The sequence below is a fragment of the Mesorhizobium sp. WSM4845 genome, from assembly GCF_055811455.1.
In genome coordinates, this window is sequence record NZ_JBVVQA010000007.1 from 167872 (window position 1) to 223879 (window position 56008).

Below are 56008 nucleotides of genomic sequence, written 5' to 3' on the forward strand. Positions count from 1 at the left end.
CTCCAAGGCGCAGCATGAAAAGGTCATCGGCTATATCGAGGCCGGCAAGCAGGATGGCGCTGTGCTCGCCTGCGGCGGCAATGTACCTTCGCTGCAAGGTTTCCAAGGCGGCTTCTTCGTCGAGCCGACGGTCTTCACCGGCGTCACCGACACGATGCGCATCGCGCGCGAGGAGATTTTCGGGCCTGTCATGAGCGTGCTGAAATTCGACGGTGAGGACGAGGTGATCGAGCGCGCCAACGATACCGAATTTGGCCTTGCCGCCGGCGTGTTCACGCGCGACCTGCCGCGCGCCCACCGCGTCATCGCCGAGTTGCAGGCCGGCACCTGCTGGATCAACGCCTACAACCTGACGCCCGTCGAAATTCCCTTCGGCGGCTTCAAGCAGTCGGGAATCGGGCGAGAAAACTCGCTTGCGGCGTTGGCACTCTATTCGCAGTTGAAGTCGGTCTATGTCGAGACCGGGGATGTGGCGAGCCCCTATTGAGGCTCACCGGCGCCGCCGACCAGAGACCTTAGCCAGAGAACTTAGAACGTCTGGTTGTAGGCGCCGACCTCAGGGCTGCGGCGCAGCACCGCATCGACGGCTTCGAACATCTGCCGGCGCCGTTCGGACGACACCGGGCTCTCCACCACGACGACAAGCTCCGGCTTGTTCGACGACGCCCGCACCAGGCCCCAGGTGCCGTCCTCGGCAACGACGCGAACGCCATTGACGGTGATCAGCTCGGCGATCTTCTGGCCGGCGAAGATGGCGCCGTCATGCTTCATGGCTTGAAAGTCGGAAACGACCCGCTCGACCACGCCATATTTCAGCTCGTCGGCGCAGTGCGGCGACATGGTCGGCGTGCCGAAAGTCAGCGGCAGGTCGCGATAGAGATCGGCCATGCTGCTTGTCGGGCTGCGATCCAGCATCTCGCAGATGGCGATGGCTGTGATCAGACCATCATCATAGCCGCGCCCGATCGGCGGGTTGAAGAAGAAATGACCGGATTTCTCGAAACCGGCGATGGCGCCAAGCTCGGCCACGCGCCGCTTTATATAGGAGTGGCCGGTCTTCCAATAATCGGTGACGGCGCCATCGGCGCGCAGCGCGGCGTCGGTATTGAACAATCCGGTCGACTTGACGTCGACGACGAAGGTCGAGCCTGGATGCAGGCGCGCAATGTCGCGCGCGAGCATGACGCCGACCTTGTCGGCGAAGATCTCGTTGCCTTCATTGTCGACCACGCCGCAGCGGTCGCCATCGCCGTCGAAGCCAAGCCCGACATCTGCTCCTGTCTCCAGCACCTTGTCGCGGATCGCGTGCAGCATCTTCATGTCTTCGGGATTGGGGTTGTAATTCGGAAACTTATGATCGAGCTCGACATCGAGCGGGATCACCTCGCAGCCGATCCGTTCCAGCGCTTCAGGTGCAAAAGCGCCGGCAGTGCCGTTGCCGCAGGCGGCGACCACCTTGAGCTTTCTCGCTATGCGCTTGTCGCGGGTCAGGTCGTCGAGATAGATCTTGCGGAAATCCGCAACGAAGTCATAGGAGCCGCCGCCGACCAGGTCGAAGTCGCCGGCAAGCACGATCGCCTTCAATGCGCTCATTTCCTCCGGACCGAAAGTCAGCGGACGCGCCGCCCCCATCTTGACGCCGCTCCAGCCGTTCTCGTTGTGCGAGGCGGTGACCATGGCGACAGACGGCGTGTCGAGCGCGAACTGGGCGAAATAAGCCATCGGCGATAGCGCCAACCCGATATCCCTAACCCGCGCGCCGGCGGCCATCAGCCCGGAAACCAGCGCCAGCTTGATCGCCAGCGAATAGGAGCGGAAATCATGCCCGGTCACGATGTCCGGCCCGGCGCCCAAACGCCGGATCAGCGTGCCGAGCCCCATGCCGAGCGCCTGGACACCGATCAGGTTGAGCTCAGGTGGCTTTGCAGAGCCCGGATGGCCGAACCACCAGCGCGCATCATACTCACGAAAGCCGGACGCCTTGATCAGCGCCGAGGTTTCAAACTCGAAAGTGTTGGGAAGGGCTTCGCTAACAATCTTCAGGGACAAGACAGCAACTCCAAGCGGCTGGATTCAGAGTGGTTTCAACGCAGGTGGCCATGCCTATAACACGAGCCGTTAAGCGGTGTTTATCCCGCAGGGAACTGAAACCTGTATGACGTTAGAGCGAAACGGCAAGAAATGCGACAGAAGCGCTGCCATTGGCGCTTGCAGGAACGAAGTACGGCGGCTATAAGCCCGCGGTCTGGTCACGGAGTGTAGCGCAGCCTGGTAGCGCACATCGTTCGGGACGATGGGGTCGCAGGTTCAAATCCTGCCACTCCGACCAGAAAAAACAATGGGTTAGGCATCCCGAATACTGCCTGCCCCACAGATATCCCCACTGAAAAGATGGAAAAGTATCTAGGCTGCTCGATGGAGCTGGCAGACGCATAACTATTTAACTGCGACACGCTATTGCTGCCATTTCACCCGCCAACCCCAGGTCGGCTGTTCCGGCACATACCCACTCGCGATTTTGCAGAACCTGAGGCCGCGCCATCTAAACTATGTCTGCTTCGCGCACCATTGGCGCTGTGCCCGGGACTTAGGCGGATCGGACACCGCCGGCACCGGCGAATCGTCCAACGATCTTGCCCAGCGTTCGCAGCGTCCAGGCCAGCGGCGCCAGAACCATCCTCAGCAGAGAAGCCAGGACAAGACAGAGTATAAGGTAGGCCGCAAAGGCGCCGAGCCAGGCCGGGAGACCTGCTTGTTCGGCTATCCAACCGGCCGCGTTTGTCAGAAGGTGAGGTCGCGTGATCGCCACATAGGGAAGTGCGACGACGGCGGCGACACCGGCTGCGGTACCGACGGCGGAAAGCGATTGGAACGCACCTTTGCCTGCAGCCCTCAGATGTGCGATCCGCACAGTTCCGCGACCAGCTGCGGCCACCGGTGCCCTCGCAACCCGCAATGCCTTGGCTGCGGCGCCCATGCCCCCGACGACGATTGCCGCATCGAAGGCCGCCCAACCCATCTCGTCCCAGGTCGGAAGCCGCTCGCCGCGGGTGATCACCCCTTCCAGGTCGGAAACGCCGCCCAGGACTATGTTCTTCGCACCAAGCAGCGTGCGGGTGAACTGTCTGCGGACTGCTGTTCCGTCAACGATCTCGAACTCCGACAGCATCTCATGCCCGCGATCCTTGAGCTCGCGAATGGCAACAAGCCCATATTGCTCCGGCGAAATCTCGGCGAGGCCGAATCCCACCTGCCGGTCGTCCCACAGGCTCGAGAGGCCCTGACCGATGGTTTCCTGCAACAAGTACTGCGACGATCCATTCTTCACGAAGTAAGCAATCACCGGCACGACCGGATGGCCGAGACGGTCGAAAACCTCCACGAAATCCGCATCCTCGCCATAGACGAGGAACACTCTGGCTGCATCGTCGCCATATTTCGCCGCTGCCTCATGCCAGCCGAGCCCGCCTGCCGCGCAGGCTGCAAGAACCCATGGCCGAGCCTGCTCCACAGCTTTGCTGCTGAGCTGGCAACGGGTGTCGTCCCGGCGAACTTCCTCCGCCAGCGCGGCTCGCATGACGTCATCCTCGAAGTGATGGGGCTCCAGCCATTCCCATCTGAGCGTCAGGACGATCGCCACAACGAGTGAGGCTGCTAGCAGATATCTCATTCTCAAGGGGGCATCCTCCCGCAGTCATGTCATGCCAAGACGTGCCGAAGCTATCAGCCAATCCCGATGAAGCGACCGTTAGTTCTGGGATGTGGTGGAAATTTGCTGGAGGGTGCGCCGACAGCGGACGTTCCGTTTTCCACCAAACCTCGGCCGTTCATGGTCATTTTGGGGCCGCAAGCGGACTGGCAGCTTTGGCCCTCGGATCTTCAATAGCTGACCTTCACGTCGGTGCGAGTAACGCCGTGACGTGCCCCCCTGCGGACGTTCGTGGCATCGCAGCGAACGTCCGGAATGTATGACAGCTGACGTTTGTTGTCAGATAGACAAATCTGAGCGAGCGGTAAGGAAGCTTGAAAAGGCAACCTACGTGCTGCTATTGGCCGGAGCACATGAGGCGACATGATCAGCTCAGTCCGTCGCCGCTCGTGGCTGCAAAGCCGATTGCCTGCACAGACGTACCGGCTCCCGCTTGTATTAGTCACGCATCTGGTGCCCTTGCCCGGACCCCGGCGCGCGGGGCTCAATCCTCCGGCAGGGTGAAGACCGCGCAGGGATCAGCGATACCGCGCAATAAGTGCTCGCCCAAAGGGATCAAAGCCGTTGTCGTCTCCGCCGCGACCGCGCCCGAGATGAGCACGCTGCGACCAAGGGGCCTGCATAGCCCTTCGAGCCGGCTGACCAGGTTGACCGCAGGGCCGATGGCAGTGAAGTCCAGCCGGTCGGCCGCGCCGATATTGCCCCACAGCATCTCACCGAGATGCAGTGCCGCGCCGAAGGGCAGCGGCGGCAGCCCCTCCGTCTGCCGCACCGCATCGAGATGGGCCATGCCGGCGCGGGCGGCGACAACAGCCCGCAGCGCCGCCTCGCAGGCCTCGGCCGGGGCGCCCGTGACCGGGAAAATCGCCAGCACACCGTCGCCGATGAACTTCAGCACCTCGCCCCCGAAAGCATGCACCGCCCCGGCGACGCGGTCGAACCAAGCGTCGAGGGCGGTGATCATCGCTGCGGGCTCCGTCGCCTCGGACAGGGCGGTGAAGTCACGCAGATCGGCACAGAGCAGCGCGGCGCGGATGGTCTCCCCGGTGCCGCGGCGCAGCGCGCCGGCCTGCACCCGGGCGGCACTGCGCCTGCCAAGATAGGCCTCGAGCAGCGCTGCCAGCGCCGCCCGCGCGGTCAGGGCGGCTAAGGGCGCTGCGGCGAAGCGCGCGGCCTGGCGCAGCCGGCCGGCCTCGGCGGGGCCGAATGGCCGGGTCCCTGCCCAGCCCAGCACCGGACTGTCCGGCTCCGGGCCGATCGTGTCCTCCTGCACAGGGCCAAGCTCGGCCAGCCAGTCGCGCCCGGCTTGGTTGAGCGGGCCGCCGGCGAAGCCCAGCGCCTCGATCACCGCCCCGGTCTCCGCCTGCCACAGCCAGGTGCGGCGGGCGATGATCGGATGCGGCACCGCGACCGTCAGAGCGCCCCCGGCCAACGGCAGGCCGTCGGCCAGCAGCCGGCCGCCGAGCTCGGCCAGGAACCAGTCAGAGCCGGGCGAAGAGCCGGCCTCGTCCAACAACCAGGCGAGTGGCGCGGGCAGATCCATGCCGCGATTATGCCACCGCGGCCACTAGCCTGTCATCCGCGCCGCGGGATGGCGCTTCTGCCTGTCATGTTGTCACGTGAGGACGCCCTCAACGGGACCGGACGGGACGTCGTTAAGGGCGTACTTAAGGGAGAGGTGACATTCAGGGCGAGCCATGGGACTGCCGCCGGCACAACTACTCCTTTACATAGACGCCATCCTCCAGACTCACGGTCCAATCCTCGATGAGGCAGCCTTCGACACCCCTGCGAGCGACGAGCGGAAAGAGTCAGTCCCTGCCATGCCAGGGGTCCGGCCCCGGTTCACGCCCGGCCGCAACCTCGGCCAGCCGGCCGAGGTAATGGGCCCAGCCTTCCGCATGGCCGGCGCATTGCTCGGCGTTAGGCAGGCCGGTGTGGGTCAGGCGCAGCAGCGTTCCGTCCGGCTGCTCGATCAGGTCGACCTCGATCAGGCTCGACCCCGGCGGCACCACCTCGCTGCCGTCCCAGCCAAAGCTGTAGGCCAGGCGGTGCACCGGCACCACCTCGCGGAAGGAGCCGCGAGCGCAGCGAGCCCCAGTGACATTGACGAGATAGAGCCCGCCAGGCTGCGGCTCGACCTCAGCCTCCGTTCCCATCCAGCGCAGGATTTTCTCCGGATCGGTCAGGAGGGCGAACACCGCGGCGGGCGGCGCCGGGATGTGCGTCTCGCGGCGGACGACGAGGGACTCTTGCATCGGTCTCTCCTACGGTTGCGATGACCTGCTCCGCCTGAGGCGGAGGATGGACGGGCGCCTTCTGTCCTAGTGTGGGAGGTCTTTTCTGACAGCATGTAGGCGGAAGATCGCCCTCAACAAGGTACCGCCCAAGCAGCTTGGCGAGAAGAAATCCGCACCCGGCTTGAGCGATTCCTGATCGACACGACCTGATTGTCGCCTAAGTCAGTCGCATTGGAGATCACTCCGACGCATCTCCCACGTTTAAGCGCTTCAATCGGCATTGTGGGTTTGACGCTGGCCTCCTGCGCCACGAGGTGCCTTCGGGCAGGCGCATCTGGAGGTGTGAGATCGCCTGCAATGTTGGATCTGACGCAATTGTGGTGCAGTTTGCCATCAGAAGGCACCTATCAGTCGGGCCTGAAGCAGGTCGATCTTCCCGCGCCCATACATTCGGCGGTAGCGGATCTGCTGGCTTCAGAAGCGCTCGAGGCGGTCCGAAAGCCTTGTTTATGGTCTGGAGGTTCCAGGACTCGATGCCGCCGACCCGCTCGATCGACTTCACGTGCTTGGCGAGCCGGGACGCGCGATCATGACTCGACGCCTCCGCTCTCGGAGCAGCTTTCCGTAGGTCCGCAAGGGGTCCGGATTGCGACTTTCGCTGCGTCCAGAGCATATGTCCGCTGCTGGCGCAACCGTGACCTCCGGTGCCGTCGCCGGCGATGTCTGCTTCCAGGCAGAGACAAGTTCATCTCTACGGCTGACATCGGCGCATTGCGGACCAACAGCGGTGGGCCGGATGCGACCGGAAGCTCCAGGAGAAAAAGACCTCCTAGGCGGATAGTTCGCATGCCGCCGTGTCCGGCTTATAGCGGACATTCGGCAATCTGGCAGCGAATGATCACATTGTGACAATCTTGCCGAAGACGAACGTCTAACCTAAACCCTCATCCCAGGATATCAACCGAATTGGAGCCACTGTTTGGGACCGGGCGTAGTTGCGACGTTTGCCCTATCCGGACGTGTGAGCAAATGCCGTGGGCAACCGTGATGCGTGCATTTTTTCGTTCGGTTGCTGCGACGATCGTGATGTCCGGCGTGGCCGGTTGCACCAGCATTTCTTACTACGCACAATCCTTGAAGGGTCACGTGGAGATCATGGCGGCGCGCCAGGATGTCGAAGAGCTGATCGACGATCCTTCGATCCCTGGGACACTACGCGCTCGAATGGAATCGGCGAGCGCCATCCGACAGTTTGCGATAGATGAACTAGCGCTGCCGGACAACAATAGCTACCGCAGCTATGTTAACGTTGGTCGGGACGCGGTGACATGGGCCATCTTCGCCGCGCCGGAATTCTCGCTGACGCCACGAACATGGTGCTTTCCAGTATTCGGATGCGTTCCGTACCGAGGATACTTCTCCAAAAGGTCTGCGATTGAAACCGCTGTCGAACTTCAGAGACAGGGCCTGGACGTCTATGTGACGGGCATCACTGCATATTCCACGCTTGGCTGGTCAATTGACCCGCTGCTAAGTACGATGCTCAGCCAAGATGAAACGTATCTTGCGGGGCTAGTTTTCCATGAGCTGGCCCACCAACGCGTCTATGTGAAGGACGATTCCGCATTCAACGAGGCATTCGCTGTCGCCGTCGAAACAACCGGCGTGAGAAAATGGCTGCGCGCGGCTGGTGATACCGCCGAGTTGCGCCGTTACAAAGCCGACCGGAGGCGCAGAGCTCAATTTCTTGCGCTGGTGTCGCAGACCCGGGACGAGCTAAGCCATGTCTATGACGGCAGCGCTACCTCTGAGCAGAAGCGGGCCGCGAAGATGGCCGCGATCGAACGGCTGCGGATGCGCTACCGAGAGATGCGCGACAGTCGCTGGCGTGGATACCGGGGATACGATGTCTGGTTCAATGCTCCGATTAACAACGCGAAGCTCGCGGCGACTTCCGTCTACGGCGATCAGGTGGCGACGTTTCTCCGCTTGCTCGATTTGTGTTCGGGCGACTATCCACGGTTCTTCGCGTCGGTTCGACGGATCGGAGCGTTAGACAAGGCTTACCGCGCTGAAGCGCTTAAAGCGGCAGATTCATGCGATCGAGCCGGTCAAATCCGTAGGCCAGAGGCGGCGAATCGGTCACCGATGTACTCGGCAGCCGGCGCAAGTGATTGAATTGACCATTTGGCGGCCGATTTCCCACATACTTTGACGTCGGGCGGGTCGGAAGCCAAAAGTCGGGCTACAGAAGGTAGAAGCCAAAAGCGGACTTGCCTGAGCCCCCGGCGGATCCTGGACCACAATGGTTGCCGGCGGGCCGTGGCGCCTCAGCGTGCGCCCTACGAGGCCGAAAACCTCACGCTCACGCCGCGCTGCCGAAAATAAGCCTGCATCAGCTTGCGGCCCGAACGGTTGTTCTGCGCAAGCCTGGTCGGATCGAACACCGCCTGTTTTATCCCTTCTCGTGTCATCGCCGCCTTAAGCGTCGCGATATGCGCGTCGATGTCGGCATTGTCCGCCCGGAGGGAGGCATAGATACTTTCGGTCGCCTCGGCCACGGTCGGTTCGCTCACAGGTGTCGTCCTTTGGTTGGTTGAGCGGCGGCTTACCACAGATTCGCGGCTCCGCCGATACCGATGAGACGGCTAGATGGGCGGCAACAGTGTCCCTTGGGACTTAAAAGGGATGCCAATGACGGGCGCCGGCGGCTAACGCGCCATAAGGATCGGCATCGACGGGTCTTCAAGCATCGAGACGGTGACGCCACCGAAGATGCGCTCGCGCAACCGGGAATGACCGTAAGCGCCCATCACCATCAGGTCGGCGGCGATGTCGAGCGCGTGCCGGCGAAGCACGTCGACGACTGAATGGTCCAGGCTGGGCAGCCGGTCGACTGTGACATTCACGCCATGCCGCGCGAGATAGGCGGCGACGTCGGCTCCGGGTTCGGCCCCGTGGCGGTACTCGTCCTCCACCGGATCGACCATGACGAGGTGCACCTCATCGGCGCCTGGCAGCAGGCCGAGGGATTCGCGGACGGCACGCAATGCCTCCAGACGGGCGTCCCATGCAATCAGCACGCGTTTCGGGTTCAGGGTCGGCTGCGCCCCCGCGGGGATTAGCAGCAAGGGCTTTCCCGAAGAAAACAATGCGCCTTCGATCGCTTTGCTTTTCAGCGTTTCGTTGGCGAGCAGCTCCGGTCCAATGACCGTAATGTCGGCATAGCGGGCACGGCGGCCGATGGTGTCGTCGGCCCAGCCGGCTTCCGGATATTCGCTGGAGACATCGGCCGAAAGCACGCTGCCGGCGAGAAAAGCCGACAGGTCAGCAGTCCGCTTCTTCAACAGATCCTCGACGGCCCGACGCTCGTCGAGCCAGGCTTCTGAAACGACCGCGGCATACTCCCCGACTGGTGGCGGCGCAGCTACGGCAACGACCAGAACAGCAAAATAGGCGCCGATCTCGTTGCACAGGTCGGCGGCAGGCTTGAGATCACCGTCTCCCTCGTGCGGTCCCGTAACGGCAAGTATCGTCCTGAAAGCCATGGCGGCTGCTCCCGATTTTGCCCCAAAGCCCAATCGTCGTTGCAACAACAGCGAGACGGCTCGGCGCGCTGCTAGCGCTGAGTCAAGAACGCCGCCGGTCATCATTTGATCCGTATCAACATGCCCACGTGCCGACGCCAACAGGTTTCAGGCCGCTGGAGGACGCCAAGAATACGCCCCGAACACCGGAGCAGCAGCATCACGGAACGCATTCGTGACCTGGCTGGTTATATCCAGGCGCTGTGGCAGCAAGGGCCTGATGGCGTGGAATTTCAGCGACCACGCTCGCTGGCTTCCCCAGGTTGGGTACAAAACAAAGAGGCATCCGATGATCGTCGAGGATCAGCAATCCGTGGCCGCGATGTTGATGGACCCTGCCGCATATGGCGAGAGCGGACCGGTCGAGGCGATCGAGACCCATATCTCGCGGATATTCCTGGTTGGCCAGCGCGCCTACAAGATCAAGCGAGCGGTCAAGCTGCCCTATGTCGACTTCTCGACCCCGGCGCTGCGGCTCGCCGCTTGCGAGAAGGAGGTCGATCTCAACTCCAGGACTGCCCCCGGCCTCTATCTGGGGGTGCGGCGCGTCACCCGCGAGGCCGGCGGCGAGCTGGCCTTCGACGGAAGCGGCAAACTGGTCGATGCGGCGATCGAAATGGTCCGCTTCGATCAGTCGAAGCTGCTCGACGGAATGGCAGTCGGTGGCGAACTGACGCCTGCGCTGATGACGGATGTCGCGCGCATGATCGTGCGCTATCATCGCGGCGCGCCGGAGGTCCACAAGGGCAGCGGATCCTCGAACCTGGCAGGCGTGCTCGCCATCAACGAAGCCGGCTTTGCCACCAACCATGTTTTCGAGCAAGCCGAGATAAAGCCATTCACCGGGATGTTTCGCACCGCCCTCGCCCGTCATTGCGAGTTGCTCGACCGGCGGGAGGCGGCAGGCAAGATCCGGCGATGCCACGGCGACCTGCATCTGCGCAACATCTGTCTCTTCGACGGAGAGCCCCGCCTCTTCGATTGCATCGAATTCAACGACCAGATCGCCAGCATCGACGTGCTTTACGACCTGGCTTTCCTGCTGATGGACCTCTGGCATCGCGGCTTTCCGGAACTCGCCAACCTGGTGATGAACCGCTATCTCGACGAAGCAGACGACGAGGACGGCTTCATCCTCCTGCCTTTTTTCATGGCAGTGCGGGCTGCGGTGCGCGCGCATGTCACCGCAACCCAGATCGAGGAAGGCGGTGACATGCCCGGCGGCCTGCTTGCCGAGGCCAGATCCTATTTCGAGCTTGCCCGAACACTTCTCCAGGAAAAGCCGCCTCGGCTGATCGCCATCGGCGGCTTGAGCGGTTCCGGCAAGACGGCCGTTGCCGAGGCACTCGCCGCACATGTTGGCGCGCCGCCCGGCGCACGCATTGTCGAAAGCGACCGCATCCGCAAAGCCCTGCATGGGGTGCCAGCCGAGACGAAGCTGCCGGACAGGGCTTATCGACCTGATGTGTCGGACCGCGTCTACCGCGAAATGGCATGGCGCGCCGACTTGATCCTTGCCGAAGGCGGTTCGGTGGTCGCCGATGCCGTCTTTGACCGGCCGGCCGATCGCAACCGCATCGAGAAAGCTGCAAACGGCAGAGACGTTGCTTTCGCCGGATTCTGGCTGGAGGCGGATCCGCTCGTTCTTTGGCAGCGGGTGAGCGAGCGCAGTGGCGGTCCTTCTGACGCCACAGTCGATATCTTGTCGCGGCAATTGCAGCGAAAGGCTACCCCGTCCAACTGGCGCAAGGTCGACGCCGATCGAAAGCTCGCCGATATCGCCGCAGAATTGGCCAAGGTTTCGGACGCGGTCGCTTTTGCGCAGAATCCTCCACTCAAGACCGCATCGTGACGGCGACGATCGACGCGCATAAAGACGGGTAAATGGGCATGGCGCAGGAAAATCTGGTGGTTTGCGGCAAATGCGGCGGGGTCAATCGCCTGCCGCCAGCACGCGATGCCGGGGACGCGAAATGCGGAAAGTGCGGCTCCAGGCTGTTCTCGGGTCACCCGGCAGACGTCGATGCACAGAGTTTCGATCGCCAGGTCACGCGAAGCAGCCTCCCCGTCGTCGTCGACATCTGGGCACCATGGTGTGGCCCGTGCAAGATGATGGCGCCGGCCTATGAAGCGGCAGCCAACGAACTGGAGCCGCATGTTCGCCTGATCAAGCTCAATTCCGACAATGAGCAGGCCGTTGCAGCCAGGCTTGGCATCCGCGGCATCCCGACCATGATCCTCTTCCATGGCGGGCAGGAGGTTGCGCGCACATCCGGCGCAATGACGGCGGGACAGATCGTCAGGTGGGTCCGCGATCACCTGCCGGCTGCAGCCTGAAAGCTGCCACTGCGTGGATTTCACTGATCGCCGTGCCCAGCACGACCGGCGATCTGATGGCCGACGCTGAACACAGAAGCCATACGATGACCTTAAGATATTCGACATCGGACGACGAATTTTCATATGATGACTCGCTTTTGGCCCGCACTGGGAGTATGGATCCTCAGGATCCGGCAAAGTTGGGAGGACCCATGCAGCAGGCCGAACATCGAACGTCCCGGCGGTCGTTCGTCTCTCAAGTTGCCGATGCGCTGCGCGACCAGATCGAAGCCGGCTTTTATGCGCCTGGCGATAAATTGCCGACAGAACCAGCGCTGATCGACCGGTTCGGGTTCAGCCGCACCGTGGTCCGGGAGGCCATTGCCGCGCTTCGTGCCGATGGGCTGGTGGAATCGCGGCAGGGCGCCGGCGTCTTCGTTCTCGGCCCGAAACCCGTCGACGAGGGATTGAAGCTGTTCACCGACGAAACCAACAAGATCTCGGACATCATCGAAGAGCTCGAGCTGCGCATCGGCATCGAAGTCGAGGCCGCCGGCCTTGCCGCCGCCCGCAGTTCGCCGGCGCAAGAGGCCGAAATCGAGGCCCAGGTCGAAAGGTTCGCCGACCTCATGGCGCAAGGGCAACCCACGGACGATGCCGACTTCCAGTTCCACATGGCGATCGCCGCCGCAACCAACAACGCCAGGTTCAAGGCCTTCCTCGAACATGTCGGCCGGCGGATGATCCCGCGGGTGAAGTTCAAGACGATGATGGGCGGCGTCGACCCCTTGCCCAATCGCGACCATCCGATTCTGCAGGAGCACAGGGAAATCGCCGATGCGATCCTCGCCCGCGACCCGGAAAAGGCGCGTGAGGCGATGCGCCGCCATTTGGTGACCGGGATAAAGCGCTATCGCGCCCTGACCGTCCGGCGCCCGACAAATCAGGACAACACCGGCGGTTGACTCGTCTGGATACTCATCATATGAATCTAGGTGACATCATATTAATTTGTGGGATGAGTTCCTTTGTCGCCAGATGAAATCAAGTCGCGTGTCGCTTCAGGGCTGCTGTCGTTTCCGGTCACGCATTTCAACGAGGATTTCAGCCTCAATCTCGAAAGCTATCGCGCGCATGTCGAATGGCTGTCGGGGTTCGGTGCCGCTGCCCTGTTCGCGGCCGGCGGCACCGGTGAATTCTTCTCGCTGTCGCCGGAAGAGGTCGCCGACGTTACCCGCGCGGCCAAGGATGCCTCGGGAGACGTGCCGATCATCGCCGGCTGCGGTTACGGCACGGCGCTCGCCACGGAAATCGCCCGCCGCGCCGAGGCTGCGGGAGCCGACGGTCTCCTGCTTCTGCCTCACTATCTGATGGAGGCCTCGCAAGAGGGGATTTTTCGGCATGTCAAGGCCGTGTGCCAGTCCACCGGCCTCGGCGTCATCATCTACAACCGTGCGAACTCGGTCGCCAATGCCGACACGGTCGCCCGCCTTGCTGACGCGTGCCCAAACCTCATCGGGTTCAAGGACGGCACAGGCAAGATAGATCTTGTCCGCCACGTCACTGCAAAGCTCGGCGATCGGCTCTGCTACATCGGTGGCATGCCCACGCATGAGCTGTTTGCCGAGGGCTTCAACGGCGCCGGCGTGACGACTTATTCCTCCGCGGTCTTCAATTTCGTGCCGGAATTGGCACAGCGCTTCTACAGGGCGATGCGGACAGGTGATCGCGCTGCAATGGAAGAAATCCTGCACAGCTTCTTCTTTCCCTTCGCGGCTCTGCGCGATCGCGAGCAAGGTTATCCGGTGTCGATCATCAAGGCAGGCGTCGAACTCATCGGACGAACACCCGGCCCGCTTCGGCCGCCGCTGACGGATCTGAAGCCGCAGGAGAAAGACGCGCTGCGCGGACTGATCGAGAAGATCGCCGCCTAGCCGCCGCGAGATCGGCAAGTTGTCGGCAGCACGGGATGAGGAGGATCGTCTCGTGCGACAGCCAAAACGGAAGATCCCAAATGGAAGAACAAGGGAGGAGAGACATGAACAGAAGCATTCATACGATTGCAGCTGTCGCAATGATGACCGCTGCCGCGCCATCGGCCGTCGCACAGGAAGCGGCGCAGGAGATCCGTATCGTCCTGCCGGAGCAGCCGGCCAATCTGGAGCCCTGCGGCACCATCATCACCAATGTCGGCCAGATACTCAGCCAAAACGTAGTTGAATCGTTGACCGTCATCGATCCGAACAGCGGACAGCCCCAGCCGAAACTGGCGACCGAGTGGACCAGCGTGGATCCGACCACCTGGCGGATCAAGCTGCGCGAAGGCGTCAAATTCCAGGACGGAACCGAACTCAATGCGGATGCGGTCGTCTTCTCCATCAACAGGATGATCAGCGGCAAGCTTACCTGCAGCAACATTGCGAAATTCGGCGATGCCAAACTGACGCTGACGCCGCTCGACAAGCTGACCGTCGAAATAAAGTCGGACAGGCCCGAGCCCATCATGCCGACGCTGTTGAGCGTGGTCATGATCGTCTCGCCGAAGACGCCGGTCGACCAGGCGGTGAACGATCCGGTCGGCACCGGCCCGTTCACGCTGTCGACCTTTTCCCCGCAGACCGTGGTGCTGGACGCGTTCGACGGCTATTGGGGCAACAAGCCGCAGATCACCAAGGCAACCTATGTCTGGCGACCCGAATCCTCGATTCGAGCCGCCATGGTGGAGACCGGGGAAGCCGACCTGACACCGTCGATTGCCATCCAGGACGCCAGCAATCCGGAGACGGATTTCGCCTACCTGAACTCCGAAACCACCGCCATCCGCATCGATGCCGCCGAGCCGCCGCTCGACGACCTGCGCGTGCGCAAGGCGCTCAACCTGGCGATCGACTGGGAAGGCCTTGCCCAGCTGTTCGGCGACGACGTCAAGCGTGCGTCGCAGATGGTCGTCTCCGGGATCAACGGCCATGACGATGCGCTCGAGCCTTGGTCGTATGATCCGGAAGAGGCGAAAAAGCTCATCGAAGAGGCGCGCGCGGCGGGCGTCGCGGTCGACACCGAGATCAAGCTCATCGGGCGAAACGGCATCTATCCGAACGGCGCCGAAGCGATGGAGGCGATGATGACGATGTGGCAGGATGCCGGCCTCAACGTGAAGCTGACCATGCTCGATGTCGCCGACTGGCTGCGCTATCTGCAAAAGCCGTTCCCGGCGGAGCGCGGCCCCAATCTTCTGCAGATGATGCATGACAACAACAAGGGCGATGCGGCCTTCACGGTGCCGATCTTCTATCGATCGAGCGGCAGCTACTCGACCTTGGCCGATCCGGCATTCGACAAGCAGATAGACGAGGCACTGGCGGCGACCGGCGAAGCCCGCACCAACAGCTTCAAGGCGATTTTCGGCAAGGCCCGCAACGAAGTGGTGGCGGACATCCCGATGTTCCACATGATCGGCTACACCCGGGTTGGCACCAGGCTGGAATGGAAGCCCGATATCACCACCAACAGCGAAATACCGCTGGCCAATATCGCCATCAAAGACTGAGCGATACGGGGGCGCCAGGCGGTCGTCGCCCTGCGCCCCCGACCCGTTGCCTCCGTCGATATCCGCCGAAGGGCATCCGAAATGATAACCTATCTTGGACGCCGGGCGTCGCACAGCATCCTATCGGTCATCGGTCTTTTGACCTTGGTTTTTTTCCTGACACGGCTCACCGGCGATCCTTCCGCCTTGTACCTGCCTCTGGACTCGACTGCGGAAGCTCGGGCCGCGTTCGCGCGGTTGAACGGCCTCGATCAGCCGATCCATTGGCAGTTTCTGGGATATCTGCGCGATCTGCTGCAGCTGGATTTCGGTGAATCGCTGCGCCAGAACCGCTCGGCGATGCAGGTCGCGCTTGAGGCGTTCCCGGAAACGCTGAAGCTGGCCGTCGTCGCGATCACGCTGTCGACCGCCTTGGCAATCCTTGTCGGCTCTCTGGCGGCCGCGCGGCCGGGCAGCATCTTCGACCGTATCGCCAGCCTCGTCTCGCTGGCCGGCGCAAGTGCGCCGGATTTCTGGGTCGCCATCGTCGGCATCCTTGTCTTCGCCGTGGGGCTCGGGCTTTTGCCGACATCGGGCACCGGCACCTGGGTCCACTGGATCATGCCGACCTTCGTGCTGATGCTTCGCCCTTTCGGTCTCCTGGTGCAGGTCGTGCGCGGAACCATCCTGTCGGCGCTTGCCTCTCCATACATCAAGACCGCAAGGGCCAAGGGCCTGCCGCGGCAGAAGATCATCTTCGGGCATGCGCTTCGCAACTCGCTGCTGCCGGTCGTCACGGTCGCCGGCGACCTGGCGACCAGCCTTGTCAACGGCGCCGTCGTCGTGGAGTCGATATTCGGCTGGCCCGGCATCGGCAAGCTGATGATCGATTCGATCATCCAGCGCGACTTTGCCGTCGTCCAGTCGACCATTCTGGTGACGGCAACCGCCATCTTCATCCTCAACATCGCGATCGACCTGCTCTACGCGGTTCTCGATCCGCGCATCCGGTACTGAGCCATGACGATCATCACCCCCGACATCAAGCCGGCGGCCGTTCCAGGCAGCGGCCGCGTGATTTTTGCCTATTTGAAGCGCGACAGGCTTGCGCTCGCCGCTGCTATTTTCCTGGCGATCGTCGTCATCGCGGCGGTCCTCGGCCCGTGGCTGGTGGGCGACGCCGCATCGCGGCTCGGGCTGCGCCAGCGCAACCTCGCCCCGTTCTCGCTGGCCAGTGGCTGGATCTACGTCCTTGGCGCCGACACCCTCGGCCGGCCCATCCTGGCCAGGCTGATTGTCGGCGCGCAGAACACGTTCGGCATTGCCGCGGCGGCGGTGTTCGCGTCGATGCTGGTCGGTGGGACACTCGGCCTGATCGCGGGCTATTCGGAGCGCTGGTACAGCCATCTCATCCTGCGACTGGCCGATGTCGTCATGAGCTTTCCCTCGCTACTGCTGGCGCTCATCGTGCTCTACACGCTGGGTCCGAGCATCACCAACTTGGTGATCGTTCTCGCCGTCACGCGCATGCCGATCTACCTCAGAACGGCGCGTGCGGAAGTGCTGGAGCTCCGCGAGCGCATGTTCGTCAGCGCGGCGCGAGCCATGGGTGCAAAGCCGGCCCGGATCATCATCCGGCACATCGCCCCCCTTGTCCTGCCGACATTGGTGACAATTTCAGCCATTGATTTCGCGACAGTCATTTTGTCGGAATCGGCGCTGAGTTTCCTTGGCCTCGGCATTCAGCCACCCGACTTCACCTGGGGCGCAATGGTCGCAAACGGCCGCGGCTATCTCGCCACCGCCTGGTGGATCGCATTCTGGCCGGGCCTTGCAATCATGCTGACGACGCTGTCGCTCAACATCCTCTCGAACTGGGCGCGCACCGTTGCCGATCCGCAGCAACGCTGGCGCCTTCAGACATTGCGAAAAGCTGCCCGATGAGCAACGCGACCATTCTCAAGGTCGAGTGTCTGACCGTCGATTTTCTTTCGGACGATGAACCGATACGCGCCGTCGACGATGTCTCTTTCCACGTCAGCCGTGGCGAGACGCTGGTGATCCTCGGCGAAAGCGGTTCGGGTAAGAGCGTCAGCACCAGCACGGTGATGGATCTCATCGACTGTCCGCCAGGCGACATCGTGGCCGGCTCCTGCCTCTTCGATGGCGTCGAACTGTCAGGCCTCGGTGCCGAGGCGCGCCGAAGCATCAACGGCCGCAGGATTGCGATGATCTTTCAGGATCCGCTCGCCTATTTGAACCCGGTCTACACGGTGGGGCGCCAGATCGAGGAGGTCTATGAGAGCCACGGCGCAGAGAGCGGCAAGGGCGCACGCGCCAAGACGATAGAACTGCTTCGGCGCGTCGGCATTCCAGAGCCGCAAAACCGCGTCGACTTCTATCCGCATCAGTTCTCGGGCGGACAGCGCCAGCGCGTGATGATTGCCATGGCGATCGCGTTGAAACCGGACATCCTGATCGCCGATGAGCCGACGACCGCTCTGGACGTCAGCGTGCAAGCGCAGATCCTCGATCTGCTGCGCGATCTCCAGCGCGAAACCGGCATGGCGTTGATCATGATCACCCATGACCTCGAAGTCGCCGCGTCCATGGCGGACCGGATTATCGTCATGAACGGCGGCAAGGTCGTCGAGACGGGCATCGCCAGGGAGGTCTTCAGCAATCCGCAGCACGCCTATACCCGCCGCCTCATCGCCGCCCTGCCCCACGGTAACGCAGCGGAGGCGCCCAACAAGCGTTCGACGGCGATCGCCGGCGAGACGCTGCTCAAGGTGGAACATCTCACCAAACACTATGAGCTTGCTTCCGGAGCTTTTAGCAGCAAGCGGACGTTCAAGGCGGTGGACGACATAAGCTTCGAGGTCAGGAGAGGAGAAACGCTCGGCATCGTCGGCGAGTCCGGGTCCGGCAAATCGAGCGTCGCGCGCATGCTGTTGGGGCTGAACGCGCCAAGCGCCGGCAAGGCGGTCTTTGCCGGTGAGAACATCTTCGACATGAATGGGAAGCGCCTCATGGCGTTTCGGCGCAAGGTCCAGATGGTCTTCCAGGACCCATACGGATCGATGAATCCGCGCATGCGCGTTTATTCGATCATTTCCGAACCCTGGGTGATCCACCGCGATATCCTGCCGAAGGACAAGTGGAAGGCTCGAGTGGCAGAGCTCCTGGAATTGGTTGGGCTTTTGCCGGAGCACGCCGAGCGCTACCCGCACCAGTTTTCCGGCGGCCAGCGACAGCGCATCGCCATTGCGCGCGCGCTTGCCAGCGAGCCGGAACTGATCGTCTGCGACGAGGCGGTTTCGGCGCTCGACGTCTCTATCCAGGCGCAGGTGATCGACCTTCTGGCCGACCTCAGGACGAGGCTCGGCCTCTCCTATATTTTCATCACACACGACTTGCCGATCGTGCGCCATTTTGCCGACCGGATCATGGTCATGAAAGACGGACGGATTGTCGAGGAAGGCCAAACCGCGGCGCTGTTCGGGGCGCCTCGCCACGACTATACGCAAAGCCTGCTGCAGGCTGTGCCGCAGCCCAAATGGCTAACGCAGGCTCAATAGTTCGTCCGCGCGCGCCCAGCAAGCGTTGCCGATTGATGGGCCGAATGCGCTTGACAAAATGGCGATCGCCCGCTCAATTTGACCCATTCACCAGGGGGGTCCCGGCAAGGGGCTGAGATACTGCTGGCTTTCGCGGCGCAGTGACCCGTTGAACCTGATCCAGTTCATACTGGCGTAGGGACGGTGCAAGCGCTTTTGCGGGAGTCCATGCCCGAAAACCTGTAAGCAGGCAGGCAGAAGCGTCTTTTCATCCTTCCGGCACAGAACTGGGTCTCCAATGCATGAGCAAAGGAGCCTCCAAATGAATGCCATTTCCCCCGCCGTGTCGACGGGACCGCTGCCCGCCTCAAGGAAAATCCACAAACCCGGCCTGATTCACCCGCAGATCAGGGTGCCGATGCGGGAAATCGCCGTCCATCCGACGGCAGGCGAACCGCCTGTCACCGTTTACGATCCGTCCGGCCCCTATACGGACCCGACTGTCGAAACCAGCATCGAAAAGGGCCTCGCCAGGTTTCGCAATGAATGGGTGACGGTGCGCGGCGACGTCGAATTCCACGATGCCCGCAGTGTCAGGCCGGAGGACAACGGCTTTGCGTCAGGTGAGCGCCTGACGCCGGAATTTCCCGTGCGCCACCGGCCGCTAAAGGCAAAAACGGGCCAAGCGGTGACGCAGCTTGCCTATGCGCGCGCCGGGATCATCACCCCCGAAATGGAGTTCGTCGCCATTCGCGAGAATCTCGGCCGCGAGAGCTTACGCGGCGGGATGCAGCGCGACGGCAACTCTTTCGGCGCGGCGATCCCGGACTTCGTCACGCCGGAATTCGTGCGCGACGAGATAGCGCGCGGACGGGCTATCATTCCCGCCAACATCAACCACCCGGAGAGCGAGCCGATGATCATCGGCCGCAATTTCCTGGTCAAGATCAATGCCAATATCGGCAATTCAGCCGTCACCTCGTCGATGGCCGAAGAGGTCGAAAAAATGGTCTGGGCGATCCGCTGGGGAGCCGACACCGTCATGGACCTGTCGACCGGTCGCAACATCCACAACATCCGCGAATGGATCGTCCGCAATTCGCCTGTGCCGATCGGAACCGTGCCGCTCTACCAGGCGCTTGAGAAGGTCGGAGGGATCGCCGAGGACCTGACCTGGGAAATCTACCGCGATACGCTGATCGAACAGGCCGAACAGGGCGTCGACTATTTCACCATCCATGCCGGTGTGCGGCTGCACTACATCCCGCTGACGGTCGACCGGGTCACCGGCATCGTGTCGCGCGGCGGCTCCATCATGGCCAAGTGGTGCCTGCATCATCACCGCGAAAGCTTCCTCTACGAGCATTTCGAGGAAATCTGCGACATCTGCCGCGCTTACGACGTGTCGTTCTCGCTCGGCGACGGCCTTCGTCCCGGCTCGATCGCCGACGCCAACGACGCGGCGCAGTTCGCCGAACTGGAAACGCTCGGCGAGTTGACAAAGGTCGCCTGGGCCAAGGATTGCCAGGTCATGATCGAGGGGCCGGGCCATGTTCCGATGCACAAGATCAAGGAGAATATGGACAGGCAGCTCGAAGTCTGCGGCGAGGCGCCCTTCTACACGCTTGGGCCGCTGACCACCGACATCGCACCCGGCTACGACCACATCACCTCAGGCATCGGCGCGGCAATGATCGGCTGGTACGGCACGGCGATGCTCTGCTATGTCACGCCCAAGGAGCATCTCGGTCTCCCCGACCGCAACGACGTCAAAACGGGCGTCATCACCTACAAGATAGCCGCGCACGCCGCCGATCTCGCCAAGGGTCATCCGACGGCGAAGGTCAGGGATGACGCCCTTTCCCGCGCACGCTTCGAGTTTCGTTGGGAAGACCAGTTCAACCTGTCGCTCGACCCCGAAACCGCGCGCTCCTTCCACGACGAGACTTTGCCGAAGGAGGCGCACAAGCTGGCGCATTTCTGCTCGATGTGCGGGCCGAAATTCTGCTCGATGCGCATCTCCCACGACATTCGGGCCGAGGCACAGAAAGAGGGCATGGCGGCGATGGCCGCGAAGTACCGCGAGGGCGGCAATCTTTATATGCCGGTGGACGGCGAACCGCCCATGCCGAAGATGCCGGAGCCGTCATGAGGCTGCTGGTCAAAGGGGCTGGCGTCGCCGGCCTCACCGCCGCCTTCGAACTCGCCGCCCGCGGTGCTGCGGTAACCATTGCCGAGACCCGGCATGGCCTTGGCGGCAACGCATCATGGATGGCCGGCGGCATGCTGGCGCCCTGGTGCGAGCGCGAAAGCGCCGAGCAGCCGGTGCTGGATCTCGGACGCGATGCCGCCGACTGGTGGGATGCGGTCCTGCCGGGTCATGTCACGCGGGCCGGAACGCTCGTTCTGGCAACGCCGCGGGATGCGGGCGAACTCGACCGGTTTGCAAGCCGCACGTCGGGTCATCGGCGGATCGACGAAGACGAAATCGCGCTCCTGGAACCCGATCTCGCCGGCCGCTTCCGTCGCGGGCTGTTCTTCCCGGGCGAAGCCCATCTCGACCCACGCCGTGCAATGGCGGCGCTGCATGAAAAACTCGCCGGAAGCGGCGTCGAGTTCCGCTTCGGAATGGACGCCCTGCACATGACGGGATTCGACCGCGAGATCGACTGCATAGGAATGGCGTCCAGCGATGAAAGGCTTCGCGGCGTTCGCGGCGAGATGCTGATCCTGCGTACACCGGATATCTCGCTGTCGCGCCCGGTCAGGCTGCTGCACCCGCGTTTGCCGCTCTATCTGGCGCCGCGCGCCGACCACCATTTCATGGCGGGTGCAACGATGGTCGAGAGTCTGTCCACGGAGCCGGTCACGGTGCGGGCGATAATGGAACTCCTGAACGCCGCCTATTCGGTTCATCCCGCCTTCGGCGAGGCCGCGATCGTTGAGACGGGCGTCGGCATTCGCCCGGCGTTTTCCGACAACCTGCCGCGCGTCGAAGCGCATGGCAGGACCGTCGCGATCAACGGGCTCTACCGCCATGGTTTCCTTCTGGCCCCCGCCATGGCGCGTCGGGCGGCCGACCTTGTTTTCGATTCTGACAAACCGGTGGAACTTGCTGATGAAACTGACGGTCAACGGCGAAGCGCATGAGATCACCGCCGCCACCCTGGCGGAGCTTCTCGCGGCGCTCGACTACGAAGGCAACTGGCTTGCAACGGCAGTGAACAGCGAGGTTGTGCACGCGACTGAGCGGGCGCTGTTCCAGCTGAAGGACGGCGACCGGATCGAAATCCTCTCACCCATGCAAGGAGGTTAGCAACGTGATCGAGCTTTACGGAACCAAGCTTCCGTCGCGCCTGCTTCTCGGCACCGCACAGTACCCCTCGCCCGCCATTCTTGCCGATGCGGTCAAGGCATCCTGCGCGTCCGCGGTGACCGTCTCATTGCGCCGCGAAATGGCCGGCGGCAAGGGTGGCGAGAAATTCTGGTCGCTTATCCAATCGCTGCGGCTGCATGTCCTACCCAACACCGCCGGTTGTCACTCCGTCAAGGAAGCCGTCACGACCGCAAATATGGCGCGCGAGGTCTTCGGCACGAACTGGATCAAGCTCGAGGTGATCGGCAATCATGACACGCTGCAGCCTGACGTCTTCGGCTTGGTCGAGGCCGCGCGAATCTTGTGCGACGACGGCTTTGCTGTATTTCCTTACACGACGGACGATCTCGTCGTCGCCGAGCGATTGCTGGAAGCCGGATGCAGGGTGCTCATGCCCTGGTGCGCGCCGATCGGTTCTGCGCTTGGACCGGTAAATATCACCGCGCTCCGCTCGATGCGCGGCCATTTCCCGGATGTCCCGCTGATCGTGGATGCGGGCCTCGGCCGCCCATCTCACGCGGCTCTCGTGATGGAACTCGGCTTCGACGCGGTGCTCCTCAACACGGCAGTGGCCAAGGCCGCCGATCCGATCGGCATGGCGCGCGCGTTCGGCAAGGCGGTCGATGCCGGCCGTGAGGCGTATCGCTCGGGCCTGCTCCAGCCGCGCGACCTCGCCGTCCCATCGACGCCGACAATTGGCCGGGCAGTCTTTCAATGAAACTCGATCCTTTTTATCTGATCGTCGACAGCGCCGCCTGGATTGAAAGGCTGGCGCCGCTCGGCGTCAGGCTGGTGCAGCTTCGCGTCAAGAACCTCGACGAGGCTACGTTGCGCGCCGAGATCCGCAAGGCGAAGGCCTTGTGCGCCCGTTACAAATGCCAGCTCATCATCAATGACTTCTGGCGGCTGGCGATCGAGGAGGACTGCGATTTCATTCATCTCGGACAGGAAGATCTGCAAGCGGCGGACCTTACCCGGATAAGGGCTGCGGGTCTCCGTCTCGGCCTCAGCACGCACGACCATCTCGAACTCGAAACAGCCCTTGCCGCCAGACCGAACTATATCGCGCTCGGCCCAGTCTATCCGACCATCCTGAAACAGATGAAATGGGCGCCGCAGGGGCTCGAACGGCTTGGCGAATGGAAGTGCCGGATCGCGCCGACACCTCTGGTCGCGATTGGCGGCCTCAATCCCGACCGGATCGAGGGCGTCTTCGGTGCCGGTGCGGACAGCGCCGCGGTAGTGACCGACATCACATTGGATGCCGATCCGGAAGCGCGAACGCGCCAGTGGATCGAAAAGACGAGCCGATGGCGTTGAGGCGCGAACCGCATGTGCTTGTCGTCGGCGGCTCGGACTCCAGCGGCGGCGCCGGCATAGTCCGCGACATTGAGACGATCTCCGCCCTCGACTTGCGCACCTGCCTTGCCATTACCACCGTGACGGTGCAGACGCATGAAGCCGTCACGCAAATCCACAATTTGCAACCCGGTCTGGTGGCCGATCAGATGCGTGCCGCGCTGCAAGCCAATGCGGTCGGGGCGATCAAAATCGGCATGCTCGCGACGGAGCAAACCATCGTCGCCGTCGCGGATGTGCTGCGCCAAAACCCACAGATACCGGCAGTCATCGACCCGGTGCTGGTCTCTTCTTCGGGTTGGCCGCTTCTGGACACAGGCGCTATCGGCGTCCTGAAGCATGAACTCATCCCGCTTTGCCGTCTCGTCACACCCAACCTCATCGAACTGGCTCTCCTTGCCGGCTCAGACCTGGCCATCGACGAGGACGGCGCATTGCAACAAGGTCAGAAATTGCTCACCGCCGGATTGCAGGCCCTGCTGATCAAGGGCGGCCACGCCGCGGGGTGTCGATCGACGGACATCCTGCTGCGCGCCGATCAAGAGCCCATCCGCTTCGATGCGCCGCGTCTTGGCGGATCGATGCGCGGGACGGGTTGCGCGCTGGCCAGCGCCATCGCCGCGCACCTGGCAAACGGAAGCCTGCTTGAAGACGGCGTGCGCAAAAGCAAGCTGTTGGTTTTCGAGAAGCTTCGGAAATCGATCTCTCGGGATTGAGGCGGTTGAGCTTGGCGGGGGCTTTTCTGGGCAGCAAGCTGGCGGCCGGTTCTTCGCCTTCCTTCGGAGAGTCTCTCAGACAGCACGCGAAGTAAATCGCCTTGTCGGGTCTTGTCTCAAGCGATGTCGTCGCGAATGCAGGCCTTCAAATGGCCATCGGACGTTGTTGCCCGTAATGGCGGGACGATGCCGGCGCAAGCGTCGAGGGCAACCGGGCAGCGGGTTCGGAAAACACACCCGGTCGGCGGATTTGCCGGGCTTGGAATGTCGCCCTTCAGCACCTGCCGGCCTTGCCTGGCCAGCGGGTCGAGCGAGGGAATGGCCGAGAGCAGCGCGCGCGTATAGGGATGCTGCGGCCGGGCATAGAGCGCGGCAGCAGGCGCGACTTCCATGATGCGGCCGAGGTAGAGAACGATCACCGTGTCGCAGATATATTCGACGACGGCCAGGTCATGCGAAATGAACAGCATGGTCAGGCCGAGCCGGACCTGCAGGTCGCGCAAAAGATTGATGATCTGCGCCTGAATGGAGACATCGAGGGCAGAGACCGGCTCGTCGGCGACGATGAATTCGGGTTCGAGCGTAAGCGCCCGGGCGATACCGATGCGCTGGCGCTGCCCGCCCGAAAATTCGTGGGCGTAGCGATCATAGGCATCGACTGGCAACTCAACCGCAGCAAGCGCCTTCTCAGCCTTCGCCCGCCGCTCGCGCCTGCTGCCGATGCCCTGAATATCGAGGCCTTCGGTCAGGATCTGACCGATGGTCATGCGCGGCGACAGGCTGGCGAACGGATCCTGGAAAATATACTGCATCTTGCGGCGCTGGCGGGCCAGCGGCCCGGCGCTCAGCTTGGTGATATCGACGCTGTCAAACCTTATTTCGCCGGACGTCGGCTCGATGAGACGCAGCACCGAGCGGCCGATCGTGGTCTTGCCGGACCCGGATTCGCCGACGAGGCCGACCACCTGGCCGCGCGCGATGTCGAAGGAAATATTGTCCAGCGCCCTGACGACGGGACCGCGCGCGAACGCCGTCGGCGCAAAATGCTTGGTCAGGTTCCTGACCGAAAGGAAGGGAGCGTCCACTGTCAGAGATCCTCCCAGCGCAAACAACGGCTTTGCTGGGTCGACGTCGCCGCGAACAATGGCGGTACAGCAGTGCGGCAGGCATCGACAGCCAGGGCGCAACGCGGTGCGAAAGAGCAGCCCTTGGGCAGCAGGGCCAGCGATGGAACATTGCCGGCGATGGTCGGCAGCGGCGTTCCTGCTGCCTTCAGCGTGGTGGCCTGGCCAAGCCGCGGCACCGAACGCATCAGCCCGGCGGTATAGGGATGACGCGGACGGGTGAACACCTCGCTCACCGGACCCGATTCCACGATGCGCCCGGCATACATCACCGCGACCCGGTCGGCGATCTCGGCAACGACGCCTAGATTGTGCGTGACGAACAGAATGCCCATGCCGCGTTGCGCCTGCAGCGCGGCCAGCAGGTCGAGAATCTGGGCCTGGATAGTGACGTCGAGGGCGGTGGTCGGCTCGTCGGCGATCAACAAGGTCGGATCGCACGACAAGGCCATGGCGATGGTGGCACGCTGGCGCATCCCTCCCGACAGCTCATGCGGGTATTGCCGCGCCCGCCGATCAGGGTCGGGAATTCCGACCTGAGCCAGCAGCCGCACGGCATCAGTGGCCGCATCACGGTGCGACCTGCCGAGATGGATGCGGATCGGCTCGGCGATCTGTTCGCCGATGCTGTAGACCGGATTGAGGCTGGTCATCGGCTCCTGGAACACCATGCCGATGTCGTTGCCGCGCACCTTGCGCAGCGACTCGGGATCGAGGCCGGTCAGTTCGGTTACCGTGCCGTCCCTGCGCCGCAGCGCGATCGAGCCCTCGGCAATGCGTCCGATCTTCTTCGGCAGCAGGCCGATGATCGACAGGCTGGTGACCGACTTGCCCGATCCCGACTCGCCGACCAGCGCAACCGTCTCGCCCGAACCTATTACCAGGTCGACGTCCTGCACGGCGGCGATGTCGCGTCCGGCGATACGGAACACCGCCCGCAGATCGGAAATCGAGAGGATCGGACCGTCCACGGTCAGCGCAGCAAGCCGACGTCGCGAAGGATGATGTCGACCTTTGCGGCTTCCTCGTCGTTCAGGTTGCGTTGCGGCCGCGCCATGGTGTTGGAGGCGATGATGCCGAGGCTCCTCATCGCGGTCTTGAAGGCGCCGACCCCGGCCGAGCCGGCGCTCGTCCTGCCGAGCGAGATCCAGACGATCTCGAACAGCTTCAACAGCCGCTCCTGCTCCAGGCGGGCCTCGGCGTGCTGACCCGCCTGCATCAGGTTCCACAGCCTGACGTAGCCGTGCGGGTCGACATTGGCGAGGCCCGGCACGACCCCATGCGCGCCCATGGCAAGCACGCTGTCGACCAGGATCTCGGACCCGGTCATGCCGAAAAAGTTCGGGTCGTTGGCCATGTCCTTGAGCACATAACGCAGATTGCCGTCGTCACCGCTGGAATCCTTGATGCCGGCGATAACGCCCTCGCTGGCAAGGCAGACGGTGGTTTGGCGCTCCAGCTTGACATGGACGCAGACCGGGATGTCGTAGGCGATGATCGGGATGTCGACTGCGTCCTTGATGTAGCGGAAGTGATCGCCGATCTCGGGCTGGCTGGTGCGGGCATAGAACGGCGCGGTGACCACGACTGCGTCAGCGCCGGCCGATCTGGCGATCAGGGCGTGGTTGATGACGCGATCGGTTGTCGGGTCGATGACCCCGGCGAAGATCGGAACGCGGCCATTGTTGACCTTGACCGCGTGCTCGATGATGGCCCGGCGGCCGGCCTCGTCATGGAAGACCACCTCGCTGGTCGAGCCGAGCACGAACAGGCCCTGAACGCCGCCGTCGAGCAGGTTTTCGATGGTCCGCGTGAACGACGCAAAATCGACACTGAGATCGGAATGGAGTGGGGTGACGACGGGTGGCACGACACCGGTAAACAGGGGCATTTTTTCAAAAACCTTCAGGTCAGTTTAGATCGGAACGAGGGTCGAATGCATCGCGCAGGCCATCGCCGATGAAGTTGATGGCCAGCACGGTGAGCACGAGTACGGCGCCGGGAAACATCCATTGCCAGGGGTATTGCTCGAGCACCACGGTGGAGCGGGCGAGATTGAGCATGTTGCCCCAACTGGCTTCGGGCGGTGCGATGCCGAGGCCGAGGAAGGAAAGGCCGGCTTCGAGCAGAATGGCATTGGCGATCTGCAGCGTGGCGTAGACGACAAGAATGTCGATGCAGTTCGGCAGGCCGTGGCGGAACAGGAGATGCGGCAGCCCCGCCCCCATGCCACGGGCGGCGACGACGAAGTCACGCTCGCGCAGCTCGAGCAGCCGGGCGCGCACCATGCGCGACAGCACCGGCCAGGAGAGCAGCGAGATCACTAGGATGGTCGGCGCGATGCCGGTGCCGGCGATCGAAGCGAGCACGAGCAGGAAGATCACCGGCGGCAGGGTCATGGCGAGGTCGACGAAGCGCATCACCGTGCCGTCGACAAGGCGCCCGCCGAAGCTGGCGACAGCGCCGACCAGGAAGCCGATGACGATCGAGATGGCGACCGAGCAGACGGCGACCAGCAGCGAGATCCGTCCGCCTTGCAGCAGCCGGGCCATGACGTCGCGGCCGACGCCGTCGCTGCCGAGCCAATGAATGGCGGACGGCCCCTTGTTGATCGCCCTGAGATCGATGGCGTTGGGGCTGAACGGCCACCACAGGGAATAGGTCGAGACCGCCAGCAGAATGGGGAAGACGATAAGCAGACCGGCGCGCGCCGCACGATTTTCAAAGAACCGGCCGAGCGCGCGGCGAAGCGGTCCCTTGGTTTGCGGCCCGGCTGTCGGGTCGATTGTCGGAGCTGGTGCGGTGATCGTCATCACGACACCTGGATGCGCGGGTCGACGACGGCATAGACGATATCGGTCAGGAGATTGACCAGAATGACGCAGATGCCGATTACCAGAGTGGCGCCCATGATCACCGGGTAGTCCCTTGTGCCGACGGCGTTGACCAGCAGCAGGCCCATGCCCGGCCAGTTGAACACGCTTTCGAGGAAGATGGCGCCGCCGATCGCTATGCCGACCGTCGACCCGATCAGGGTGATGACCGGTAAAAGCGCATTGCGGGTTGCATGCTTGATGATCACCCAGAATTCGCGCACGCCCTTGGCACGTGCGGTCCGCACATAGTCCTGGTTGAGCACTTCCAGCAGCGACGCGCGCATGTAGCGCATGATCAGCGCGGCGTGTCCGATGGACAGCAGGCAGGCGGGCAGGACCAGGTGCGCGAGCACGTCCGCTACAGAAAAAGGCGCGCCGGCGGTCTGCATGCCGCCTGATGGCGCCCAGCGCAGCAGCACCGAGAAAAAGTACAGTCCCAGAAGTGCCGTCAGAAACGCCGGGCTGGAGATGCCGACGAAGGAAACCACCGACAGCGCGATGTCGGGCAGCGTGTTACGGCGGACGGCGCTGAAGATGCCGGCGGAAATGCCGAGCACGATGGCGATGGCCAGGCCGGTGCCCATCAACAGCGCGGTCGGGCCGATGCGCTCCATGACCAGCGGCAGCACGCCAACGCCGCTGCGCTGGATCGAATAGCCGAAGTCGCCGCCGAGCGCAGCGCGAAGCCAGGCGAGGTATTGCACGGGAAGCGGCTGGTCGAGCCCAAGCCGGTCGCGCAGGACTTCGAGGTCGGAAGCCGACATCGGGCTGGACGGATTGATATAGGCATCGATCGGATCGCCGGGCGCCAGCCGCAGAAGGATGAAGATGAGGACGCTCAGGGCGACCAGCATCAACAGTCCTGTAGCGCTGCGGCGGGCAATGAAACTCAGCATTGGCTGTCCGTGGCGATGGTGAGCGGAGCCGGCATCGTGCCGGCCCGTATCATTGGCGGGCCGGAATGGCCCGCCAGCCGTTTTACTGGATGTCCCAGCGTTCCGGGTGAGCCGCATAAGGACCGCCGCCCGGCGCCGGCGTCCAGACAAAGTCACGTAGCTTGTTGGAGGCTACGCCATAGCGGTTGGCCACCCATAATGTCGCCCAGGGCAGATCCTTGTTCATCACCTTGCAGACTTGCTGCCAGGATTGATCGATCTTGGCCGGATCGGTCTGGGCGAGCGCAGCGTCCAACGCGGCGCTGAGATCATCGAACTCGATGCGCATGGTGTTGAAGCCTGCCGGCGGGATCTGGGACTTGTTGAGACCCGGGCTGATGCCGGCCGGATTGGGACCGTTCTGCAGGCCGGCATAGACCATCGCAAACGCGTTCCAGTCCGGCGTGCCTTCCTTGTAGACGATGCCGTTATAAGTCGGCGTATCGACGACGCGCGGCACCACATTGATCCCGACCTCGGCCAGCATCGACTGGATGGCAGCCATCACGTTGGCGGCTTGCGGCGAGCCGTAATAGGTCAGCAAGGTGATCGGCTTGTCGCCGTTGATCTTGTCCCAGCCCGCCTCGGCAAGCAGAGCCTTGGCCTTGGCCGGATCATAGGCATAGGATTCGAGACCTTCGGGAAGCAGGTGCGGCGCGACGTAGCCGCAATTGGCCGGTTTGGCCGCGCCGCCATAGAGGCTCTCGATGATGGCATTGCGATCGATCGCGTACATGATCGCCTGGCGCACGCGAACATCCTTAAAGAGCTCGACCTTCTGGTTGAGGCCGATGTAGTTGACCACATAGGAGGCGCCCTCGATCACCTTGAAATTGCTGTCGCTCTTGAAGGTTACCGCGTCGTCGGGCTCGACATAGGTGAACTGGATTTCGCCGGCGCGCAGCGCCGCGACGGCCGCCGCCGGGCTCTCGAAATATCGGTTGATGAGCACGTCGACCTTCGGCTTGCCGCCGCGATAGTCGTCATCCGCGGCCAGTTCGACATATTGATCGCTGACATAGCGCTTGAACTTGAAGGGGCCGGTGCCGACCGGCGTCGTGGACCACCAGGTGCTCGTGGCCAGCGTTTCCGGCGGCATCGCGGCCAGGGCATGCTCCGGCAGGATCATCACCTGCGAGAGAATCGACAGGAAGGAGCCGTTGGGCTTCGACAATTTGACGACCACGGTGCGATCGTCCGGCGCGTCGACCGACGCGATGTCGCCGAGGCGCGCGGCAAACAGGCTGCCGGAGGCCTTGTTCCTGGCGAGCTCAAGCGTGAACTTGACGTCCTTGGATGTGAACGGCTTGCCGTCGTGCCAGCTCTCCTGGGCAAGGTTGAACGTGTAGGTCAGCTTGTCGTCGCTGACCTTGTAGTCCTTGGCCAGATCGCCTTCGAGTTCGGTCAGTTCGGCGTTGTAGATGACCAGCGGTTCAAAATAGGTGCTGAGCCAGGTAAAGCCGCCGGTCGCAGCCAACGGATTGAAGTTCTTGGGAAAGCCGCCGGGGCCGACATCGAAGCCTCCGGTGATGGTCTTGGCGCCCTGTGCCTGGACGCTGGTGGCAAGGCTAATGCCGCCGAGCAGCAGCCCGGTGATGGCCAGATGGCGAGCTATAGTTCTGATGCGCATGGTTTCCTCCCTTGGCATTGTCAGGTAGTTCGGCGTTGGGTCAGGTAATCCGGTTTTTGGCGATCACTTGCTGAATACCCCTGTAGTGGTCGTCGAGGCGCTCGCGCGCCCGGTCGACGTCCTTGGCGGCGACCGCCTCGACGATCTCGTGATGGTCGCGCCAGGTCGCCAGCGGCGTCGGATTGTCGAGGCTGGTGAAATTCGAGGCCTTGTTGAACGCCACCCAGAAGATGTCGATCAGCGCGCTCAACATGTGATTGTTCTGGCAGCGGAACAGCAACTGATGGAATTGCTGGTCCTCTTCGGCAAAGCTCTCCTGGCGCTCGGCGCGCCGCCGCATGCTTTCGGTCAGCTGGCGCAGCGCGGCGATGTCTTCGGCGCTGATCATCTCGATGGTTTTTGCGATCAGGCCGGTTTCAAGGACACGGCGGATCTCGCGCAGTTCCTCGACGTCGCGCAGCGAATCCTGCAGGCCGTATGCCAGATTATCCAGCAACGGCTTGAACGAGAATTCCTTGACGAACACGCCAATGCCGCGACGCGTCTCCAGAATGCCGATCGACTCCAGCGCCTTGATCGCTTCGCGCACCGAGTTGCGGCCGACGCCGAGCCGCTGCGCCAGGAAGGTCTCCGGAGGCAAGGGGTCGCCCGCCTTGAGCTGGTTGCTCTGGATATATTTCCTCAGGCTCTCCTGCACGCTGACGTGAAGCAGCGGCGGTCGGGCCAGCGGTTCGATCGATTTTTGGTCCGGGTTCAACTTGGGTTCCGAGCTCAACTTGGGTTCCGGCATTTTTCTCCCAGCGCCGCTGCAATTGCGGCCGATGGCGCGTCGCAAAGCGGTCGATGCTTGTAGCATAGCGACTTGTAGGATATCCTGCAAGCAAGAGGATTACACGCTGAATGAAAGTCGTCCTGGCCGGCTCAAGCCATTGGCACGCCGAAATGCATCTCGACGCTGCACGTTTTTGCGGCGCCGAGATTGCCGGCATTTGGGATGAGGACGCGCAGCATGCGCGCGCCTTCGCGACGCACCATCATTTGCCGTTCATCGCCGATTTTGCGAAAATCCTCTCCGGCCCGCCGGACGCGATCCTGCTGATGGGACACCCTTCAACGGTGCCGGCGCGGGCCCGTGCCGTGATCGAAGCCGGCATACCGCTGATCCTGGAAAAGCCGGCGGCCAGCAGCACCGCAGCTTTGGCCGCGCTCAGCGAGCTGGCGAGGCAGCACCAGGCCTTTGTCAGCGTTCCCCTGCCCAACCGCTTTGGGCCGGCCGCCACTGCCTTTGAACGGCTGCGCAGCCAAGGCCGTGCCGGTGCGGTTGCGCATTGCCAGTTCCGGCTGGTCAATGGCCCGCCGCAGCGCTATGCGGCCGACGGCGTCGGCTGGGTGGTGGATCCGGCGATCGTTGGCGGCGGCGCGCTGAGGAACCTCGGCATACACGGCGTCAATGCCGCGCTCGGCCTGGCAACCGGCGCGCTCAGGCTAAAAACCGTTTCGATCGAGAACCGCATTCACCGCGCCCCGGTCGAGGACCATGCGCTGCTTGTGCTGCAAGACGCTGCCGGAGCGTTGTTCGTCGTCGAGGCCGGATACACTTTTGCTTCGATGCGCCCTGGCGGCGATTTCGAATGGCGTATCGTCAGTGAGAATGCGACCCTCATCGACTATGGCGAGCGCGCCTTCTGTGCGACGCTCGACGATGGCGCTATCATCGAATTGCCGATCGAATTGCCGGCGACGCGCTACCGCCTGTGCATGAGCGACACGCTCGACCGGCTGGCTCGAAAAGCGCCGCCGGCGACTTCGATCGATGACTATGTTGCGGCGATGTCGCTGATCGACGCCGCGTATGAAAAGGCAGGACGATGATTGGAATAGGTATTATCGGAGCGGGCGATTTCGGCGCCGCCCATGCAAGGGCAATCAAGCAGTTGCAGGGCCTGCATCTCGTCGCATCGTGCCGCGGGAACAACGATGCCCTGGCCGCCTTCACCAGCGAACATGGTGGTCGCGGCTACACCGACTGGCGCAAGCTGCTCGACGACAAGGAAGTCGAGGCAGTCCTCATCGCCAGTCCTCACCATCTGCATGCCGAAATGGCGATCGGCGCGGCGAACGCCGGCAAGCATATCATGCTCGAAAAACCGATGGCGCCGACGGCGGCGGCCTGCGATGCGATCAACGCCGCCGTGGCCGCCGCTGGCGTCAAGCTGATGGTCGCCCATCTCATGCATTTCGCGCTGCCTTGCATGGCGGCCAGGCAAATGCTTGAGCAAGGAACGCTCGGCCGGCCGATCGTCGGATCGAGCTGGATCATCAAGCTGTGGATGGAGCACAATCGCCGCGACTGGCATCTGCGCAAGGCCACCGGCGGCGGCATGCTGTTGACGGCCGGCATCCATGCGCTCGACCGCCTCGTCTGGCTCATGGATGACGACGTCGTGTCGGTGAGCGCCATGCTTGGCGCCATGTCCCATGACCAGGAAGCCGACGACACCGCCCTGCTCGGACTGCGCTTCGCCGGCGGCGGGCTCGGCCAGGTGCAGAGCGTCGGCTATCGCAATGGCGCGGCCGGCTACGTCATGGACCTGGTCTGCGAGCAGGCAACGCTGCGCATCGACATGGACCGCGGCACGATGCTTGGCCGCGACACGGCCTGGACCGACCTGCCCGGCTCGTTCGAGCCGAACTGGATGCATGCCGCGCTGGTGCGCGAATGGAGCGCGATGCGCGATGCCATTGCCGACGACAAGCCGGTGCCGGTCGACGGCGCCTATGGCCGCAAGATCATCGCCATTATCGAGGCCGCCTTTGCGTCGAACGAAACGCGCCGCGAGCACGAGATCGCCGATGCGCCCTGAGCTCGACGATCACCCGAGCCACTTGCCCGCAGACGCGCCGCGCGGCGTCTGGGGCGCGGTGATGCTGGCCATCGACGATCGCGGGGCAATCGACTGGGAAGCGACGGAGGAAACGATCGCCCGGCTCTGCGCATCAGGCGTCGACGGCATCTATTCCAACGGCACGGCCTGCGAATTCCACTGCCAGACCGAGCCCGAGTTCGACCGGCTTTGCGCCTTGGTGGCCGCGATTGCCGGCCGCGCGCGCCTGCCCTTCCAGATCGGCATCAGCCAGTCCAATCCGCGCGTCGCACGCGAGCGGCTGATGCGGGTGTCGGCGCTTCGTCCGGCCGCGGTGCAATTCACCTTGCCCGACTGGTGGCCGCCCAGCGACGGCGAGGTCATGCGCTTCGTCGGCGGCCTGTGCGAGACCGCGCCCGACATGCCGCTGGTGCTCTACAATCCACCGCATGCCAAGCGCCGCCTGACGCTCGAAGGCATCGCCAGGCTGCGTGCAGCGGTGCCGTCGCTGGTCGGCGCCAAATTGCCGGGCGGCGACGCCGGTTGGTACGCCGACATGCGCCGCGAACTGCCGGGATTTTCGGTCTTCGTGCCCGGCCATACGCTGGCGACGGGATTTGCCCAGGGAGCGCATGGCAGCTACTCCAACGTCGCCTGTCTTAACCCCAAGGGCGCGGTAATGTGGTGGCAGACGATCCGCACCGATGTGGCGGCCGCTGCCGAGGTCGAGACGCGCATCCAGGCCTTTCTCGCCACCCACGTACTGCCCTTTCGCGCTCGCTATGACGTCAGCGATGCGGCGCTCGACAAAGCGATGGCGGCGGCCGGCGGCTGGGCGCCGCTTGGCCCGCGACTGCTCTGGCCTTACAGCTCGGTCCCCGACGAGGCGATCGCGACGCTGGCCGAGGCCGCACGCATGACCTTTCCCGAATGGTGGCAGTGACCTCGGCTACCGCATGTGCCTGCCCCCTGATCCAAGGGGAACAACCATGGCCTGTTCCGGATTTGACGCCTGACAGACTCGTGGTCATGCTGGACCGATGACAAGAGGTGTACTGCTGGACCTCGCAGGCGTCATCTATGATGGCGAGACCGCCATACCAGGCGGGATCGACGCCGTCATGCGTTTGCGCCAGGCCGGCTTGGCCATACGCTTCATAAGCAATACCACGCGCTCGTCGAAACAGAGCGTTCTCGAACGTCTGCAGGCGATGGGACTCACCGTTACCAGGGCAGATGTTTTCACCCCGGCGCACGCTGCACGCGATTGGCTGCTTCGCAATGGCCGAGCGCCATATTTGCTGATTCACCCCGGCCTTGCGGCGGACTTTTGCGAACTGCAGGATCGCGACAAGCGCGCCGTCATCGTCGGCGATGCCGGAGACGCCTTCACCTATGCGGCGTTGAATGACGCGTTCCGCGAGCTGAGCGCCGGGGCCGAATTGCTGGCCCTTGCCACCAACCGGACGTTTCGGGATGCCGACGGCGAGCTCAGCCTCGATGCCGGGCCATTCGTCGCGGCATTGGAATTTGCCTCGCTGAAACGCGCAACCGTTCTCGGCAAGCCGTCGTCGGAATTCTTTCTGTCGGCGCTGGCAAGCATGGACTGTCCGCCAGACCAGGCGATCATGGTCGGCGACGACGCCGAGGCCGACATAGCTGGCGCGCTAAGCGCCGGACTGTCGGGCGCATTGCTGGTGAGGACCGGCAAATACCGGCACGGCGACGAGAAACGGTTTGATCCGCGCCCGACCGCAACCGTCGCCGATCTCGCGGCGGCCACCGACTGGATCCTTGCGCGCCGGGACTGAACCGGCCGCACAGCGTGCGCTTCGCTCGAGATATCCGGGCTAGGTCGTCTGGCGCTCCATTTCCACCTCGGCCCCCAGACTTTCGATGTCGCGGAAGATCGAAGCGACAGCCAGCGTGCGCCCTTCGCGCTTGAAGCGGAGCAGGCAATCCCTGGCAACGATGTCGCCATCGATCGCGATCTCGTCCCATTGCACGGCATGGCCGACATAGTTGATGGGAACATCGTAGTGCTGGCTCCAGAAGAACGGCACGGCGACAAATTTCTCGCGATGGCCGAGCATGTTGAGGGCTGCGGTTCGCCCCTGCCGCTCGGCAACTACCCAATGCTCGACCCGAATGTTCTCGCCACTGTGAGGATCCGGCCACCGCGCAATGTCGCCGGCCGCGAAGATGCCTGGTGCGCTCGTCTCCAAAAAGGCGTTTACCACGACACCGCGATCAAGGGTGAGCCCTGCCGTTTCGGCTAGCCCTGTCCGCGGTCGCACGCCGATGCCGGCGACGACGAGATCCGCCGTCAACGTATCGCCACCGCTGAGTTTCACCTCGCTGGCGTCGATGCTGCCCGCGGTGTCCTCGAGATGGAATACGACACCATTCTCCTCATGCAGGGCGCGGATGAAGTCGGCCATTTGCGGACCCATGATCCGTTCCATGGGCCGTTTTTCCGGCGCCACGACATGAACTTCGATCGCGCGCGACCGCAGCGCCGCGGCAACCTCCAGGCCAATGAAACTGGCGCCAAGCACGACGGCGCGGCGCGCAGTCGTGGCTCGCTCGATGATCGCCTTGCAGTCTGCGAACGAGCGCAGCGTGTGAACATGTGGCTGGTCGGCGCCTTGTATGGTCAGGCGAACCGGTTCGGCTCCGGTCGCCAGGAGTAGCCGGTCGTAGGCAGTCCGGGCCCCGTCCGCGAGCACAACCTCGCCAGAACGTGCATCGATGCTGGCGACATCCGCATTGAGGCGCAGGTCGATGCCGTTCTTCGAATAGAAGCTTTCTCGGCGCAGCGGAATCCAATCCTCCGGTGCTTTGCCGGCGAGGTAGTCCTTGGAAAGATTGGGCCGATCAACCGGCGGCGCTTCGTCGTTGCTGAGCATGACAATGCTGCCTTGATAGTGTTCGCGCCGCAGTGTTTCTGCCGCCGCGAAACCGGCGGCGCCGCCACCGACAATGACGATTTTTTCGGGAGCCTGGCTGGAGCCGCCAGGGCGCGGCTTGGACACCGTCCGCTTGCGTTTCTCGCCCACGACTATCCGATCATCGCGTTGTTCCACCGACCAGCACGCGAGTGGACTGAAAGCAGGGGCGCGCAAGGCCTCGCCTGTACGCAAATCAAAACACGCGTGATGCCAGGGACACCGGACGGTGTCTTCCGCCACAAGACCGTCGACGAGCGGCCCGCCATAATGTGTGCATGTCGCGCCGATGGCGAAGATCTCGGCCCCGCGGCGCACCAGCAGCACCGGCTCATCGCCGCAATGGCCGAGGAGCTTTCCGCCGTCGGCAAGGTCGGATAACGCGATACCCTCGACCAGATCCGGCCCGGTTGGTTTGGCATGATCTTCAGCCATTTTCCTCTCCCTTGGCGCGATCCAGAAGATCGCCTGTACGGCCGACAAGCGGGAAATTGTCAGGTCACCAGCCTCGGAATACCTTCTGCTTGGCCAGCGCGCCTTCAGGTTCTCGGACACCGCTTGTGCCCAAACGTCCGGCCGCGTCATTCGTTGCCAGTTGCGCAGTACACGCCGTCGATTTCCTGGCGTTTGGATTCGTTGCCGAAGGAATGACGCCGTCGCGTAAACTTTTTCGCCGGACATGCGTTGTTCGTTCTCCAAGCCAAGGAGACAGCCATGCAGAGGAAATCGGAAATCGCCGGCGAGGCCGCCAAGCAACGCCACATCCAGCGCGGCATCGACGCCAAGGACAAAACGAAGGGCAACGGCAAGCAACAAGGCGCCATGCAGGCCGGAGCACGCAAATATCCCGAGCCGCCCTTTCCCGAGCAGCACCAGCCGAAGCCAGGGCATGAATGGGCGATAGAGCCGGCGCCGCTTTACGACGCGCCATTCTATATCGGATCAAAAAAGCTGGACGGCAAAGTGGCCGTCATCACCGGCGGCGATTCCGGCATCGGCCGAGCCGTGGCCGTGCTCTATGCGCGCGAAGGCGCCGATGTGGCGATCGTCTATCTGTGCGAGGACAAGGATGCTGAAGAAACGAAGAGGGCCGTCGAAGCCGAGGGCCGGCGCTGCACGCTGGTCAAGGCCGACGTCAGCGAACGCGACCACTGCCACAAGGCTGTGACTAAGGTGGTGAAGGAATTTGGCCGGATCGACGTGCTGGTCAACAACGCCGCTTTCCAGGTCCATTCCAGCGACTTCAGTGAGCTGACCGAGGAGCATTTCGACACGACGCTGAAGACCAACCTCTACGGCTATTTCCACATGGCGCAGGAGGCCGTTCCGCATATGAAGCCTGGTTCGGCGATCATCAACAGCGGCTCCATAACCGGCATCGAGGGCTCGAAGCAGCTGGTCGACTATTCGATGACCAAGGGCGGCATTCATGCCTTCACGCGCGCGCTGTCCGGCAACCTCATCGAAAAGGGAATTCGGGTGAACTGCGTGGCGCCAGGCCCGGTGTGGACCCCGCTCAACCCGTCGGACAAGCAAGCCGGCGACGTCTCGAAATTTGGCGCAGACACGCCGATGAAACGGCCGGCGCAACCGGAGGAAATCGCGCCGGCCTATGTGTTCCTCGCCTCGCCGCATTGTTCAAGCTACATCACCGGCGAGATATTGCCGATCATCGGCGGCTACTGAGAACGTGTCGCCCGCACTGCCTCGATCGTCGTGGAACTCTCGCCTGTGACGGTGGTAGCGGCGATCTCAGATATGAAATGGTCGACAGATGTATTTCATTGCCTTGGCGACGGACTATGACGGCACGCTGGCGCACGATGGGATCGTAGTCGAAAAGACGCTTGCAGCCCTCGAACGGTTCAAGAAAAGTGGCCGCAAGCTCATCCTCGTCACTGGCCGCGAACTGCCCGACCTCAAGCGGGTTTTTCCCGAACTCGGCGTGTTCGACAAGGTCGTCGCCGAAAATGGGGCGTTGATCTACACGCCTGCCAGCGAGGAAGAACGTGCGATCTCACCGGCGCCGGCGCCGAAATTTGTCGCCAGTTTGAAGAAACGCGGCGTCAAGCCGCTTTCAGTCGGACGGTCGATCGTCGCGACCTGGGAACCACACCAGGCAACAGTTCTTGAGGTCATCAAGGAACTCGGGCTGGAGCTGGAAATCATCTTCAACAAGGGCGCGGTGATGGTGCTGCCCACCGGCATCAACAAGGCAGCCGGGCTGGCAGCCGCACTTGAGGACCTCAAGCTGTCGCCACACAATGTGGTCGGTATTGGCGATGCTGAAAACGATCATGCGTTCCTGCGGGCCTGCGGCTGCAGCGTCGCTGTCGAGAACGCCCTTGCGGCGGTCAAGGATACAGCGGATCTTGTAACGCGCGGCGCGCGTGGAAAGGGCGTCGAGGAACTGATCGAAAAGCTGGTAAAGCGTGATCGGGAATTTGTCCGAAAAGCCCGTGACGGCATCCTTCTCGGTTCGGTCGGCGGCGACGAAGTCTATCTGACGCCGACCGACACGGTTCTGATCGCCGGAAGCTCCGGCATCGGCAAATCCACCTTGGCCACCGCGCTGACGGAACGCTTCGTCGAGAACGGATTTCAATTCTGCGTTTTCGATCCGGAAGGCGACTATGATGGCCTCGAAGGCGCCGTCCGGGTAGGCGATGCCTCAAGCGAACCGACAAAGGCACAAGTGCTCGACCTGATCGAAAAGCCCGACACCAATGTGGTCGTCAACGGGCTGGCGTTGCGGGTAAACGAGCGACCAGGCTTCTTTGCCGACCTGCTCCCCGGTCTTGGCAATTTCCGCTACCGTACGGCGAGGCCGCATTGGCTGGTCATCGACGAGGCGCATCATCTTCTGCCCAGGAAGCGCGACGACACGCGCGCCATCCTGTCGTTGGAATTGCCGGGCACTGTCCTGATCACCGTTCATCCGGAAGCGATCTCGACCGACGCCCTGCGTCTGGTCACTGCCGTCATTGCGCTCGGTCCCAAGGCCAAGAATGTCATCAAGGCCTTTTGTCAGGAGACGGACACCAAGCCGCCAAAGGATATTCCCTCGCCAAAAGGCGAGCGTGTGCTGTTCTGGCGGCCGCAAGCCCGCAAGAAAATTGCCATGGTCAAAGCGATCGAGCCGCGCCAGTCGCTCAAGCGTCACAGCCGCAAATATGCAGAAGGTCAACTCGACGAGGCCGGCAGCTTCTATTTCAGAGGTCCCGACAACGCGATGAACCTCCGGGCCCACAACCTGATGATCTTCGCTCAGATTGCCGAGGGCATCGACGACAGAACCTGGGAGCATCACCTGCGCGCCGGCGACTATTCCGAATGGTTTCGCCGACAGATCAGGGACAAGGATCTGGCGCGCGAGACCGCCGAGGCGGAAAAGGACGAAATGCTCTCGGCGCAGCAAAGCCGCAAGCACGTTCTGGATGCGGTGCGTCGCCGTTATACGGCTCCTGCCACCGCCCCGGAGGAATAGAGAGGAATAGGGTGCGAAAGGATCGCCCACGCACATCATTCTCGGAGGCACCGGCCGTGTTGGTTCTCTGCAGCCATGTCGCTTTTACAGCAGGGCGAAGCAGTGGCCGGTTGACCGCGTCATCCACGCCGAGTTCCCTTTCATCCATGGCGTTTTGACTGGTCAGGGTTCACTATATCCAATGGCAAAGAGGCGCAGGTCATAGGCCTCGGGATCGCGACGAAAGATCAACGCGCCCTTCCGTTGGGAATTCTGTGGGACATAGTCGAGCGTAGCGCTGCTATCCTCGACGACCTCATCGCCGTTGCGGAGCTCACCTTTGATCTCGACAGCAGCAACTGATTTCCCTGCCCTGTTTGCAGCGGCGAACTCGACCACGTAGCCCCCCTCGGTGACCGCGACCGCGAGCGGCACCACAACGATCCGGGCGGTCCCATCGCGCGTGCTCACGCCATCGACGACAAGATAACCGAGCACGGCAAGCAGGACTACGGAGCTTATGCCCGCCACGACCCACTCCGTGACCGAAGTTCCGGGTTTGCGTGTCTTTGCTTTGTTGTCGGACTGCTGCTTCTGTTGCTTGTCGCCTTTTGCCGCGTTCCTTGTCACAGAATGAGCCTCGCAACCGCCGCCCCGAGCGCGCCAGGAAACGATAGAACCACGACTGCACTGAGTGTCTCCGAAAAGCCGGCGCCATCGGTCCTGCCGAAGGTCCACAAGATGTAGAGGTTCACAAGCATCACCAGGACATAGCCGACGATCGCATAGCGAAAGAAGATGCTGACGAATCCAGCGCCTGGCTCGGGACTGTGCGAGCCGCGGAATTCGAACTCATAGACGAAGGCGTGCATGAGAGCGAGGGTGACCACCACCAGGGCGATTTCCTGCCAGGGCTCCATCTTGTAGGCGATGAGGACAACCTCTTCCGTTGGTGCGATGTTCACCGATAGAAACAGCGCTCCGACCACCATCAGGAACAGCTCTCCGGTGTAGCCGGGCTCGGGAATGTCCTCCTCCTCCTCCAACAAACTCGGGCCGAGCTGAGCGCGTGCCAAGGATGCCCCGAGACTGCCCGGGACAATTTGCACCGCAATTTTGCCAATCACCTCCCGTAGCGGCATTTCGGCGGTCACGATGCCGAAAATAAACAACACCGCCGTAGCCGCCACAGCGGCCACGAGTATCGCCACAAAAGCATCGGCGATGCGGTCGCGCAGGGCCACCGTGTGGCGAAAGCCTCCGTACTTGTGCAGCAGCACCAGCATTGGCAAAGTGACAGCGAGGAACAGGGCGAGCCGCAGTGGGTGAAGGTGAAAGCCCAGCGCCCAGGCCTCCATGGTCATCAGCACCGGGGCGGCGAAGATCAACGCTCCGGCAAAGGCACGGCCAAGACCAATCCAGAACTCACGCGGCGTTAGCGCATGCCTGACGATGATCTCGGTTGGCGCCACGTCCGCTCCTCAGAGATAGCCTGCGGGGAACAATGTTTCCTGGACAATCTTGTTCCGCACCGCTGCATCTTCGCCACAGCCGAAGGGCGCTGCGATGTTCAAAGCCAAGCCAAACCTGTTGGGAACTCGCGAGCCAGCTTTCCGTTCAACCTCTCGATCGAATGACAACCCAAAGCCGACACAGCGTCTGGAGTGAAATCATGAAATCGCAGCTCGTCGCCGAAAGCGCCGGACAAAGGACGTTCGTTGTGGTGCTTGATCCCGGCGAGGAAGCGTTCGCAGCGCTCACATCTTTCGCTGTCGATAACGATATTGGCGGCGCCTCGCTGACCGCGCTCGGCGCCTTCGAAAAGGCGACTGTCGGCTGGTTCGACATCGAGCAAAAAACTTATCGGAAAATCCCGGTGCTGGAACAGTGCGAGGTGCTCAGCGCGATCGGCGACGTTGCGATCGGCGACGACGGCAAGCCCAGCCTTCACGTCCATGCGGTGCTCGGATTGCGCGACGGCAGCACGAAGGGCGGACATCTGCTCGATGGCATTGTTCGGCCTACACTCGAAGTCACTTTGGTGGAAACGCCTGGTCATCTGCGCCGCAGAAAACGTCCGGAACTCGGCATCGCCTTGATCGATCTGGATGCCTGAACACGGATCAGGCCAGGTCCGCTGAACTGCGTTCCGGTCCGATCATCCCTTTTGTTTGATTTGTTTAGCATCCGCGGGCGGCTCGGGTGCGGCCTCCCAGCCGAACACGCTGCGGCCGCCGAGCTGATGCGACCGATCGAACTCTCCGGCGACGATTTCCTTCAGGCTCGGGCCGGTGACATAGCGTTCGACCTGCCGCGACTGCTCGTCCAGCCGCTTCAAGGCGCCGAGTTCTTCGTCGCGACCGAGCCTGGCCTTGTGGACGGCCGACTTCAGGACGCCGATCGTTTCGTCATAGACTTTCAGCGGCACGGGGAACGGATGCCTGTCCTTGCCGCCATGTGCCAGCGAGAAGCGGCCGGGATCGGAAAACCGGCATGGCGCGCCATGCAAAACCTCGGCGACCAGCGCCAGCGCCCGCACCGTGCGCACACCGACGCCGGGTACCAGGAGAAGTTCGGAGAAATCGGCGGGGCCACGCTCGGCAGCCGCAGCCATGCTGCCATGAAGACGACGCATGACGACATCGCTTTCGCGAACGTCGTGGTGCGCCGGCATGACCAGGTGCGGCAGCATTGGCTGATCGGGCTCCGGTGCGACAGCCACATCACGTTCGAGCGCGGCGAACTCCCTCAGAATGCGATCCGGTCCGAGATCCTGCAGGAGATTCAACTGGCCCTTGCGCGAGGCGTCGGCGCGGCGGTCGGTCAGGTTGACGATCTCGCCCTGGTTGGCGCCTTCGATGGCGGCATGCGGCTGCTCGACGAAACTCTTCAGGCCTTCGGACAGCCAGTGATAGCGGCGCGCCACCTTGCTGTCGCCGTTCATGCCCTGCTGCACCACGACCCAGTCGCCGTCATCGGTGACGATAAAGCCATGCAGATAAAGGTCGAAGCCGTCCTGGACGGCGGCACTGTCAACCTTGGCGACGAGCCGGCTTGCCGTCGCCAGGCCTGTTCCATCGAAGCCGACGCGCTCGCCGATGACGGCAAGCTCATGCGGGGTCTTGCGCGAATGCGCGCCGCGGCCGCCGCACACGTGAATACCGAGTTCGCCGGAGAGCGGAGCCAAACCACGTTTGAGGGCGCCGATGACGCTGGTTGTGATGCCGGAGGAATGCCAGTCCGTTCCCATGACGGCGCCAAACGACTGGAACCAGAAGGGATGCGCCAGCCGGCGCAGCAGCTCTTCGCGACCGTAATGGTGAATGATCGCCTCGCACATGACGGCTCCAAGGCGCGTCATCCGGTCGCCGAGCCATTTCGGCACGCGTCCGCCATGAAGTGGAAGGTCTGCGCTTCCCGATCGTTGTGCCAAATTTTTCTGCCTGTTCCGACCTATGCCTTGCGCTCAACAGATAGTATAGAAAGCGGCGTGAAGAAGCGATGATGCCGGTCCGTTTGGATTACAAACTGATCGCAATTCAATTCAGCTGGGCCATTCGGGTCCCATCGGCGGCGTTGCCGGTTACCGGTCGGCCGGATTTCCGACCGCCGGATCGCGCCGCCTTGAATATCTTCCCACACGCGGCAGATCGTCGCCAAATTCCACCCACGGCAGCTTCATGTCCCAATAGGCATGAGCCTGCGGCGCAAAGCGCTCGGGGTGGTCGAAGAAGCCGATCGTCAGATAAAGTTCCTCGGGAAGCCCCTGGTCGAAGTAGGCTATGGATGTCCCGCAATCGGCGCAGAAGGTGCGGAGCACGCCTCGGGTCCTTGAGAATTTTTTTGGCGCGCCGGTGAGCAATCTGAATTGGGCCGGTCGATAGCCGACCCAGACGGTCAACGGGCTGCCTATCGCCTTGCGACAATCGTCATCGTGATCGGAGCAAATCCAGAACGGGTCACCATGCATCTCAGCACTTATCGAACCGCAAAAACAGGAACCGGTCTCGATTCTGGTCATCGAACTATCGCTTCTGATCGAGGCGACCGTTGCGGCCGCAGGGTCCGCAGGGTGATCGAATAACGGTGCGCGGCAACCGGCGGGATGCTGTGCTCCCATTCGGTGCGCGCCAGGCCCCTCATCAGGTAAGCCGACCTTGGCTCGAGGGTGACGGTCACGCGAGCCCATCTCGTGCCGTTCTTCCGGCGGAGCCGAAAGCTGCATGGCGCAAGAAGAGAAACGCCGGCCACGGCATCGAACTGCGGCTTGTCGCGATGCCAGCCGATACCCGCGCCGGGCCGATACTCGTTGATCAAGACGTGCACGAAAGCATCGGCGGGCAGCCGCGCAAATGCCGCCACCTTGTCCCTGAGCGGCATCAGAAAAGCAGGGATCGGCGGCGCCTCGACCACCTTGCGTTGGTCAAAATCGTAGCGCAGGCCAAAACCGGCGACGCGCCGGTTTGCGAGATGGCCATGAAAGTCGAAAGGCTGGAAGGCGAGACTTTTGAGCTGCCGCACCAGTTCGGCCTCTTCCTCCGCCGTGATCAGCTCCGGCCGGTAGCAAAATCCTTCCGGCAGGTCGTCACGTGCGTGAAAGTCGGGCGCGAGAAAGTCAGGCGCGCGAAACAGGTCGCCTTGGCCAGCGGATTGCGGCTGCCTGGTTTTGAGCGATGGCATCAACCCTAATTGGTGAAGCCGGCCCGTGGCGGCAAGGCCTTGGGGCCCGCCGGATCATTGCCTCCACATGCGCGAGATGGAACCCGGATTGCCGGGGCGGGTTATTGCCCAGGCGCGTCGAGTGTTGGGAAATGCCTTCAACTGTTATCCAAAGCATCAATTACGACCCGGCGACGAGGACCCTCTCCGTATGGTTTGTCCCAAGCGGAAATCGCTACGATTTCAACGACGTGCCGCCGCAAACTTATGCGGCATTCCGCAAGGCCTGGTCAAAAGGCCGGTTTTTCAACGCCTTCATTCGCGACCGGTATAGCTACCATCTGGTCGAACAGAGCCCGTCGGGATGAGATCTTTTGCCCTTGTCGCGCGTAATGCATCCGGGAGAATCCGGTCGGTCGGCCGATCCCTCATTGCGCGGGCGGCGTTCCGGGTTGATCGCCGCCCGTGGTCGTCTTCGGCGTCGGGTCCTTGTCGACTTCGGGATTTTGATCGACGGTGTTGGTGTTGCTCTGGGTCGGCTCAGTGCTGCTGGTGCTGCCCTGTGTCGGCTCGGCCTCGTTGCTGCAACCCGCCAGAGCCAGAGTCGCCACCAGCGCCGACAAAAACGACAGTCTCCTCATGTATAATCCCGTCATGGCCAACCGCTCCCTTGCTGCTCGACAACGACGGGTGGTGAATTTGGTTGCAGCGGAATGGCTTGTCTGCTGGCCCAGGACCCTTCTGATCATCGCAGAGCAGGCGCCAAAGGAACAAATCTCGGCGCCGCCACGTTGCATTTCCTGTGCAACGCTTGTGACAGTGAGGCTATCGTCTTGGCGCCGAGAGCAAATTGGAAGGGTTTTCTGAAAATCGGAGAACTCAGCTGCCCGGTGGCGCTCTATACGGCTGCCTCAACCTCCGAGCGGATCGCCTTCCACACGATAAACCGCGCCACCGGTCATAGGGTGCATCGCGCCTTCGTCGACAGCGATAGCGGCAAGCCGGTCGAGAAGGACGACCAGGTCAAAGGCTATGAGATCGGCTCGGGTGAGTACGTCGTGCTCGAACCCGATGAGGTCGCAGCCGCTGTTCCCGAGAGCGACAAGACGCTGTCGGTCTCGGCCTTCATCGGCTGTTCCGATGTCGACGACGTGTATTTCGACAAGCCTTATTACCTGGCCCCGTCGGACAAACACGCGGAGGAAGCGTTTGGGCTGATCCGCGAAGGCATGCGCAGGAAGAAAGTCGCCGCCATCGCCCAGACCGTCCTGTTTCGGCGCGTCCGGACCCTGCTCGTCCGCGCCTATGACGAAGGCCTGGTCGCAACGACGCTGAATTTCGATTACGAGGTGCGCTCGGCGGAGGAGGCTTTCGACAACATCCCCGACTTGAAGATCGAGGGCGAGATGCTCGAACTGGCCGAACACATCATCAAGACCAAGAAAGGCAAATTCGATCCGACCAAATTCGACGACCGTTATGAGGCGGCGCTGGCCGAGCTTGTGAAGGCAAAGCTCGAGGGCAAGAAGATCGCCGTTCCGAAGCCGGCCAAGCGGGAGAGGGTCGTCGACCTTATGGATGCGCTGCGCCAGAGTGCCGGCGTTGGCGGGAAGCAGCCCTCGACAAGAAAGCCCGCGGCAAAGTCAAAGCCAGCGCGCCATGCCAAGGCGAAGCAGACAGCGCCGCGTCGGAAGGCCGGCTGACCGATGGCGCTCGAGACCTACCGCAAGAAGCGCAATTTTTCCGTTACCCCGGAGCCGCAGGGCCGCAGGGCGCCGAGGACCGGCAACAGCTTCGTCATACAGAAGCACGATGCCACCCGGCTCCATTATGATTTTCGTCTCGAAATGGACGGCGTCCTGAAGAGCTGGGCCGTCACAAAAGGGCCGAGCCTGATCCCCGGCGAGAAGCGTCTTGCCGTCCACGTCGAGGACCATCCTCTGGAATATGGCGACTTCGAAGGCACAATCCCGAAGGGCGAGTATGGCGGCGGCACCGTTCTCCTTTGGGACAGAGGCACTTGGGCGCCGATCGGCGACGCGCATCGCGGCTATGCGAAAGGCCATCTCGACTTCGAACTTCACGGCGAGAAGCTTGGCGGCCGCTGGCATCTTGTGCGGATGGCCGGAAAGCCCCGGGAGAAGCGCGAGAACTGGCTGCTGATCAAAGGCGACGATGACGCCGCGCGCACCGAACGTGATCCCGACATTCTGGACGAGCGGCCGGAATCCGTCGCGACCGGCCGCAAGATAGAGGACGTCGCCGGCGAAGAGCCCGGCTGGTCGTCTAAGACAGGGCGCATTCGCAGGCGCCGCGGCGGCAGCACCAGGCCAGCTCCAGCGGAAGAGGCCCCCGCCACTATCAGCGTTCCCGAACCGTCAAAGATCAAGGGCGCCAAGAAGGCGGCGCTTCCCGATTTCGTCGAACCGACGCTGGCGACCCTGGTCTCGTCAGCGCCGTCGGGCGAGCGCTGGCTGCACGAGATCAAATTCGACGGCTACCGGCTGCAGGCCAGGATCGAAGCCGGCCGCGTCAAACTGTTGACGCGGAGCGGTCTCGACTGGACGAAGAAATTCGGCAAGGCGGTCGTTTCGGCGCTGGCCGATATCCCTGTCGGGACGGCGCTGATCGACGGTGAACTCGTGGTCGAGACGTCAGCCGGCGCATCGGATTTTTCCGCGCTGCAAGCCGATCTCAGCGAGGGCCGCAGTGATCGCTTTCACTTCTACGTCTTCGACCTGCTTCATCTCGACGGCTACGATCTGCGCGACGTTGCGTTAATCAAGCGCAAGGAATTGCTGGAAAAAATCATCGGCAGTAACAGCGGCATCATCAGCTACAGCGGCCATTTTGAGGAGGATGGCGCCCTGGTGCTGCGACATGCCTGTCGGCTGAGCCTGGAAGGCATTGTCTCCAAGCTTCGCGATGCGCCCTACCGCGCCGGCCGCAGCAAGAACTGGGTGAAGTCGAAATGCTCGGCGCGGCAGGAATTTGTCGTGGCCGGCTATGTCCCCTCGACAACGTCGCGCAAGGCGATCGGTTCGCTTGTCTTGGGTGTCTATGACCACGGCAAGCTGCATCATGTCGGGCGCGTCGGCACCGGCTACACGGCAGCGGTCGCCGAGAGCCTGTTCAAGAAGCTCGAGCGGTTACGCATTCCGTCAAGCCCGTTCGAAAAACGGCTGAGCGCCGACGAGGCTCGGCAAGTCCGCTATGTCAGGCCGGACCTCGTCGCCGAAGTCGAGTTCCGGGCGTGGACCGCCGACGGCCATCTGCGCCACGCCTCGTTCCGCGGGTTGCGCGAAGACAAGCCGGCGAAAGAAATCACGCGCGAGACGCCGAAGACGAGCAAGGAGGTGGCCAAACCTCAGCGCCGGACCGTCAAGCTCACCCATCCCGACCGTCTTTACTGGCCGGACGAGGGCGTGACCAAGGAAGGCCTCGCCGACTATTATGCCGAGGTCTGGCGTTATGTGTCGCCCTACATCGTCGGCCGCGCGCTGGCGCTGGTGCGCTGTCCCAACGGGATTTCGGGCGAGCAATTCTTCCAGAAGCATGCCTGGAAGGGGCTGAACCCCAACATCGTACTGGTCCACGACCCCAAGGATCCGCCCGACGAGCGGCTGATCAGCATCAATGATCTCGACGGGCTGATCGGTCTCGTCCAGTCGGCGTCGCTGGAGATCCACCCCTGGGGCTCGACGGTGAGCGATTGGGAGCGTCCGGACACGATCATCATGGATCTCGACCCCGGCGAAGGCGTGAGCTGGGAGGCGGTGATCGAAGCCGCCGTCGAGACCCGCGACCGGCTGAAGGATGCGGGGCTTGTCCCCTTCATCAAGACCTCCGGCGGCAAGGGTCTGCACGTCGTGGCGCCATTGAAGCCGAAAGCCGAATGGCCAGCTGTAAAAGCCTTCACCAAGGCGATTGCCGACTCCATGGCCGCCGACAATCCCAACCGCTACGTCTCGACCATCACAAAATCGAAACGGCGCGGGAAAATCCTTGTCGACTATCTGCGCAACCAGCGCGGCGCGACCGCGGTCGCACCCTATTCGACAAGAGCACGGCCGGGTGCGGCGGTGTCGATGCCGCTTGCCTGGGACGAGCTCGGCCCCGGCATCGGACCGGCCTATTTTACCGTCGAGAACACGCCGACCCGGCTTGCCTCGCTGTCGTCGGACCCCTGGCAGGATTTCCGCGCGGCCGCGGCGCCAATTGAAGACCGTGCAAACCGGCGCAAGAAAGCGGCTTGAGGACGGCACTACGAAGTGCATGCATCGGAATAATCAGGCGACCTGCTCGAACGTGCATTGCTCCGGAGCCTTGTCCGGCCGCCAGCGCAGGAACTTGGTGCCGTGCCGGAAACGGTCGCCGGTGACGTGATCGAAGCGTACCTCGACCACCAGCTCGGGCCGCACCGGCTCCCATTCGCCGCTGCGCTCGGTGCTCCAGCGGCTCGGCCCGCCCGGCGCCTTTCCGGTAAAGCCCGGTGGCTCGCGCATGGCTTCGAGCTTGCGGGTAAGCTCGGCCCTGTCCTCCTTGGCAATCGTCGAGGTGAAACCGACGTGGTCGAGCTTGCCGGCCTCGTTGTACAGACCCAGCAGCAATGATCCGACCTGACGACTGCTGCTGAGATAGCGAAAGCCGCCGACCACACAATCGGCCGACCGCAGCCGCTTCACCTTCACCATCGCGCGCACCCCCGGTTGGTACGGACCGTCCAGCCGCTTGGCGACGACGCCGTCTGTCGCCCCATGTCCGGCATCCCCTAGCCAGGAGCGGGCTTCCTTCACATCGCGCGTGCAGTGCGAAAGCACGATGTTCCTGCGGTTTGCCGAAGCGACGAAAGCCTCAAGGATCGCTCGCCGTTTTTTCAGAGTCCGCGCCAACCAGACGGTTCCGTGCTGATCGCAGAGCATGTCGAACAGGACGATGCTAGCCGGGGTTTCGGCGGACAGCTTGCGGATCCTGCTCTCGGCCGGATGAAGCCGCATCTGGAGCGCGTCGAACGAAAACTTGCCGTCGACCGATATGACGATTTCCCCGTCGACGACAAAACGGCGCGACGGCAGTTCCTTCAATGTCGCGACGAGTTCGGGAAAATAGCGTCCGAGCGGCTTGCCTGACTTTGCGCGCAACTCGACCGCATCATCCTGCCGAAATGCCAGGCAGCGAAAACCATCCCATTTGCGTTCATACTGCCATCCCTCTCCTTCGGGAATCGCATCGGCCGCCTTTGCCTCCATCGGAGGCGTATCGAGCGGCAGGAGGAAATCGCTGGATCGGCGGGTGCTGTCGAAAGCAGGATCGCGGGGTATGACCTTCATTGTGCTGCCTTTGTCCCCCAGCCCAGCCTGCTCCCAGGCGTTTATTTCCGCTTTCCGGGCTCCGAGCCGATGCTCTTGCGCAGCGCATCCATGATGTTGATCACGTTGCTGGCCGGTTGCTCGGCCTTGGCCTTCGCCTTGGCCGGGCCCTTCTTGCCCTTCTTCTTCGAGGCAATGATCTCCAGCAGCCGCGCCTGGACGGGATCTCCGGTCATGGCGGGATCCCACTGCCTGGTTCGCTCATCGATAAGGGTCGAGACCATATCCATCAGTTTCGGGTCGGGTTTGACGTCATCGATCTTGCCGAAATAATTCTCGGGATCGCGAACCTCTTCGCCATAGCGCAGTGTCCACAGCACAATGCCCTTGCCTCGTGGTTCAAGCATGACGGCGCGCTCGCGGCGGTACATGACCAGCCGCGATATTCCGACTGTCCCTGTCGACTGCATCGCGTCGCGAATGACCGAGAATGCCTCCTCCCCAACCGGGTCGTCAGGGGTGAGATAGTGCGGTTTGTCGTACCAGATCCAGCCGATGCTGTCGGCATCGACAAACATGTCGATGTCGATGGTACGCGTGCTCTCGAGCGCAACTGCGTCGATCTCGTCGTCCTCGAGCAGGACGTATTCGTCCTCGCCGCGCTGGTAGCCCTTGACCTCGTCGTCTTCAGCAACGGGCTTGCCGCTGACGGCATCGACATATTGGCTGACCACCCGATGCCCGCTCTTGCGATTGAGCGTATGGAACCGGACCTTCTCGCTCTCGGTGGTAGCGGGCGTCATCGCCACCGGGCAGGTCACCAGCGAAAGCTTCAGATAGCCTTTCCAGAAAGGTCGTGGCGCCATCGAGCATCCCTGACAGGAAGGAGCAAAACAGTCGAACGCAGCAGGGCGATCGATTGTTCCAGCAGCGTTTTTCTCGCGCGCCTGGCCATGGCATGAGCCCTTTGCCTGAAACGCCCTCCGGGCCAGCAGCAGAACCCGGGCCAATCGCATCGTTCGGCAAGTTTTTATCAAGGTGAGACGAAACAATTGCCTCCGATCGTCGTTTCGCCAGCAAGCTGAATTTGGGCGAGGAGGAGGCCTGAGCAGCACCACGCTAGGGTTTCGGCCTTGGAGGTGAAGACCATGCGCTTTGACGCCTTGAGGTTCAAAGATCGAACGGATGCGGGGCGCCAGCTTGCCGCCGCTTTGCCCAGGTTCGCGGCAACCGATCCACTGGTGCTGGCGCTGCCGCGCGGCGGCGTGCCAGTTGGCTTCGAAGTCGCGAAGGCACTCCGTGCCCGGCTCGACGTGCTGCTTGTGCGCAAGATCGGCGCGCCGGGCCATTCCGAATATGGCATCGGCGCTGTCGTCGACGGGGAAAATCCGCAGCTCGTCCTCAACGAGGAGGCGATGGCTTTGGTCCGGCCGTCAGACGAATACGTCGAAGCAGAGAAGCGGCGGCAACTGCTCGAAATCGAACGTCGCAGAAACCTCTATCTCGGAAGCCGGCCTGCGGCTTCGGTCCTGGGCCGGACCGTCATCGTCGTCGATGACGGCATTGCGACCGGAGGCACGGTCAGAGTGGTGCTCAAGGCGCTAAGAAAGGATCGCGCCGCCCATGTCGTGTTGGCCGTCCCGGTCGCGCCCCGGGACACGCTCGACCTGATCAAAGCCGACGTGGACGAAGCGGTCTGTCTGGTCACGCCCGAGCCGTTCAGAGCCGTGAGCCAGTGTTATGACGATTTCGCGCAGACGACCGACGCGGAGGTGATCCGGCTGCTGCGTGAGGCAGAGCAGTTCGAGAGCAAATCGTCGATGCGATCTCCCGGCTAGCCTGTTCGCCGACAGCCGATGGCGCACGCCGAGCGGCCATATGTTTCTAACCGGCCAGACCAGACCGCATCTTTCTCTACCGACCAGACCGCGCGCCAGCGGCGGTTGAGCCGTCAATCGCGCAAACGATTGGCAGCGTGATCCTGGCGCTGCTCGGTCGCGATCTGCCTGGAATCCAGACCGCGTTGCTTCGTATGCTGAGCCTTGTCGCGGTTGGACAGGACTTTGTTTTCCTCGAGCTTGTTCTTTGGGGTGGTGGTCATGGCGCCTGCACCGGAACCCTTTCCCCGCGCACCCGCTCCGATGTGCTTCTTGCTACCTTTTGCCATGGGCTTGCTCCAATTCTTAGTGGTCGGGACGGTTCTTGTGATGAACGCTCTCCTGATTTTCTCCGCGAAGGATGTTGCGATCGTCAGGGTCAACGAGGTCGGGTGTCTTGGACCTGATTTCCGACCCCTTGCGCCGCGCTTCACGTTCCGCTGCTGATCGCTTCAGGTCGGCCTCTGCGTCGAAATCCTTGCCGGCGCCCTTCGTGTTCTCCCGCTTTTCAATGATGCGCAATTGCTGCTCATGGGTTCTGCGTCCAGCCATTGGTTTCCTCCAAGGTGCCTTGCGTTCGATTTTTTGACGCCCAGATCGCTGACGGAACCGTCGACTTCCGGTGATTGCAGTTGGCCACGGTCCTTGCCGAAGCGGACCAATCGTGCGCCACCACGATCTGAGCCTGTCCTTATGGCGATAATGGCAGGGCGGCGGGATCGTTCCGAGATGGCGGCCGAATAATCCGTCTATTCGCTCATCTGTTCCGGGCTGCTCATCCGCATCTGCCATGATCCGTCAGTCTTTCTCCCCACGGTGTTCCGATGGAACATCAGAGCATCTCCGTCGTTCGGCGACTGATCGCCTATGTCCACGTCTGACGCCCGCCGCAGCGAGCGCGTAAAGCTGCAAGAGGATGGACCGCACGATCAAGGACGCCACGGTCAAACGCTTCTACTACGAGAGCCACGATCAGCTCAGGTAACACCTCGCCGACTTCGTTGCCGCCTACAACTTCGCTCGCAGGCTCAAGACCCTCAAGCGCGATCCAACGGACTCGCGAGCAGGTTACGCCGCCCTGCGCCGAACTGGAACTCGGTCGGGCTTGAGCAGCTCGTATCGATCAAGGGATCAAAAACCCGCACATCTGGCGAAGTCCTAGATGATTTCGGCACATTCTTTCGAGCGCACGATGCGATGAAGGGCTGATCGGAACTTTGCTTCCGCATTCTTGGCAGCCGAGGTTGGTTGGAGCATGTCGCCCCGAGTCGAACGCATTCACAGCGATGAGCGTCTCCCGGCCGAGGTCGACGTCGTCATCGTCGGCGGCGGCATCCTCGGCTCTACGGCCGCCTATTTCCTGGCGAAGCGTGGCCTCTCTGTGGCTCTGCTCGAGAAGGGCCACGTCGCCTGTGAACAATCGAGCCGCAACTGGGGTTGGTGCCGCCAGCAGAACCGCGATCGGCGCGAACTGCCGCTCTCGGTGATCTCCATGCGACTGTGGGACGAGCTGACGCGCGATATCAATCGGGACCTTGGATTTCGACGCTGCGGTCTCGTCTATGCCACTCACGACGAGGCTGTGCTCGCCGGTTGGGAAAGGTGGCGCGAGGTCGCCAGGGAGTACGGGGTCGACACCCGCATGCTGAGCCGGGCGGAGGTGGCCGAGCGCGTCCCCGAAGCGCGCGACAAATGGGTCGGCGGGACCTATTCGGACCGGGATGGTAAGGCCGAACCTGCGCTCGCCGCGCCGGCCATCGCCGATGGGGCGAGAGCTCTGGGCGCCACCATCCACCAGGAATGCGCCGCGCGGGCGCTCGACTTGGCCAATGGCAAGATTGCGGGCGTGCACACGGAGAAGGGCTACATCAGAACCAGCGCGGTGCTGTGCGCCGCTGGCGCCTGGTCCTCGCGCTTCCTTAGGCCGCTCGGGATCAGTTTCCCCCAAGCGAGCATCCGGCAGACCGCGCTGCGTTCCACCCCGACAATCAACATAGGCGAGGCGGTCTCCACACCCTACTGCACGATCACGCGCCGACTGGACGGCAGCTATACGCTTGCGATCAGCGGCAAGGCGAACCTCGAAATCACGCCCCAGGCTATCCGGTATAGCCGGGAATTCATGCCGCAATTCTTGCGTCGCCTGAAGAACGTCAGGCTCGGCATCGGCCAATCGTTCCTTTCGGGGCCGGATTCAATGCCGGCGCTGCTGACCAGCGACGATCGGATCTTCGAACAGAATCGGGTGCTGGATCCTCCACCCTTAAAATGGCTGGTAAGCCAAGTGGTGGAGAGTGTCCGGAAGACCTTCCCCCAACTCGGCGATATAGAGATCGATAGTGCCTGGGGCGGCTTCGTCGATTGCACGCCGGACGCAGTGCCTGTGGTGTCGCAGGTGGACGGGGTGAAAGGCCTCGTCCTCGCGGCGGGCTGCTCGGGCCACGGCTTCGGTTTGGGCCCGGGGCTTGGCTATCTGGCCGCAGAGCTTGTCGTAAACGACACGCCTTGCGTCGATCCTACACCGTTCCGCCTGTCGCGTCTGGTCGACGGCTCGAAGCTGGACATCGCCGCTATCTGAAGATCAGCCGGAATTCAGGCCTGACGCGCACCAAGCGAAGTCAAAGTGTCAGCAGACGGGTGAGCGGAATCCCCACGTTCCCTCGCAGTCAAGTTCTCCGGGTGCATGAGCGCAACGTGGTAGGAGTTCCACCAGAATCCGCTCGTGAGAGCGCCGCGCTCATCGCGCTCGTCTTTGGCGCAGTTGGAACCGTCGCAGGAGTTCATTCTAGTGTTTTCTGCTTCTGCCGGTAAGGCGAATTGCTCGGCCCATACGCCGCGCCAGCGGCCGGGATGTTTGCCGCAACCTACACACGTGGCAGCGCAAACTTCAACGCCGTGGCCCTGCACTACGGCATCATGCGGGAGACCGGTTTCTACGGCGCTGGGGTGTCGTCGACAACGTCTTAACCAACCTGTGGGTGCTCGCCCCCTGCGCGGGGCACGCACGGCTTTATCTCACCCAGCTCTTCCACAGGCGGAGCGGCCCCGCACCTCGTCCACGCCGGAGGCGTCAATCTCGGCGCCGCTTTTTACAAGCGCCCTCGCCCTGCTTCTCCCGGTTGTCCTTGGCCTGGGGCGGTCATTGCCCCGGGACAACACACTGGAGGCAACCATGCCCAACACCGCCGAGATCCTGGTCGACACATTTCGACGGCCGTGCGTTAAAGGATTCCGCTCAAGCTTCTGGTGATCAAGAACAACATGCTCAACCAGATCGCCTGGGAGCAAATGATGTTCCTTGGCAACCTGCAATTTGCCTGCGAACTCCAGCCGATCGATTTCGCCCTTGCCGCGGAGGTCATGGGGGGCATCGGCTACCAGCGTCACCCGGCCTGAGGACGTCGATGGGGTTCTTGATGCCGCGTTTGCCGCGGAAGGCCCGGTGATCATAGAGGCGGTCGTCGATGCATATGAACCTATGCTGCCGCCGCGCATGCCGAACGAATATCGCAAGAACATGCGCACGGCGCTGCGGGAAACGCCGGGCCGCAAGGAGATCGAAGCAAACCTCGCTCGGGAGCCGCTGAAGACGATGATGGGCTGACTGCAGGTTCCCTGGCGGTCAATTCTTGACGTAGGCGCCTGGCTGGCGGCCGCTCTTTGGAGCCTTGGCGTCCTTGGAACGTTCGGCCATCGATGGACCGGCGCCGGATGTCTTTTCGGTCGCTGCGCTGGGTGTAGACCGCCTGGGCGGGTCCTGCCCTTCGGATTGACGGGTTTTGTCCTCCACCTCGTCCCTTGACCGGGTCAGGCCCATGCCGCCGGCAGGCTTCTTGTTACCGGCCGCCTCCTGCGAGAATTGATCCGACGCGTCCGCAACTTTCTTGGGAGGGTACTTGGTCGCGCCATGTTCGTAACGGGTCTCTTT

Annotated in this window: 53 protein-coding genes, 1 tRNA gene, 1 pseudogene and 1 riboswitch (2 of these 56 running past the window's edge); of the genes and pseudogenes, 30 read left to right on the top strand and 25 right to left on the bottom strand. The window is 62.7% G+C overall.

The window, feature by feature from the left end:
- Positions 1 to 487 carry the final stretch of a betaine-aldehyde dehydrogenase gene (gene betB, locus AC0L2C_RS11065; protein ID WP_287235164.1) on the top strand. It extends 977 nt beyond the left edge of the window, so 487 of the gene's 1464 nt are visible here — the last part of the coding sequence; the start codon falls outside the window, past its left edge; its stop codon occupies positions 485 to 487.
- A gap of 41 nt (positions 488 to 528) precedes the next feature.
- Here betB and AC0L2C_RS11070 read toward each other — a convergent pair whose 3' ends face one another.
- Positions 529 to 2049 (bottom strand): phosphomannomutase/phosphoglucomutase, encoded by a 1521-nt coding sequence (locus AC0L2C_RS11070; protein WP_023800860.1) that lies wholly within the window; start codon positions 2047 to 2049, stop codon positions 529 to 531.
- 203 nt (positions 2050 to 2252) lie between these two features.
- Between AC0L2C_RS11070 and AC0L2C_RS11075 the strand changes: the two genes are divergently transcribed.
- Positions 2253 to 2329: transfer RNA gene (locus AC0L2C_RS11075), tRNA-Pro, on the top strand.
- Positions 2330 to 2587: 258 nt separating this feature from the next.
- Here AC0L2C_RS11075 and AC0L2C_RS11080 read toward each other — a convergent pair.
- The 3 genes from AC0L2C_RS11080 to AC0L2C_RS11090 form a co-directional block, all read right to left on the bottom strand.
- Positions 2588 to 3670 (bottom strand): hypothetical protein, encoded by a 1083-nt coding sequence (locus tag AC0L2C_RS11080; protein ID WP_473523366.1) that lies wholly within the window; start codon positions 3668 to 3670, stop codon positions 2588 to 2590.
- A 523-nt stretch (positions 3671 to 4193) separates the two neighbouring features.
- On the bottom strand, positions 4194 to 5252 hold the full coding sequence (locus AC0L2C_RS11085) for an adenylate/guanylate cyclase domain-containing protein (RefSeq protein WP_091590332.1): 1059 nt from the start codon (positions 5250 to 5252) through the stop codon (positions 4194 to 4196).
- A gap of 268 nt (positions 5253 to 5520) precedes the next feature.
- Positions 5521 to 5967, bottom strand: a complete 447-nt coding sequence (locus AC0L2C_RS11090) for an SRPBCC family protein (protein WP_023801387.1) — start codon at positions 5965 to 5967, stop codon at positions 5521 to 5523.
- A 1029-nt stretch (positions 5968 to 6996) separates the two neighbouring features.
- Here AC0L2C_RS11090 and AC0L2C_RS11095 point away from each other — a divergent pair.
- Positions 6997 to 8127: an aminopeptidase gene (locus AC0L2C_RS11095; protein WP_473523367.1), complete on the top strand. Its 1131-nt coding sequence runs from the start codon at positions 6997 to 6999 to the stop codon at positions 8125 to 8127.
- Between the two features lie 164 nt (positions 8128 to 8291).
- Here AC0L2C_RS11095 and AC0L2C_RS11100 read toward each other — a convergent pair whose 3' ends face one another.
- Positions 8292 to 8525, bottom strand: coding sequence for a hypothetical protein (locus AC0L2C_RS11100; protein ID WP_023801385.1), 234 nt, complete (start codon positions 8523 to 8525; stop codon positions 8292 to 8294).
- A gap of 135 nt (positions 8526 to 8660) precedes the next feature.
- Positions 8661 to 9497 (bottom strand): universal stress protein, encoded by an 837-nt coding sequence (locus AC0L2C_RS11105; protein ID WP_473523368.1) that lies wholly within the window; start codon positions 9495 to 9497, stop codon positions 8661 to 8663.
- A gap of 328 nt (positions 9498 to 9825) precedes the next feature.
- Between AC0L2C_RS11105 and AC0L2C_RS11110 the strand changes: the two genes are divergently transcribed.
- From AC0L2C_RS11110 to AC0L2C_RS11175, 14 genes are all read left to right on the top strand, one after another.
- The gene (locus AC0L2C_RS11110; protein ID WP_473523369.1) at positions 9826 to 11388 is read left to right on the top strand and encodes a bifunctional aminoglycoside phosphotransferase/ATP-binding protein; all 1563 of its coding nucleotides are present in this window, start codon (positions 9826 to 9828) and stop codon (positions 11386 to 11388) included.
- Positions 11389 to 11426: 38 nt separating this feature from the next.
- Positions 11427 to 11873, top strand: coding sequence for a thioredoxin TrxC (gene trxC, locus AC0L2C_RS11115; protein ID WP_473523370.1), 447 nt, complete (start codon positions 11427 to 11429; stop codon positions 11871 to 11873).
- 194 nt (positions 11874 to 12067) lie between these two features.
- Positions 12068 to 12820: a FadR/GntR family transcriptional regulator gene (locus AC0L2C_RS11120; RefSeq protein WP_128247489.1), complete on the top strand. Its 753-nt coding sequence runs from the start codon at positions 12068 to 12070 to the stop codon at positions 12818 to 12820.
- Positions 12821 to 12883: 63 nt separating this feature from the next.
- Positions 12884 to 13789: a 5-dehydro-4-deoxyglucarate dehydratase gene (gene kdgD, locus AC0L2C_RS11125; protein ID WP_128168010.1), complete on the top strand. Its 906-nt coding sequence runs from the start codon at positions 12884 to 12886 to the stop codon at positions 13787 to 13789.
- A 104-nt stretch (positions 13790 to 13893) separates the two neighbouring features.
- Positions 13894 to 15402: an ABC transporter substrate-binding protein gene (locus AC0L2C_RS11130; RefSeq protein WP_128247490.1), complete on the top strand. Its 1509-nt coding sequence runs from the start codon at positions 13894 to 13896 to the stop codon at positions 15400 to 15402.
- 81 nt (positions 15403 to 15483) lie between these two features.
- A complete protein-coding gene (locus tag AC0L2C_RS11135; RefSeq protein ID WP_473523371.1) occupies positions 15484 to 16398 on the top strand; it encodes an ABC transporter permease in 915 nt (304 codons plus the stop codon).
- 3 nt (positions 16399 to 16401) lie between these two features.
- Positions 16402 to 17325, top strand: coding sequence for an ABC transporter permease (locus AC0L2C_RS11140; protein ID WP_287064316.1), 924 nt, complete (start codon positions 16402 to 16404; stop codon positions 17323 to 17325).
- The gene (locus AC0L2C_RS11145) at positions 17322 to 18962 is read left to right on the top strand and encodes an ABC transporter ATP-binding protein (RefSeq protein ID WP_473523372.1); all 1641 of its coding nucleotides are present in this window, start codon (positions 17322 to 17324) and stop codon (positions 18960 to 18962) included. Before AC0L2C_RS11140 ends, AC0L2C_RS11145 begins: the two co-directional genes overlap by 4 nt.
- Before the next feature lie 82 nt (positions 18963 to 19044).
- A riboswitch (TPP riboswitch) is annotated at positions 19045 to 19161 on the top strand.
- Between the two features lie 102 nt (positions 19162 to 19263).
- Positions 19264 to 21093, top strand: coding sequence for a phosphomethylpyrimidine synthase ThiC (gene thiC, locus AC0L2C_RS11150; RefSeq protein ID WP_473523373.1), 1830 nt, complete (start codon positions 19264 to 19266; stop codon positions 21091 to 21093).
- Positions 21090 to 22091, top strand: coding sequence for a glycine oxidase ThiO (gene thiO / locus AC0L2C_RS11155; RefSeq protein ID WP_023801374.1), 1002 nt, complete (start codon positions 21090 to 21092; stop codon positions 22089 to 22091). The genes thiC and thiO overlap by 4 nt, the downstream gene beginning before the upstream one ends.
- Positions 22060 to 22257, top strand: coding sequence for a sulfur carrier protein ThiS (gene thiS / locus AC0L2C_RS11160; protein ID WP_128168003.1), 198 nt, complete (start codon positions 22060 to 22062; stop codon positions 22255 to 22257). The genes thiO and thiS overlap by 32 nt, the downstream gene beginning before the upstream one ends.
- A gap of 4 nt (positions 22258 to 22261) precedes the next feature.
- Positions 22262 to 23035 (top strand): thiazole synthase, encoded by a 774-nt coding sequence (locus tag AC0L2C_RS11165; RefSeq protein ID WP_473523374.1) that lies wholly within the window; start codon positions 22262 to 22264, stop codon positions 23033 to 23035.
- On the top strand, positions 23032 to 23637 hold the full coding sequence (locus tag AC0L2C_RS11170) for a thiamine phosphate synthase (protein WP_473523375.1): 606 nt from the start codon (positions 23032 to 23034) through the stop codon (positions 23635 to 23637). The genes AC0L2C_RS11165 and AC0L2C_RS11170 overlap by 4 nt, the downstream gene beginning before the upstream one ends.
- Complete coding sequence (locus AC0L2C_RS11175) at positions 23628 to 24392, top strand: hydroxymethylpyrimidine/phosphomethylpyrimidine kinase (RefSeq protein ID WP_473523398.1); 765 nt, start codon at positions 23628 to 23630, stop codon at positions 24390 to 24392. Before AC0L2C_RS11170 ends, AC0L2C_RS11175 begins: the two co-directional genes overlap by 10 nt.
- Positions 24393 to 24508: 116 nt before the next feature.
- Here the strand turns inward: AC0L2C_RS11175 and AC0L2C_RS11180 are convergent, their stop codons facing one another.
- From AC0L2C_RS11180 to AC0L2C_RS11210, 7 genes are all read right to left on the bottom strand, one after another.
- Entirely contained in the window at positions 24509 to 25477 is a 969-nt protein-coding gene (locus AC0L2C_RS11180) for an ABC transporter ATP-binding protein (RefSeq protein WP_128172629.1), read from the bottom strand.
- 2 nt (positions 25478 to 25479) lie between these two features.
- Positions 25480 to 26487 (bottom strand): ABC transporter ATP-binding protein, encoded by a 1008-nt coding sequence (locus AC0L2C_RS11185; protein WP_287239378.1) that lies wholly within the window; start codon positions 26485 to 26487, stop codon positions 25480 to 25482.
- Positions 26488 to 26489: 2 nt separating this feature from the next.
- The gene (locus AC0L2C_RS11190) at positions 26490 to 27407 is read right to left on the bottom strand and encodes a dihydrodipicolinate synthase family protein (protein WP_473523376.1); all 918 of its coding nucleotides are present in this window, start codon (positions 27405 to 27407) and stop codon (positions 26490 to 26492) included.
- 19 nt (positions 27408 to 27426) lie between these two features.
- Positions 27427 to 28329: an ABC transporter permease gene (locus AC0L2C_RS11195; protein ID WP_287239383.1), complete on the bottom strand. Its 903-nt coding sequence runs from the start codon at positions 28327 to 28329 to the stop codon at positions 27427 to 27429.
- Positions 28329 to 29288, bottom strand: coding sequence for an ABC transporter permease (locus AC0L2C_RS11200; protein ID WP_027154064.1), 960 nt, complete (start codon positions 29286 to 29288; stop codon positions 28329 to 28331). The genes AC0L2C_RS11195 and AC0L2C_RS11200 overlap by 1 nt, the downstream gene beginning before the upstream one ends.
- A gap of 82 nt (positions 29289 to 29370) precedes the next feature.
- Complete coding sequence (locus tag AC0L2C_RS11205; protein WP_287239385.1) at positions 29371 to 30957, bottom strand: ABC transporter substrate-binding protein; 1587 nt, start codon at positions 30955 to 30957, stop codon at positions 29371 to 29373.
- A 40-nt stretch (positions 30958 to 30997) separates the two neighbouring features.
- On the bottom strand, positions 30998 to 31747 hold the full coding sequence (locus AC0L2C_RS11210; protein WP_023801363.1) for a FadR/GntR family transcriptional regulator: 750 nt from the start codon (positions 31745 to 31747) through the stop codon (positions 30998 to 31000).
- A 110-nt stretch (positions 31748 to 31857) separates the two neighbouring features.
- On the opposite strand from AC0L2C_RS11210, the gene AC0L2C_RS11215 reads away from it, so the two are divergent.
- From AC0L2C_RS11215 to AC0L2C_RS11230, 4 genes are all read left to right on the top strand, one after another.
- Complete coding sequence (locus tag AC0L2C_RS11215) at positions 31858 to 32829, top strand: Gfo/Idh/MocA family protein (RefSeq protein WP_128247501.1); 972 nt, start codon at positions 31858 to 31860, stop codon at positions 32827 to 32829.
- Positions 32826 to 33821 carry a Gfo/Idh/MocA family protein gene (locus AC0L2C_RS11220; protein WP_473523377.1) on the top strand — a complete coding sequence of 332 codons (996 nt, stop codon included), beginning with the start codon at positions 32826 to 32828 and terminating at the stop codon, positions 33819 to 33821. The genes AC0L2C_RS11215 and AC0L2C_RS11220 overlap by 4 nt, the downstream gene beginning before the upstream one ends.
- Positions 33811 to 34764: a dihydrodipicolinate synthase family protein gene (locus tag AC0L2C_RS11225; protein ID WP_036262730.1), complete on the top strand. Its 954-nt coding sequence runs from the start codon at positions 33811 to 33813 to the stop codon at positions 34762 to 34764. The genes AC0L2C_RS11220 and AC0L2C_RS11225 overlap by 11 nt, the downstream gene beginning before the upstream one ends.
- Positions 34765 to 34861: 97 nt before the next feature.
- Complete coding sequence (locus AC0L2C_RS11230; protein WP_128247503.1) at positions 34862 to 35632, top strand: TIGR01458 family HAD-type hydrolase; 771 nt, start codon at positions 34862 to 34864, stop codon at positions 35630 to 35632.
- Between the two features lie 39 nt (positions 35633 to 35671).
- On the opposite strand, the gene AC0L2C_RS11235 is transcribed toward AC0L2C_RS11230, so the two are convergent.
- Positions 35672 to 37204 (bottom strand): FAD-dependent oxidoreductase, encoded by a 1533-nt coding sequence (locus tag AC0L2C_RS11235; protein ID WP_287239393.1) that lies wholly within the window; start codon positions 37202 to 37204, stop codon positions 35672 to 35674.
- Positions 37205 to 37483: 279 nt separating this feature from the next.
- On the opposite strand from AC0L2C_RS11235, the gene AC0L2C_RS11240 reads away from it, so the two are divergent.
- The gene (locus AC0L2C_RS11240) at positions 37484 to 38455 is read left to right on the top strand and encodes an SDR family oxidoreductase (protein WP_023801357.1); all 972 of its coding nucleotides are present in this window, start codon (positions 37484 to 37486) and stop codon (positions 38453 to 38455) included.
- Between the two features lie 88 nt (positions 38456 to 38543).
- Positions 38544 to 40256, top strand: coding sequence for an HAD family hydrolase (locus AC0L2C_RS11245; protein WP_128247505.1), 1713 nt, complete (start codon positions 38544 to 38546; stop codon positions 40254 to 40256).
- A 162-nt stretch (positions 40257 to 40418) separates the two neighbouring features.
- Here AC0L2C_RS11245 and AC0L2C_RS11250 read toward each other — a convergent pair whose 3' ends face one another.
- Positions 40419 to 40865 (bottom strand): TIGR02588 family protein, encoded by a 447-nt coding sequence (locus tag AC0L2C_RS11250; RefSeq protein ID WP_128247506.1) that lies wholly within the window; start codon positions 40863 to 40865, stop codon positions 40419 to 40421.
- Positions 40862 to 41653: a TIGR02587 family membrane protein gene (locus tag AC0L2C_RS11255; protein WP_473523399.1), complete on the bottom strand. Its 792-nt coding sequence runs from the start codon at positions 41651 to 41653 to the stop codon at positions 40862 to 40864. The genes AC0L2C_RS11250 and AC0L2C_RS11255 overlap by 4 nt, the downstream gene beginning before the upstream one ends.
- 254 nt (positions 41654 to 41907) lie before the next feature.
- On the opposite strand from AC0L2C_RS11255, the gene AC0L2C_RS11260 reads away from it, so the two are divergent.
- Complete coding sequence (locus AC0L2C_RS11260; protein ID WP_287239397.1) at positions 41908 to 42351, top strand: PPC domain-containing DNA-binding protein; 444 nt, start codon at positions 41908 to 41910, stop codon at positions 42349 to 42351.
- A gap of 42 nt (positions 42352 to 42393) precedes the next feature.
- On the opposite strand, the gene AC0L2C_RS11265 is transcribed toward AC0L2C_RS11260, so the two are convergent.
- The 3 genes from AC0L2C_RS11265 to AC0L2C_RS11275 all read right to left on the bottom strand — a co-directional run bounded on the left by AC0L2C_RS11265 (position 42394) and on the right by AC0L2C_RS11275 (position 44915).
- Positions 42394 to 43668, bottom strand: coding sequence for a DUF763 domain-containing protein (locus tag AC0L2C_RS11265; protein WP_473523378.1), 1275 nt, complete (start codon positions 43666 to 43668; stop codon positions 42394 to 42396).
- A 150-nt stretch (positions 43669 to 43818) separates the two neighbouring features.
- Positions 43819 to 44355, bottom strand: a complete 537-nt coding sequence (locus tag AC0L2C_RS11270; RefSeq protein WP_473523379.1) for a GFA family protein — start codon at positions 44353 to 44355, stop codon at positions 43819 to 43821.
- The gene (locus AC0L2C_RS11275) at positions 44253 to 44915 is read right to left on the bottom strand and encodes an alpha-ketoglutarate-dependent dioxygenase AlkB (protein WP_023801345.1); all 663 of its coding nucleotides are present in this window, start codon (positions 44913 to 44915) and stop codon (positions 44253 to 44255) included. Before AC0L2C_RS11275 ends, AC0L2C_RS11270 begins: the two co-directional genes overlap by 103 nt.
- Positions 44916 to 45046: 131 nt before the next feature.
- On the opposite strand from AC0L2C_RS11275, the gene AC0L2C_RS11280 reads away from it, so the two are divergent.
- Positions 45047 to 45262 carry a KTSC domain-containing protein gene (locus AC0L2C_RS11280; protein ID WP_023801344.1) on the top strand — a complete coding sequence of 72 codons (216 nt, stop codon included), beginning with the start codon at positions 45047 to 45049 and terminating at the stop codon, positions 45260 to 45262.
- A gap of 60 nt (positions 45263 to 45322) precedes the next feature.
- Here AC0L2C_RS11280 and AC0L2C_RS11285 read toward each other — a convergent pair whose 3' ends face one another.
- Positions 45323 to 45550, bottom strand: a complete 228-nt coding sequence (locus AC0L2C_RS11285; RefSeq protein WP_473523380.1) for a hypothetical protein — start codon at positions 45548 to 45550, stop codon at positions 45323 to 45325.
- A 177-nt stretch (positions 45551 to 45727) separates the two neighbouring features.
- On the opposite strand from AC0L2C_RS11285, the gene ku (AC0L2C_RS11290) reads away from it, so the two are divergent.
- Both ku (AC0L2C_RS11290) and ligD read left to right on the top strand, forming a co-directional pair.
- Complete coding sequence (gene ku, locus AC0L2C_RS11290) at positions 45728 to 46597, top strand: non-homologous end joining protein Ku (protein WP_031255739.1); 870 nt, start codon at positions 45728 to 45730, stop codon at positions 46595 to 46597.
- Between the two features lie 3 nt (positions 46598 to 46600).
- Entirely contained in the window at positions 46601 to 49150 is a 2550-nt protein-coding gene (ligD, locus tag AC0L2C_RS11295) for a DNA ligase D (RefSeq protein WP_023801341.1), read from the top strand.
- 33 nt (positions 49151 to 49183) lie between these two features.
- Here ligD and AC0L2C_RS11300 read toward each other — a convergent pair whose 3' ends face one another.
- Both AC0L2C_RS11300 and ku (AC0L2C_RS11305) read right to left on the bottom strand, forming a co-directional pair.
- A complete protein-coding gene (locus AC0L2C_RS11300; RefSeq protein ID WP_023801340.1) occupies positions 49184 to 50224 on the bottom strand; it encodes an ATP-dependent DNA ligase in 1041 nt (346 codons plus the stop codon).
- A 41-nt stretch (positions 50225 to 50265) separates the two neighbouring features.
- Positions 50266 to 51069 (bottom strand): non-homologous end joining protein Ku, encoded by an 804-nt coding sequence (ku, locus tag AC0L2C_RS11305; protein WP_473523381.1) that lies wholly within the window; start codon positions 51067 to 51069, stop codon positions 50266 to 50268.
- A gap of 282 nt (positions 51070 to 51351) precedes the next feature.
- On the opposite strand from ku (AC0L2C_RS11305), the gene AC0L2C_RS11310 reads away from it, so the two are divergent.
- Entirely contained in the window at positions 51352 to 52041 is a 690-nt protein-coding gene (locus AC0L2C_RS11310; RefSeq protein WP_473523382.1) for a phosphoribosyltransferase, read from the top strand.
- A gap of 113 nt (positions 52042 to 52154) precedes the next feature.
- Here the strand turns inward: AC0L2C_RS11310 and AC0L2C_RS11315 are convergent, their stop codons facing one another.
- Together AC0L2C_RS11315 and AC0L2C_RS11320 are read right to left on the bottom strand one after the other, a co-directional pair.
- Positions 52155 to 52370 carry a hypothetical protein gene (locus AC0L2C_RS11315; RefSeq protein ID WP_031255735.1) on the bottom strand — a complete coding sequence of 72 codons (216 nt, stop codon included), beginning with the start codon at positions 52368 to 52370 and terminating at the stop codon, positions 52155 to 52157.
- Between the two features lie 16 nt (positions 52371 to 52386).
- Positions 52387 to 52632: a hypothetical protein gene (locus AC0L2C_RS11320; RefSeq protein WP_023801336.1), complete on the bottom strand. Its 246-nt coding sequence runs from the start codon at positions 52630 to 52632 to the stop codon at positions 52387 to 52389.
- Between the two features lie 703 nt (positions 52633 to 53335).
- Between AC0L2C_RS11320 and AC0L2C_RS11325 the strand changes: the two genes are divergently transcribed.
- Together AC0L2C_RS11325 and AC0L2C_RS11330 are read left to right on the top strand one after the other, a co-directional pair.
- Complete coding sequence (locus AC0L2C_RS11325) at positions 53336 to 54658, top strand: NAD(P)/FAD-dependent oxidoreductase (RefSeq protein WP_473523383.1); 1323 nt, start codon at positions 53336 to 53338, stop codon at positions 54656 to 54658.
- Positions 54659 to 55308: 650 nt separating this feature from the next.
- Positions 55309 to 55684: pseudogene (locus AC0L2C_RS11330) on the top strand (thiamine pyrophosphate-dependent enzyme); the annotation flags it as partial.
- Between the two features lie 18 nt (positions 55685 to 55702).
- Here AC0L2C_RS11330 and AC0L2C_RS11335 read toward each other — a convergent pair.
- Positions 55703 to 56008: the 3' portion of a hypothetical protein gene (locus AC0L2C_RS11335; RefSeq protein WP_473523384.1), read on the bottom strand. 9 nt of this gene lie beyond the right edge of the window; only the last 306 of its 315 coding nucleotides appear in the window; its start codon lies beyond the right edge, outside the window; the stop codon is at positions 55703 to 55705.

Bases quoted from the DNA above. Each gene is read 5' to 3' on its own strand.
- AC0L2C_RS11080 (WP_473523366.1), bottom strand. From the start codon at position 3,670: ATGAGATATCTGCTAGCAGCCTCACTCGTTGTGGCGATCGTCCTGACG.
- AC0L2C_RS11085 (WP_091590332.1), bottom strand. From the start codon at position 5,252: ATGGATCTGCCCGCGCCACTCGCCTGGTTGTTGGACGAGGCCGGCTCT.
- AC0L2C_RS11090 (WP_023801387.1), bottom strand. From the start codon at position 5,967: ATGCAAGAGTCCCTCGTCGTCCGCCGCGAGACGCACATCCCGGCGCCG.
- AC0L2C_RS11095 (WP_473523367.1), top strand. From the start codon at position 6,997: ATGCGTGCATTTTTTCGTTCGGTTGCTGCGACGATCGTGATGTCCGGC.
- AC0L2C_RS11105 (WP_473523368.1), bottom strand. From the start codon at position 9,497: ATGGCTTTCAGGACGATACTTGCCGTTACGGGACCGCACGAGGGAGAC.
- AC0L2C_RS11110 (WP_473523369.1), top strand. From the start codon at position 9,826: ATGATCGTCGAGGATCAGCAATCCGTGGCCGCGATGTTGATGGACCCT.
- trxC (WP_473523370.1), top strand. From the start codon at position 11,427: ATGGCGCAGGAAAATCTGGTGGTTTGCGGCAAATGCGGCGGGGTCAAT.
- AC0L2C_RS11120 (WP_128247489.1), top strand. From the start codon at position 12,068: ATGCAGCAGGCCGAACATCGAACGTCCCGGCGGTCGTTCGTCTCTCAA.
- AC0L2C_RS11130 (WP_128247490.1), top strand. From the start codon at position 13,894: ATGAACAGAAGCATTCATACGATTGCAGCTGTCGCAATGATGACCGCT.
- AC0L2C_RS11135 (WP_473523371.1), top strand. From the start codon at position 15,484: ATGATAACCTATCTTGGACGCCGGGCGTCGCACAGCATCCTATCGGTC.
- AC0L2C_RS11140 (WP_287064316.1), top strand. From the start codon at position 16,402: ATGACGATCATCACCCCCGACATCAAGCCGGCGGCCGTTCCAGGCAGC.
- AC0L2C_RS11145 (WP_473523372.1), top strand. From the start codon at position 17,322: ATGAGCAACGCGACCATTCTCAAGGTCGAGTGTCTGACCGTCGATTTT.
- thiC (WP_473523373.1), top strand. From the start codon at position 19,264: ATGAATGCCATTTCCCCCGCCGTGTCGACGGGACCGCTGCCCGCCTCA.
- thiO (WP_023801374.1), top strand. From the start codon at position 21,090: ATGAGGCTGCTGGTCAAAGGGGCTGGCGTCGCCGGCCTCACCGCCGCC.
- thiS (WP_128168003.1), top strand. From the start codon at position 22,060: ATGAAACTGACGGTCAACGGCGAAGCGCATGAGATCACCGCCGCCACC.
- AC0L2C_RS11170 (WP_473523375.1), top strand. From the start codon at position 23,032: ATGAAACTCGATCCTTTTTATCTGATCGTCGACAGCGCCGCCTGGATT.
- AC0L2C_RS11175 (WP_473523398.1), top strand. From the start codon at position 23,628: ATGGCGTTGAGGCGCGAACCGCATGTGCTTGTCGTCGGCGGCTCGGAC.
- AC0L2C_RS11190 (WP_473523376.1), bottom strand. From the start codon at position 27,407: ATGCCCCTGTTTACCGGTGTCGTGCCACCCGTCGTCACCCCACTCCAT.
- AC0L2C_RS11195 (WP_287239383.1), bottom strand. From the start codon at position 28,329: ATGACGATCACCGCACCAGCTCCGACAATCGACCCGACAGCCGGGCCG.
- AC0L2C_RS11200 (WP_027154064.1), bottom strand. From the start codon at position 29,288: ATGCTGAGTTTCATTGCCCGCCGCAGCGCTACAGGACTGTTGATGCTG.
- AC0L2C_RS11205 (WP_287239385.1), bottom strand. From the start codon at position 30,957: ATGCGCATCAGAACTATAGCTCGCCATCTGGCCATCACCGGGCTGCTG.
- AC0L2C_RS11210 (WP_023801363.1), bottom strand. From the start codon at position 31,747: ATGCCGGAACCCAAGTTGAGCTCGGAACCCAAGTTGAACCCGGACCAA.
- AC0L2C_RS11215 (WP_128247501.1), top strand. From the start codon at position 31,858: ATGAAAGTCGTCCTGGCCGGCTCAAGCCATTGGCACGCCGAAATGCAT.
- AC0L2C_RS11220 (WP_473523377.1), top strand. From the start codon at position 32,826: ATGATTGGAATAGGTATTATCGGAGCGGGCGATTTCGGCGCCGCCCAT.
- AC0L2C_RS11225 (WP_036262730.1), top strand. From the start codon at position 33,811: ATGCGCCCTGAGCTCGACGATCACCCGAGCCACTTGCCCGCAGACGCG.
- AC0L2C_RS11230 (WP_128247503.1), top strand. From the start codon at position 34,862: ATGACAAGAGGTGTACTGCTGGACCTCGCAGGCGTCATCTATGATGGC.
- AC0L2C_RS11235 (WP_287239393.1), bottom strand. From the start codon at position 37,204: ATGGCTGAAGATCATGCCAAACCAACCGGGCCGGATCTGGTCGAGGGT.
- AC0L2C_RS11240 (WP_023801357.1), top strand. From the start codon at position 37,484: ATGCAGAGGAAATCGGAAATCGCCGGCGAGGCCGCCAAGCAACGCCAC.
- AC0L2C_RS11245 (WP_128247505.1), top strand. From the start codon at position 38,544: ATGTATTTCATTGCCTTGGCGACGGACTATGACGGCACGCTGGCGCAC.
- AC0L2C_RS11260 (WP_287239397.1), top strand. From the start codon at position 41,908: ATGAAATCGCAGCTCGTCGCCGAAAGCGCCGGACAAAGGACGTTCGTT.
- AC0L2C_RS11270 (WP_473523379.1), bottom strand. From the start codon at position 44,355: ATGGGAGCACAGCATCCCGCCGGTTGCCGCGCACCGTTATTCGATCAC.
- AC0L2C_RS11275 (WP_023801345.1), bottom strand. From the start codon at position 44,915: ATGCCATCGCTCAAAACCAGGCAGCCGCAATCCGCTGGCCAAGGCGAC.
- AC0L2C_RS11280 (WP_023801344.1), top strand. From the start codon at position 45,047: ATGCCTTCAACTGTTATCCAAAGCATCAATTACGACCCGGCGACGAGG.
- AC0L2C_RS11285 (WP_473523380.1), bottom strand. From the start codon at position 45,550: ATGACGGGATTATACATGAGGAGACTGTCGTTTTTGTCGGCGCTGGTG.
- ligD (WP_023801341.1), top strand. From the start codon at position 46,601: ATGGCGCTCGAGACCTACCGCAAGAAGCGCAATTTTTCCGTTACCCCG.
- AC0L2C_RS11300 (WP_023801340.1), bottom strand. From the start codon at position 50,224: ATGAAGGTCATACCCCGCGATCCTGCTTTCGACAGCACCCGCCGATCC.
- ku (WP_473523381.1), bottom strand. From the start codon at position 51,069: ATGGCGCCACGACCTTTCTGGAAAGGCTATCTGAAGCTTTCGCTGGTG.
- AC0L2C_RS11310 (WP_473523382.1), top strand. From the start codon at position 51,352: ATGCGCTTTGACGCCTTGAGGTTCAAAGATCGAACGGATGCGGGGCGC.
- AC0L2C_RS11315 (WP_031255735.1), bottom strand. From the start codon at position 52,370: ATGGCAAAAGGTAGCAAGAAGCACATCGGAGCGGGTGCGCGGGGAAAG.
- AC0L2C_RS11320 (WP_023801336.1), bottom strand. From the start codon at position 52,632: ATGGCTGGACGCAGAACCCATGAGCAGCAATTGCGCATCATTGAAAAG.
- AC0L2C_RS11325 (WP_473523383.1), top strand. From the start codon at position 53,336: ATGTCGCCCCGAGTCGAACGCATTCACAGCGATGAGCGTCTCCCGGCC.